57 protein-coding genes, 1 rRNA gene and 1 riboswitch (1 of these 59 running past the window's edge) are annotated in these 57,671 nt (G+C 51.4%); of the genes, 56 read left to right on the top strand and 2 right to left on the bottom strand.

Annotated features, from left to right (window positions below):
- From ACX1DY_RS29305 to rsmI, 6 genes are all read left to right on the top strand, one after another.
- Nucleotides 1–77, top strand: the end of a protein-coding gene (locus ACX1DY_RS29305) for a YaaR family protein (RefSeq protein WP_458967649.1). Its footprint begins 367 nt before the window's first position; only the last 77 of its 444 coding nucleotides appear in the window; the start codon falls outside the window, past its left edge; its stop codon occupies nucleotides 75–77.
- A gap of 17 nt (nucleotides 78–94) precedes the next feature.
- Nucleotides 95–1,069, top strand: coding sequence for a DNA polymerase III subunit delta' (holB, locus tag ACX1DY_RS29300; protein ID WP_458967648.1), 975 nt, complete (start codon nucleotides 95–97; stop codon nucleotides 1,067–1,069).
- 141 nt (nucleotides 1,070–1,210) lie between these two features.
- Nucleotides 1,211–2,011, top strand: coding sequence for a PSP1 domain-containing protein (locus tag ACX1DY_RS29295; RefSeq protein WP_458967647.1), 801 nt, complete (start codon nucleotides 1,211–1,213; stop codon nucleotides 2,009–2,011).
- A gap of 30 nt (nucleotides 2,012–2,041) precedes the next feature.
- Nucleotides 2,042–2,407, top strand: coding sequence for an initiation-control protein YabA (locus ACX1DY_RS29290; RefSeq protein WP_028531069.1), 366 nt, complete (start codon nucleotides 2,042–2,044; stop codon nucleotides 2,405–2,407).
- 97 nt (nucleotides 2,408–2,504) lie between these two features.
- A complete protein-coding gene (locus ACX1DY_RS29285) occupies nucleotides 2,505–3,278 on the top strand; it encodes a tRNA1(Val) (adenine(37)-N6)-methyltransferase (RefSeq protein ID WP_458967646.1) in 774 nt (257 codons plus the stop codon).
- The gene (gene rsmI, locus ACX1DY_RS29280; protein ID WP_458967645.1) at nucleotides 3,275–4,177 is read left to right on the top strand and encodes a 16S rRNA (cytidine(1402)-2'-O)-methyltransferase; all 903 of its coding nucleotides are present in this window, start codon (nucleotides 3,275–3,277) and stop codon (nucleotides 4,175–4,177) included. Before ACX1DY_RS29285 ends, rsmI begins: the two co-directional genes overlap by 4 nt.
- A 989-nt stretch (nucleotides 4,178–5,166) precedes the next feature.
- On the opposite strand, the gene ACX1DY_RS29275 is transcribed toward rsmI, so the two are convergent.
- Complete coding sequence (locus ACX1DY_RS29275; RefSeq protein ID WP_019914502.1) at nucleotides 5,167–5,421, bottom strand: AbrB/MazE/SpoVT family DNA-binding domain-containing protein; 255 nt, start codon at nucleotides 5,419–5,421, stop codon at nucleotides 5,167–5,169.
- Between the two features lie 305 nt (nucleotides 5,422–5,726).
- Between ACX1DY_RS29275 and ACX1DY_RS29270 the strand changes: the two genes are divergently transcribed.
- The 13 genes from ACX1DY_RS29270 to ACX1DY_RS29210 all read left to right on the top strand — a co-directional run bounded on the left by ACX1DY_RS29270 (nucleotide 5,727) and on the right by ACX1DY_RS29210 (nucleotide 18,200).
- Nucleotides 5,727–7,010 (top strand): HD domain-containing protein, encoded by a 1,284-nt coding sequence (locus ACX1DY_RS29270; RefSeq protein WP_458967644.1) that lies wholly within the window; start codon nucleotides 5,727–5,729, stop codon nucleotides 7,008–7,010.
- A 54-nt stretch (nucleotides 7,011–7,064) separates the two neighbouring features.
- Nucleotides 7,065–7,835, top strand: a complete 771-nt coding sequence (locus ACX1DY_RS29265) for a TatD family hydrolase (protein ID WP_458967643.1) — start codon at nucleotides 7,065–7,067, stop codon at nucleotides 7,833–7,835.
- 198 nt (nucleotides 7,836–8,033) lie between these two features.
- Nucleotides 8,034–8,261, top strand: a riboswitch (cyclic di-AMP (ydaO/yuaA leader).
- A 290-nt stretch (nucleotides 8,262–8,551) separates the two neighbouring features.
- On the top strand, nucleotides 8,552–9,709 hold the full coding sequence (locus ACX1DY_RS29260; RefSeq protein ID WP_458967642.1) for a ubiquitin-like domain-containing protein: 1,158 nt from the start codon (nucleotides 8,552–8,554) through the stop codon (nucleotides 9,707–9,709).
- Between the two features lie 166 nt (nucleotides 9,710–9,875).
- The gene (gene rnmV / locus ACX1DY_RS29255) at nucleotides 9,876–10,427 is read left to right on the top strand and encodes a ribonuclease M5 (protein WP_458967641.1); all 552 of its coding nucleotides are present in this window, start codon (nucleotides 9,876–9,878) and stop codon (nucleotides 10,425–10,427) included.
- Nucleotides 10,424–11,308, top strand: coding sequence for a 16S rRNA (adenine(1518)-N(6)/adenine(1519)-N(6))-dimethyltransferase RsmA (gene rsmA, locus ACX1DY_RS29250; RefSeq protein ID WP_458967640.1), 885 nt, complete (start codon nucleotides 10,424–10,426; stop codon nucleotides 11,306–11,308). The genes rnmV and rsmA overlap by 4 nt, the downstream gene beginning before the upstream one ends.
- 61 nt (nucleotides 11,309–11,369) lie before the next feature.
- Nucleotides 11,370–12,269: a sporulation peptidase YabG gene (yabG, locus tag ACX1DY_RS29245; RefSeq protein ID WP_458967639.1), complete on the top strand. Its 900-nt coding sequence runs from the start codon at nucleotides 11,370–11,372 to the stop codon at nucleotides 12,267–12,269.
- Between the two features lie 259 nt (nucleotides 12,270–12,528).
- Nucleotides 12,529–12,804, top strand: a complete 276-nt coding sequence (gene veg, locus ACX1DY_RS29240; protein ID WP_315422442.1) for a biofilm formation stimulator Veg — start codon at nucleotides 12,529–12,531, stop codon at nucleotides 12,802–12,804.
- 148 nt (nucleotides 12,805–12,952) lie between these two features.
- Entirely contained in the window at nucleotides 12,953–13,129 is a 177-nt protein-coding gene (locus tag ACX1DY_RS29235) for a small, acid-soluble spore protein, alpha/beta type (RefSeq protein ID WP_458967638.1), read from the top strand.
- Nucleotides 13,130–13,284: 155 nt separating this feature from the next.
- The gene (gene ispE, locus ACX1DY_RS29230; protein WP_458967637.1) at nucleotides 13,285–14,139 is read left to right on the top strand and encodes a 4-(cytidine 5'-diphospho)-2-C-methyl-D-erythritol kinase; all 855 of its coding nucleotides are present in this window, start codon (nucleotides 13,285–13,287) and stop codon (nucleotides 14,137–14,139) included.
- A 121-nt stretch (nucleotides 14,140–14,260) separates the two neighbouring features.
- The gene (gene purR / locus ACX1DY_RS29225) at nucleotides 14,261–15,088 is read left to right on the top strand and encodes a pur operon repressor (RefSeq protein WP_458967636.1); all 828 of its coding nucleotides are present in this window, start codon (nucleotides 14,261–14,263) and stop codon (nucleotides 15,086–15,088) included.
- 211 nt (nucleotides 15,089–15,299) lie between these two features.
- A complete protein-coding gene (spoVG, locus tag ACX1DY_RS29220; RefSeq protein WP_019914489.1) occupies nucleotides 15,300–15,584 on the top strand; it encodes a septation regulator SpoVG in 285 nt (94 codons plus the stop codon).
- Nucleotides 15,585–15,755: 171 nt separating this feature from the next.
- Nucleotides 15,756–17,156, top strand: coding sequence for a bifunctional UDP-N-acetylglucosamine diphosphorylase/glucosamine-1-phosphate N-acetyltransferase GlmU (glmU, locus tag ACX1DY_RS29215; RefSeq protein ID WP_458967635.1), 1,401 nt, complete (start codon nucleotides 15,756–15,758; stop codon nucleotides 17,154–17,156).
- 90 nt (nucleotides 17,157–17,246) lie between these two features.
- On the top strand, nucleotides 17,247–18,200 hold the full coding sequence (locus ACX1DY_RS29210) for a ribose-phosphate diphosphokinase (protein ID WP_019914487.1): 954 nt from the start codon (nucleotides 17,247–17,249) through the stop codon (nucleotides 18,198–18,200).
- An 89-nt stretch (nucleotides 18,201–18,289) separates the two neighbouring features.
- Here the strand turns inward: ACX1DY_RS29210 and ACX1DY_RS29205 are convergent, their stop codons facing one another.
- Nucleotides 18,290–18,490: a hypothetical protein gene (locus tag ACX1DY_RS29205; RefSeq protein ID WP_458967634.1), complete on the bottom strand. Its 201-nt coding sequence runs from the start codon at nucleotides 18,488–18,490 to the stop codon at nucleotides 18,290–18,292.
- Between the two features lie 93 nt (nucleotides 18,491–18,583).
- Here ACX1DY_RS29205 and pth point away from each other — a divergent pair, with 93 nt between their 5' ends.
- The 37 genes from pth to ACX1DY_RS29020 form a co-directional block, all read left to right on the top strand.
- Nucleotides 18,584–19,144, top strand: coding sequence for an aminoacyl-tRNA hydrolase (gene pth / locus ACX1DY_RS29200; protein ID WP_458967633.1), 561 nt, complete (start codon nucleotides 18,584–18,586; stop codon nucleotides 19,142–19,144).
- 90 nt (nucleotides 19,145–19,234) lie between these two features.
- A complete protein-coding gene (locus ACX1DY_RS29195) occupies nucleotides 19,235–19,465 on the top strand; it encodes an anti-sigma-F factor Fin family protein (RefSeq protein WP_019914484.1) in 231 nt (76 codons plus the stop codon).
- A gap of 132 nt (nucleotides 19,466–19,597) precedes the next feature.
- Nucleotides 19,598–23,122: a transcription-repair coupling factor gene (gene mfd, locus ACX1DY_RS29190; protein ID WP_458967632.1), complete on the top strand. Its 3,525-nt coding sequence runs from the start codon at nucleotides 19,598–19,600 to the stop codon at nucleotides 23,120–23,122.
- Nucleotides 23,109–24,158 (top strand): peptidylprolyl isomerase, encoded by a 1,050-nt coding sequence (locus tag ACX1DY_RS29185; protein ID WP_458967631.1) that lies wholly within the window; start codon nucleotides 23,109–23,111, stop codon nucleotides 24,156–24,158. The genes mfd and ACX1DY_RS29185 overlap by 14 nt, the downstream gene beginning before the upstream one ends.
- Nucleotides 24,159–24,453: 295 nt before the next feature.
- Nucleotides 24,454–24,996 (top strand): stage V sporulation protein T, encoded by a 543-nt coding sequence (gene spoVT, locus ACX1DY_RS29180; protein ID WP_458967630.1) that lies wholly within the window; start codon nucleotides 24,454–24,456, stop codon nucleotides 24,994–24,996.
- Nucleotides 24,997–25,205: 209 nt separating this feature from the next.
- Nucleotides 25,206–26,879, top strand: coding sequence for a putative polysaccharide biosynthesis protein (locus ACX1DY_RS29175; protein WP_458967629.1), 1,674 nt, complete (start codon nucleotides 25,206–25,208; stop codon nucleotides 26,877–26,879).
- 400 nt (nucleotides 26,880–27,279) lie between these two features.
- Nucleotides 27,280–28,779 carry a bifunctional methyltransferase/pyrophosphohydrolase YabN gene (gene yabN, locus ACX1DY_RS29170; RefSeq protein ID WP_458967628.1) on the top strand — a complete coding sequence of 500 codons (1,500 nt, stop codon included), beginning with the start codon at nucleotides 27,280–27,282 and terminating at the stop codon, nucleotides 28,777–28,779.
- Between the two features lie 341 nt (nucleotides 28,780–29,120).
- Nucleotides 29,121–29,393: an HU family DNA-binding protein gene (locus ACX1DY_RS29165; RefSeq protein ID WP_458967627.1), complete on the top strand. Its 273-nt coding sequence runs from the start codon at nucleotides 29,121–29,123 to the stop codon at nucleotides 29,391–29,393.
- Nucleotides 29,393–29,671: an RNA-binding S4 domain-containing protein gene (locus ACX1DY_RS29160; protein WP_019914474.1), complete on the top strand. Its 279-nt coding sequence runs from the start codon at nucleotides 29,393–29,395 to the stop codon at nucleotides 29,669–29,671. The genes ACX1DY_RS29165 and ACX1DY_RS29160 overlap by 1 nt, the downstream gene beginning before the upstream one ends.
- A gap of 138 nt (nucleotides 29,672–29,809) precedes the next feature.
- Nucleotides 29,810–30,094, top strand: a complete 285-nt coding sequence (yabP, locus tag ACX1DY_RS29155) for a sporulation protein YabP (protein ID WP_458967626.1) — start codon at nucleotides 29,810–29,812, stop codon at nucleotides 30,092–30,094.
- Nucleotides 30,091–30,654: a spore cortex biosynthesis protein YabQ gene (yabQ, locus tag ACX1DY_RS29150; RefSeq protein ID WP_458967625.1), complete on the top strand. Its 564-nt coding sequence runs from the start codon at nucleotides 30,091–30,093 to the stop codon at nucleotides 30,652–30,654. The genes yabP and yabQ overlap by 4 nt, the downstream gene beginning before the upstream one ends.
- Nucleotides 30,655–30,674: 20 nt before the next feature.
- The gene (locus tag ACX1DY_RS29145) at nucleotides 30,675–31,010 is read left to right on the top strand and encodes an FtsB family cell division protein (protein WP_458967624.1); all 336 of its coding nucleotides are present in this window, start codon (nucleotides 30,675–30,677) and stop codon (nucleotides 31,008–31,010) included.
- Nucleotides 31,011–31,134: 124 nt separating this feature from the next.
- Nucleotides 31,135–31,635 (top strand): S1 domain-containing RNA-binding protein, encoded by a 501-nt coding sequence (locus ACX1DY_RS29140; RefSeq protein ID WP_458967623.1) that lies wholly within the window; start codon nucleotides 31,135–31,137, stop codon nucleotides 31,633–31,635.
- 345 nt (nucleotides 31,636–31,980) lie between these two features.
- On the top strand, nucleotides 31,981–34,488 hold the full coding sequence (spoIIE, locus tag ACX1DY_RS29135; protein WP_458967622.1) for a stage II sporulation protein E: 2,508 nt from the start codon (nucleotides 31,981–31,983) through the stop codon (nucleotides 34,486–34,488).
- A gap of 394 nt (nucleotides 34,489–34,882) precedes the next feature.
- On the top strand, nucleotides 34,883–35,629 hold the full coding sequence (locus tag ACX1DY_RS29130) for a vWA domain-containing protein (protein WP_458967621.1): 747 nt from the start codon (nucleotides 34,883–34,885) through the stop codon (nucleotides 35,627–35,629).
- A complete protein-coding gene (locus ACX1DY_RS29125) occupies nucleotides 35,619–36,557 on the top strand; it encodes a serine/threonine protein kinase (RefSeq protein WP_458967655.1) in 939 nt (312 codons plus the stop codon). Before ACX1DY_RS29130 ends, ACX1DY_RS29125 begins: the two co-directional genes overlap by 11 nt.
- A 74-nt stretch (nucleotides 36,558–36,631) precedes the next feature.
- Nucleotides 36,632–38,074 (top strand): tRNA lysidine(34) synthetase TilS, encoded by a 1,443-nt coding sequence (gene tilS / locus ACX1DY_RS29120; protein WP_458967620.1) that lies wholly within the window; start codon nucleotides 36,632–36,634, stop codon nucleotides 38,072–38,074.
- Between the two features lie 45 nt (nucleotides 38,075–38,119).
- Nucleotides 38,120–38,659: a hypoxanthine phosphoribosyltransferase gene (gene hpt / locus ACX1DY_RS29115; protein ID WP_458967619.1), complete on the top strand. Its 540-nt coding sequence runs from the start codon at nucleotides 38,120–38,122 to the stop codon at nucleotides 38,657–38,659.
- Between the two features lie 110 nt (nucleotides 38,660–38,769).
- The gene (gene ftsH / locus ACX1DY_RS29110; RefSeq protein ID WP_458967618.1) at nucleotides 38,770–40,824 is read left to right on the top strand and encodes an ATP-dependent zinc metalloprotease FtsH; all 2,055 of its coding nucleotides are present in this window, start codon (nucleotides 38,770–38,772) and stop codon (nucleotides 40,822–40,824) included.
- Between the two features lie 214 nt (nucleotides 40,825–41,038).
- Nucleotides 41,039–41,977, top strand: a complete 939-nt coding sequence (gene nadA / locus ACX1DY_RS29105; RefSeq protein WP_458967617.1) for a quinolinate synthase NadA — start codon at nucleotides 41,039–41,041, stop codon at nucleotides 41,975–41,977.
- A 39-nt stretch (nucleotides 41,978–42,016) separates the two neighbouring features.
- Nucleotides 42,017–43,633, top strand: coding sequence for an L-aspartate oxidase (gene nadB / locus ACX1DY_RS29100; RefSeq protein WP_458967616.1), 1,617 nt, complete (start codon nucleotides 42,017–42,019; stop codon nucleotides 43,631–43,633).
- Nucleotides 43,623–44,498, top strand: coding sequence for a carboxylating nicotinate-nucleotide diphosphorylase (gene nadC, locus ACX1DY_RS29095; protein WP_458967654.1), 876 nt, complete (start codon nucleotides 43,623–43,625; stop codon nucleotides 44,496–44,498). Before nadB ends, nadC begins: the two co-directional genes overlap by 11 nt.
- Complete coding sequence (locus ACX1DY_RS29090; protein ID WP_458967615.1) at nucleotides 44,495–45,262, top strand: type III pantothenate kinase; 768 nt, start codon at nucleotides 44,495–44,497, stop codon at nucleotides 45,260–45,262. The genes nadC and ACX1DY_RS29090 overlap by 4 nt, the downstream gene beginning before the upstream one ends.
- Before the next feature lie 46 nt (nucleotides 45,263–45,308).
- Nucleotides 45,309–46,193 carry an Hsp33 family molecular chaperone HslO gene (gene hslO / locus ACX1DY_RS29085; protein ID WP_458967614.1) on the top strand — a complete coding sequence of 295 codons (885 nt, stop codon included), beginning with the start codon at nucleotides 45,309–45,311 and terminating at the stop codon, nucleotides 46,191–46,193.
- Nucleotides 46,194–46,202: 9 nt separating this feature from the next.
- Nucleotides 46,203–47,147, top strand: coding sequence for a peptidylprolyl isomerase (locus ACX1DY_RS29080; RefSeq protein ID WP_458967613.1), 945 nt, complete (start codon nucleotides 46,203–46,205; stop codon nucleotides 47,145–47,147).
- A 166-nt stretch (nucleotides 47,148–47,313) separates the two neighbouring features.
- Nucleotides 47,314–48,252 carry a cysteine synthase A gene (gene cysK / locus ACX1DY_RS29075; protein WP_458967612.1) on the top strand — a complete coding sequence of 313 codons (939 nt, stop codon included), beginning with the start codon at nucleotides 47,314–47,316 and terminating at the stop codon, nucleotides 48,250–48,252.
- A gap of 174 nt (nucleotides 48,253–48,426) precedes the next feature.
- Nucleotides 48,427–50,052: an anthranilate synthase component I family protein gene (locus ACX1DY_RS29070; protein ID WP_458967611.1), complete on the top strand. Its 1,626-nt coding sequence runs from the start codon at nucleotides 48,427–48,429 to the stop codon at nucleotides 50,050–50,052.
- Nucleotides 50,049–50,630 (top strand): aminodeoxychorismate/anthranilate synthase component II, encoded by a 582-nt coding sequence (pabA, locus tag ACX1DY_RS29065; protein ID WP_458967610.1) that lies wholly within the window; start codon nucleotides 50,049–50,051, stop codon nucleotides 50,628–50,630. Before ACX1DY_RS29070 ends, pabA begins: the two co-directional genes overlap by 4 nt.
- Nucleotides 50,627–51,508, top strand: a complete 882-nt coding sequence (locus tag ACX1DY_RS29060; RefSeq protein WP_458967609.1) for an aminotransferase class IV — start codon at nucleotides 50,627–50,629, stop codon at nucleotides 51,506–51,508. Before pabA ends, ACX1DY_RS29060 begins: the two co-directional genes overlap by 4 nt.
- Entirely contained in the window at nucleotides 51,505–52,362 is an 858-nt protein-coding gene (gene folP, locus ACX1DY_RS29055; RefSeq protein ID WP_458967608.1) for a dihydropteroate synthase, read from the top strand. The genes ACX1DY_RS29060 and folP overlap by 4 nt, the downstream gene beginning before the upstream one ends.
- Nucleotides 52,363–52,409: 47 nt before the next feature.
- Nucleotides 52,410–52,772, top strand: coding sequence for a dihydroneopterin aldolase (gene folB / locus ACX1DY_RS29050; RefSeq protein ID WP_458967607.1), 363 nt, complete (start codon nucleotides 52,410–52,412; stop codon nucleotides 52,770–52,772).
- 10 nt (nucleotides 52,773–52,782) lie between these two features.
- Nucleotides 52,783–53,331 (top strand): 2-amino-4-hydroxy-6-hydroxymethyldihydropteridine diphosphokinase, encoded by a 549-nt coding sequence (gene folK, locus ACX1DY_RS29045; RefSeq protein WP_458967606.1) that lies wholly within the window; start codon nucleotides 52,783–52,785, stop codon nucleotides 53,329–53,331.
- Nucleotides 53,283–53,492, top strand: a complete 210-nt coding sequence (locus ACX1DY_RS29040) for a helix-turn-helix domain-containing protein (protein ID WP_458967605.1) — start codon at nucleotides 53,283–53,285, stop codon at nucleotides 53,490–53,492. Before folK ends, ACX1DY_RS29040 begins: the two co-directional genes overlap by 49 nt.
- 44 nt (nucleotides 53,493–53,536) lie before the next feature.
- On the top strand, nucleotides 53,537–54,553 hold the full coding sequence (gene dusB / locus ACX1DY_RS29035; RefSeq protein ID WP_458967604.1) for a tRNA dihydrouridine synthase DusB: 1,017 nt from the start codon (nucleotides 53,537–53,539) through the stop codon (nucleotides 54,551–54,553).
- A 200-nt stretch (nucleotides 54,554–54,753) separates the two neighbouring features.
- The gene (greA, locus tag ACX1DY_RS29030) at nucleotides 54,754–55,233 is read left to right on the top strand and encodes a transcription elongation factor GreA (protein ID WP_458967603.1); all 480 of its coding nucleotides are present in this window, start codon (nucleotides 54,754–54,756) and stop codon (nucleotides 55,231–55,233) included.
- A gap of 165 nt (nucleotides 55,234–55,398) precedes the next feature.
- The gene (lysS, locus tag ACX1DY_RS29025; protein WP_458967602.1) at nucleotides 55,399–56,916 is read left to right on the top strand and encodes a lysine--tRNA ligase; all 1,518 of its coding nucleotides are present in this window, start codon (nucleotides 55,399–55,401) and stop codon (nucleotides 56,914–56,916) included.
- A 454-nt stretch (nucleotides 56,917–57,370) separates the two neighbouring features.
- A 16S ribosomal RNA gene (locus tag ACX1DY_RS29020) occupies nucleotides 57,371–57,671 on the top strand; the annotation flags it as partial.

Below are 57,671 nucleotides of genomic sequence, written 5' to 3'. Positions count from 1 at the left end.
AAAGCGAGCAGGGCCGCATTGACCTGCTGGGCCGGGTCGGAGAAATCCGCGGAATGCTGATTAACCTTGCTTTTTAAAAGACTTGGAGGAATTTATGTCTTTTCATGATATATTAGGCCAGGCGGATGCCAAGCGACTGCTTCAAAATGCTCTGCGCAAGGATGCTGTGAGTCATGCCTACCTGTTCACCGGGCCGTCCGGAAGCGGGCAAATGAAGACGGCACTTGTATTCGCCCAAGCAATATTTTGTACAGCCAGTGAAGATGATGCCTGCGGGGAATGTCTGGAATGCCGCAAGGTCGAGCATGGCAATCACCCGGATTTAACGTTAGTGAAGCCGGATGGCGCAAGCATCAAAATTGATCAGATCCGTGAATTGCAGCGCATGTTCTCTTACCGCTCGGAGGGTGTTAATCCGAAGGTTTATATTATAGAAGGAGCGGACAAAATGACGGTGCAAGCCGCAAACAGTCTGCTGAAATTTCTGGAAGAGCCCCCGGCGCCTGCAGTGGGCATTCTGATTTCCGACAATAGCAGTTCCCTGCTGCCAACGATCCAGTCAAGAACCCAGCGCATTCCTTTTAGCCCGCTTCATCCGGAGATTATGCTCCAGGCACTCGCCAGTGAAGGGGTCCCGGTTCCACTAGCGAGATGCGCGGTATCACTGACTGCGGGGCTTGATGGCTGCAGGGAACTTTTGGCACAGAATTGGTTTGCAGAAATGAGAAATCTAGTGTTACAATTAGCGAAGGAGTCTTTGGGCAAAGGCAGCTCTTCGGTAGCAACCGCCGGACAGAAGCTGTTCAAGACCGGACTCGGTGAACATTTGGATATCCTGTTCAGCATGTTCCACCTATGGTTCAAAGATATGCTCTACTTCCTGTACCGAAAGCACGAAAGTATCGTTTTCATAGATCAGTTAGACTTCATTTCCAGACATGCCCGTCAGCGGAGTACGGAACAATGGGTGGCCTATATGGAATTCGCGGTGGAGAGCAAGCGTAAGCTGCGTTCCAATGCCAATGCCCAGCTCTGTCTGGAACAGTTCTTAATCCGACTGGAAAGTTAAAGGGTTAGTTATGATATATCCTCCGGATCAAAGCTTGAGCCTGGAAGTATGGGTTTAACGGATGAGGAAGGACAAGCATGGATCACCAGGGAGCGAACTTGCTTTTGGGTTCCTTTTACCGGCAAACAAGGGGGTTAATTTTTGTACAGCGTAGTAGGAGTCCGCTTCAAAAAAGCGGGTAAAATATATTACTTCGATCCGCTTGATTTTCCGATTGAACGGGATCAATGCGTTATTGTTGAGACGGCAAGAGGGGTCGAATACGGTAAGGTTGTCGTTGGCAAAAAAGAGGTGCAGGAAGCGGATGTTGTATTGCCTCTCAAGAAAGTCATGCGGATTGCCGGTGAAACCGACGCACGTGTGGTGGAAGAGAACAAGGGTGCTGCAAAGGATGCTTTTTCTACCTGTTTAAATAAAATCCGCGATCATGGCCTCAAAATGAAGCTTGTGGATGTGGAATTTACGTTTGACCGCAATAAGATTATTTTTTATTTCACCGCTGAGGGCCGCGTCGATTTTCGCGAATTGGTCAAGGACCTGGCGAGTATTTTCCGTACCCGGATTGAGCTCCGGCAGATCGGGGTGCGTGATGAAGCGAAGATGCTGGGCGGCCTCGGACCTTGTGGACGGGTGCTTTGCTGCTCTTCCTGGCTTGGCGATTTTGAGCCTGTGTCCATCAAGATGGCCAAGGATCAGAATCTGTCGCTGAATCCGACGAAGATTTCAGGATTGTGCGGACGGCTCATGTGCTGCTTGAAATTTGAGCATGATAATTATGAAAGTACGAAGGAAGAAATGCCGGCGGTAGGCAAACTCGTCGTAACTTCACTGGGTGAGGGTAAAGTCGTTGGTCTTAATGCCGGAAGCCGCACGGTTCATGTGCAGTTGTTCGAAGTGGGCAAAGTTAAGGAGCTTCCAATGGATGATGTTGTCGTCAAGTAAACCATATAAGGTTACTTTCGGGGTGGAAACTTGGAGAAGATAAATATATTTGCACACATGCAGGAGATGGAAGCGCAGATGGAAACGATGCGCGCAAGTCTCGGAGATTGGAAACAGACGGTTAAGGAATTAATGGAAGCCAATCAAAGGCTGAGTCTGGAGAATGAACAGCTCCGCAAAATTTTAAAGCGGGAAGCGCCTCTGGACCCTGCTGCCCATTCTGCTGAAGCGGAGGCTCTTTTGGCCGCCAGTGAGGGGACAGAAGAGGTTGTCGGGGAAGGCTATGACAATTTGGCCCGGCTTTATCATGAAGGCTTTCACATCTGCAATGTCTATTTCGGTCATTTGCGTACAGAAGGTGACTGCTTGTTCTGTCTTTCGTTTCTTAATAAATGAGGATATCCAGCCGTAGGAGATTTACGCCTACGGTTTTTTTTGAATTTTGGGCATTTATGATTTTGTAGCGAGTTTTGTACCGAAGAAGGAGAGTATAATGACAAATTCTTTTAGCGAAGTGCCAGTTCCTCTGCATGATGCGGAGCGGGTGGACGATTTACTGACTCATGATCTGAAGATCATTCAGAGCGATGAGGTGTTCAGCTTTTCTATGGACGCTGTGCTGCTTGCACGTTTTGCCAGTATTCCGCCGCGGGGCAGAGTGCTTGATCTGTGTACAGGCAATGGCGTTATCCCAATACTGCTTACGACGCGAACCAAAGCTTCTGTAGAAGGAATTGAAATCCAGCCCCGTCTGGCGGATATGGCCCGCCGCAGTGTAGCGATGAATGGCCTGCAGGATCAGGTAACGATCCATGAAGGAGACTTGCGTGAACTGCACAATGCGGCAGGATATGGTGTATACGATGCTATTACCGTCAATCCGCCCTACATGCCGCTGAACGGAAGCGATCTCAAGCTGAATACGCATAAGGCTATGGCCCGTCATGAGCTGGGCTGCACTCTGGAAGAGGTAATTCAGGCCTGTGTCCGGCTTGTCCGCACCGGCGGCAAGGTAAGCATGGTTCACAAGCCGCAGCGTCTGGTCGATATCATCAGTCTCATGAGACAATACAGGCTGGAACCGAAGCTCATCCGGTTTGTTCATCCGCGTGCCCATCTGGAAGCCAATATGGTGCTGATTGAAGCTGCGCGGGATGGCAAGCCTGAGGTGCGTTTACAACCACCACTGATCGTATATAATGAGGACAATCAATACTGTCCGGAAATCATGGACATCTACTATGGTGCTAAAGAGGGTAAATCATGACGATCTCAAGTCAAAGCAGCTTTCAGAACAAAAATGAAAATCAGCAAGAAGGAACAGGCTCATTGTATCTGGTGGCAACACCGATTGGCAATTTGGAGGATATGACGTACCGCGCGGTCCGTACGCTTCAGGAATGCGATATTATTGCCGCCGAGGATACGAGACAGACCCGCAAGCTCCTCAGCCATTTTGAAATTACGCCTTCGATGCTGTTCAGCTATCATGAGCATAATAAGGCAGCCAGTGGACCCGAACTGATACGCTATATAATAGAAGGTAAAAATCTTGCGCTCGTCAGCGACGCCGGCCTGCCGGCGATTTCCGACCCCGGCGCCGACCTTGTAGCGCTTGCTATCAGCCATGGTATTCCCGTGATTCCGATCCCTGGAGCGAATGCGGCGCTATCTGCATTAATCGCTTCCGGCTTACCAACCACAAGCTTCACTTTCATCGGCTTCCTGCCGAGGGAGCGCAAGGATATCCGCAAGGTTTTGTCCAGTCTTCGCTCGGCGCAGGGAACCCTGTTATTCTATGAGTCGCCACATCGGGTTGCTAAGACTCTGGAGCATTTACAGGAAGCCTTCGGCAACCGCCGGGTTGTGCTGGCCCGTGAGCTGACCAAGCGTTATGAGGAGTTCCTGCGCGGGACGATTGAGGAATGCAGTGCTTGGCTGATCGAACACCCGCCGCTCGGTGAGTATGTCATCGTGCTGGAAGGAGAGAGCAAAGAGGAGGCAGAGCTTGCCGAATCGTCATGGTGGCGTGAGCTTAGTATTGAGGAGCATGTGACTCATTATGAAGCTTCAGGTCTGACACGCAAAGACGCGATGAAAAAAACAGCTTCAGACCGCGGCCTGGCCAAACGTGATATCTACAACTCGCTGCTGGAAAGAGAGTAGGGATTGCAGCATAGGAAGCTATACGACTCTCTTTTAGAAAAAATGTAGAGTACTCCTAAATTGACTAACATGCTGCATAACTTAGTGAAGAGGCCTGTTACGCAGCGAGCCTGCAAATCCTGTTCCTTTAACAGCTATATATGAAAATAGATGCATTCTATATATCTGGAGATTATTTCTGCATATATTAGTTGTATTTGTATTTTGTACATTTATATATATGATGAAGGGAGGAATTACAGGATTTATTTCCCTGCTGCATCGCGCCGCTGTAAAGCGATTCCCGCAGGGAGAGCGCTCTAATGTACTCAAGGTGCACCTCTGCCAGTAGTCCAGCAGCACGATGGTCACAGGTCGCGCCGCTGTAAAGCGAATCCCATAGGGAGAGTGCTCTATTGCACTCAAAGGCGCACCCCTGCCAGTAACCAGCAGCACTACAGTCACTAGGTCGCGTCGCCGTAAAGCGAATCCCATAGGGAGAGCGCTCTAAAGCACTCAAAGGCGCACTTCAGCCAGTAACCAGCAGCACCACAGTCACCAGGTCGCGTCGCTGTAAAGCGAATTCCGTAGGGAGAGCGATCTATTGCACTCAAAGGTGCATCTCCGCGCTACCGTTTCTCGGTCCCGCCGCCACAAAGCGATTCCCGAAGGGAGAGCGGCTTGCTGCACCGCACGTTGCCCGGGAGCGCCTTGCGCAGCCGCCATAGGGGCAAGGCCTATGGCGAAACCCTTCGCATGGCAAGGCCCCGAGGGCTCCGCCCGAAAAAGGGCCGGTCTACCGCCAAACACTGCTCCCTTACGCGCCACCCCCACAATTAGACAAGCTTCCGGGTGTCCAGAGGGCCGGGGCCCTCTGGGGCCCTCCCTGTAGGGAGGGTTTGGGAGGGTGAAAACAGCAAAAAAATACCTCCCGCACTAACGGGAGGCCAAGGAGATATAAAAAGGTTAGAATTAACAATTTGATTAGTTCTTATTATAACCTATTTGTTCTAGTTTGTCACAGGGGTAGGGATGGCAGAAATACATTCATGACAAACAATTTTTCCTTTGAAGTAGGTTACATTTTCAGCATTGCCGCAGAAAATACAAGCAGGTTCGTATTTCTTAAGCATGATCCGCTCACCGTCCACGTAAATTTCGAGCGCATCCTTTTCACCAATGCCCAGTGTACGGCGCAATTCAATTGGAATAACGACCCGTCCCAGCTCGTCTACTTTTCTTACAATACCTGTTGATTTCATCATTACAATCGTTGCTCCTCTCAATTATCAAAAGCGTCATTATTCGACATTGTTCACCGTTTTATGATACTTATAATACCAACCATTCCCAAAACAGTCAACCTTTTTTGAAGTGAATTTTCTGGGATTTTCAAAAAAAACTTTTATAGCGCTTAGTACTAACGCAAAATTCACGAAAATCGTTTCAAAGCAGTTTGTCGATTTGTAAATCCTTAAAACGTCATTATTCGACAAAGTACGACATGATTCACTATTATAATCGTTTTTTCTTATTATTTCTAATATTATTATTTGAAGGAGTTGATTTCATGAAGCAGCCGCTGACGGAAGAGAAGGTCTTTAAGGACCCGGTTCACAATTATGTTCATGTTCAGGATACGATTATCTGGCGATTGATTAACACCAAAGAATTTCAGCGACTGCGGCGGATTCGCCAGCTTGGCACCTCTTATCTGACCTTTCATGGCGCTGAACACAGCCGTTTTTCCCATTCGCTTGGGGTCTACGAAATTACACGCCGGATTATCTCTCAGTTCGAACGAAGCGGATACAAAGATTGGATGCCGGAGGAAAGCCTGCTCACCCTCTGTGCGGCGCTGCTGCATGATTTGGGGCATGGCCCGTTCTCCCATTCTATAGAAGAAGCTTTTGAAATGAACCATGAAGACTGGACCTGCAGGATCATTCAGGAGGATACGGAAATTACCGCTATTCTGCGTGAAGTGGAAGGGGATTTTCCGCAAAAGGTCGCCTCAGTAATATCGAAGACGTATGAGCATGAAATTGTCGTTAATCTGGTGTCAGGGCCGCTGGATGCCGACCGCATGGATTATTTGCTCCGAGATGCGTATTATACAGGGGTGAATTACGGAACCATTGATATTGACCGTATTCTGAGAATGCTGCGTCCCTATAATGGCCGGGTTGTCGTCAAAGAGTCGGGGATGCATGCGATTGAGGATTATTTGATGTCGCGCTATCAGATGTATTGGCAGGTTTATTTCCATCCGGTTACACGCAGCTCGGAGATTATATTGCGGCAGATTTTCCGCAGGGCCAAAGAGCTTTTCCGGGAAGGCTATTCTTTCCGCTTCATGATTGAGCCCTTGAGTGATTTGTTCCGTGGTGAGGTGAGCGTGGAGCAGTACCTGCTTTTGGATGAGGCTCTGGTCCAGACAGCCTTCATGCAGTGGACACTGGAAGAGGACAGAACGTTAAGCGACTTGTGCAACCGATTTATTCATCGTAGACTGTATAAATATGTAGAGATGGAAAATCTCAATTCAGAGAAGATTGGCGAAATTCGCCGCAGCTTTGCAGAGGCTGGATTGGATGCCGATTACGATCTGGAAATTGATTTTCCGACAGATCTCCCCTATGATGTTTTCCGTCCGGGCGAGGGCTTTGACAGCAAGCAAATTCTGCTCCTTGACCGGCATGATAAGCTCAGGGAAATTTCCGAAGTATCGGATATCGTCCGTTCGATCAGCGGGATACACCGCGGCAGGCATCACCTGTATTTCCCGCAGGACAAGCTGCAGAAGGCTCTCCCACGGCTGCCTCTGTCCATCGTTAAAATTTTTGACAAATAATACGAAAATTTATGGAATTCATCATAGAAATCACAAACGAAAGGATGAGAAGAAATGCAGCTATTCGACACTCACACCCATCTCGATGCTCCACAATTCGACGAGGACCGTGAGGAGGTTATTGCCCGGGCGGTAGAGGCTGGTGTCAGCAAGATGATTAACATCGGGTTCAACCGGGAAACGATTCCAACAACGATGAAATTGGCTGAGACTTATGATTATATTTATGCAGCCGTCGGCTGGCATCCTGTGGATGCCATTGACATGAAAGACGGTGATCTCGACTGGATCGCCTCGCTGTGCAGCCATAAAAAGGTGGTCGCCATTGGGGAAATCGGACTGGATTATTACTGGGACACCTCCCCGAAAGAAATTCAGCATGAGGTGTTCCGCAAACAAATTGGACTTGCCCGGGAGCTGAAGATGCCAATCTGTATTCATAACCGCGATGCGCATGAGGATGTGGTGCGGATTTTGCGGGAAGAGAAGGCGAATGAAGTTGGCGGTGTGATGCATTCGTTTTCCGGGAGCTGGGAAACAGCCAAAATGTGTCTCGATCTCGGCTTTCACCTGTCCTTTGGCGGACCTGTTACTTTCAAGAATGCAAGGGTACCTAAAGAGGTGCTTGCCCAGACTCCGCTGGACCGGCTTTTGATCGAAACCGACTCGCCATATTTGACGCCTCACCCCTTCCGGGGCAAACGAAATGAGAGTGCTCATGTGAAGCTGGTGGCTGAAGCGGCGGCGGCAATAAAAGGGATTGATTTACAAAAAATGGCGGAAATTACGTATGCGAACGCGCTGGAACGATTTGGGATAGTCTGAAATCGAGAGAAAATCGGGTGAAAAAAGAAGTATATCCGATATATTAAACTTTTTTAACACAAAATCAACTGATTATTACAATATTTTAATGATTTTTTTGCTTAAACGTGCTTGAATCGCGCTTTACAACATGCATCAAAACAGGATATCATCTTTTCAGTGCAGTGAGCTGTTGTTACTGTGACAGTCACTATTTCATGGATCGTCTCGCTGAGTCTCCGTATGGAGAACGGGGGAACCAATATTGCTCTGCCGCATGTCCGTACATAGAGTACAACACAGAAATGCCGCAGACAGTATTCGATTTCTTCACGGGTCTTTGGGGTGAATTTGAGGGCAACCGCCGTGAGCGGGTGACCTAAGATAGGGCGTCTCTCTTATGCCCGAACCCGACAGCTAACCCCGTAAGCGCTAGTAAGAGAGGAAACCTCGTGCAAAAGCATTCCCGCGTATTCTGACACCCGGAGAGCCACGAAAGAGTCCTCTATGAACTCTTTTGGGCTTTTTTTGTTATGAATAATGCGAATTCTCCCGGCATACTGTTATATAACAGGTACCTGGAGCAGCTATGCCGAGCAGGCGATCCATGAGCAGGAAACGCTAAAGCAATGCGGGCGTATCCTGTGGTAATCTCAAACCTAGTTTCGTCAGAAATGATACAGTCATCTTAAGATATACAACTTGGACGACGGGGCTATGTAAGGAGGATGGAGAGAATGGGCGTATTCCAACCAGAAGTATCCCATGATTCGCAATCATCCAGCAGGTCTTTCGCATTACGGTTGAAGCAAGTGAATCCTCGCGTACTTTCGCTTGCAGGTGTGGTGTCAATTATTATCGCGCTGATAATTCTGCTGTACGTACACGGTCAAAGCATTAAAGAAATAACGTTAGTCATAGACGGAAAAGTACAGAAGCTTGAGACGCGGGAAGCGCTACTCAGCGATGTGCTGGCAAAGGAACAAATTTCGCTGCAGCCGCATGATGCTTTATCCATTGGCCTTAGTGATGAAATAAAAGACGGCGACCGTGTCGTGATTAACCGTGCGCAGGCGTTTAGCCTTACCGCAGACGGAGCAACAAAGACGTTATATACGACCGAAGACACCATCGGTCAGGCCATTGACAAACTGGGCATCAGCCTGGAGAGTTATGACAAGATTTATCCTTCGCTTGAAACCGCAGTTACTGCTGACATGGAAGTCAAAATTGTCCGTATCAACAAACAAGTTGTACAGCGGACAGCAAGTTTACCTTTCCGGGTAATCAAGACAGCAGACCCCTCCCTGACCAAGGGAACCGTAAGAGTGGCGCAAGCGGGTAAACCAGGCGTAATGGTTCAGCATATCGAGAAGATCTATCGAGACGGTAAGCTGGCTTCAATGCGTATGGTTGGCAAGGAAGTACAGACGGTAACCAAAGACAAGATTATTGCCGTTGGTATCAAAGCTCTTCCCAAGCCTGCAGTAGCTACAGTAACTCCCAAACCAAAAACTACCTCCAAATCATCCAAAGTCAGCGCAAACAGCAATAACGTCATTACTAAGGCAGGCGTAGATTTCGAATACAAAAGAGTGATCAAAAATGTATCCATGACGGCTTATTCTTCTGAAGAGCCTGGTATTGGTACACGTACCGCCTCCGGCACACGCGTAACGGAAGGTCGGACCATTGCTGTTGACCCGAATGTAATACCTATCGGCTGGTGGGTGTACATTGAGGGATTAGGGTTTCGCCGTGCAGAGGATACCGGCGGTGCCATCAAAGGCAACAAGGTGGATGTCTATTACGATTCACTGAGCCATGCCCGTAACTTTGGCCGCAAATCCCGGACGATCTATGTCATTGGGCCTGTGAAGCCGGAGCTGAATTAGGCGGCCTAAGTCTTTTGCAAATTAGCGGTTTATAAGATATAGTGATGGTAGCACTTTTGGAATGGATCAAAGAGCTGCCGCTCATCACTTATACATTCTTTAGCCAAAAAGAAGGGGAGCGATCCTCTTCTTTTTGCGTTGCAGACGATAAAGGAGTAAAGGAAATATGATCAAGGAACTAATTGTTGTGGAAGGCAAAAGCGATACGGTCGCGGTGAAGCGCGCGGTAGATGCGGACACGATTGAGACTGGCGGTTCGGCTGTCGACCGCAAGGTGATCGCCAAGATTCAGCTAGCGATGGAACGCAGAGGGGTTATTATTCTTACAGACCCTGATCATGCCGGTGAACGCATCCGCAAGATTGTCTCTTCGAAGGTTCCGGGCTGCAAGCACGCGTTCATCCCCGAGAAGGACGCTACCCGTAAAGGCGACATCGGAGTTGAAAATGCCTCCCCGGGGGCGATCCGTCATGCGCTCGAGCATGTCCACACCTCCTTCGAAGGTGCCCCGGCCCTGATTGGGCTGGATGACCTGATGGCTGCCGGGATGATGGTGCATGCCCAGGCTGCAGAGCGGAGAATGGCGCTGGGCAACTTGCTCGGCATTGGGTATTGCAACGGCAAGCAGCTATTTAAGCGGCTGGCGATGTTTGGTATTACGCGGGAAGAATTCAATAACGCTGTCGCGCAAATTGATCAGGGAGGCATTACCTCATGAGTGGCAACAACAATATTTCATCTCCGGCACGGACTAAGGAAATTATTCAGCGTTACGGATTTTCGTTCAAGAAAAGCCTGGGCCAGAATTTTCTGATCGACCAGAATATACTCGACAAGATTGTGGATGCGGCCGGTCTCGACCAGGCCGCAGGTGCGCTGGAAATTGGACCGGGGATTGGCGCATTGACCGAAAGGCTGGCGGCTGCAGCCGGTGCCGTAACGGCAGTGGAGATAGACCAGCGCTTGATTCCGATTCTGCGCGATGTACTTGCTTCCTATCCGCATGTGAAGATCCGCAACGATGATGTGCTGAAGGTGAATTTGCAGGAGCTGTTTGCCGAAGATTTTACCGGTGTGGAGAGAGTCAGTGTGGTTGCGAATCTGCCTTATTATGTGACGACCCCCATACTCATGAAGCTGCTCGAAGAGAAGCTGCCGCTCGACAACATCGTAGTGATGATCCAGAAGGAGGTTGCCGAGCGCATGGCGGCTTCACCGGGCGGTAAAGAATACGGCAGCTTAAGTATCGCCGTGCAGTATTACAGCGAGCCTGAGCTGGTCTGCATTGTGCCGCGTACGGTATTCATTCCGCAGCCAAATGTGGAGTCTGCCGTGATCCGTCTGAAGGTGAGAGAGCGTCCTCCTGTTGAAGTGGCCGATGAGAAGCATTTCTTCGAGGTAGTCCAGGCTTCCTTCACCCAGCGCCGCAAGACGATTGCCAACAACCTCAAGGCCCGCTTTTTTCCGGGAGAAGGAAGGGAGCGTCTGGAGTCCTTGCTGGCTGAAGCCGGCATTGAGCCGACCCGCCGCGGGGAAACGCTGAGTATTGCCGAGTATGCCCGGTTAAGCGCCGTGCTGCTTGCTGCAGGAATCAAATAGACGCCGATTAAGAACCAACCGGGACCTTTGCCCATACGATGGGGTAGAGGTGGTGTGTGAAATGAATTTAGGAGACTTGGTCGTTCGTAAGTCATATGGTGGCGATGTAACGTTCCGGGTGGAAAATATTGTGCAGAACGGGGCCGTAATCAAGGGCACAGAATTCCGCCTGCTGGCGGATGCCCCACTGGACGACTTGGTGCAGGTGCCGCCTACCCGCGTTACTAAGCGGGGACAGCAGGCGCAGATTAAGGCCACAGAATCATTAACCCGGCTGCGCAAGGACCGCCAGGAGCAGAGCCAGCGCAATGGAGAGAGTGTATCCGGGGTATGGCCCCATTCTCCCAAGGAGGCAGCATATTTTGAGGTGCCGGGGAAAGTGCTGCATCTGGATGGTGATGCCCTTTACTTGAAGAAGAGCATCAGTCTGTATGAGCAATTGCGGATACCGGCTGAAGGCCATCATGTCCATGAGTCGAAGATGGCTGAAACGTTATACCGGCTGCTGCCCCGTGTGCGCCCGGATATTGTAGTCATTACCGGCCACGACGGTGTGCTCAAGCAGCAGCATACTTATGATCTCTACAGTCTGAACAGCTACAAAAATTCGCAGAACTTTGTGGCGGCGGTTCAGGTTGCACGGGAATATGAGCGCAATTTTGACTCGCTGACTGTTGTGGCGGGAGCCTGCCAATCACATTTTGAAGCATTGCTGGGCGCAGGGGCCAACTTTGCAAGCTCGCCCGGAAGAATCCTGATACACGCGCTGGACCCGGTGTATATCGCGGCAAAGGCTTCTTTTACCTCAATTCGGGATTCGGTTAGTCTTGGGGACGTTCTGAATAATACCATCAGCGGCAGCCAGGGAATGGGCGGAATTGAGACCCGCGGCAGCTTCCGCATTGGTATGCCCCGCCTGCAGAATCTTTCGACCCTGAAGGTGGAGCCGTCAGTGATGTAGCGGTAAAAGTAGCGGCATATGGAGAAAGGAAGGGGCAGGCTTAGCGCTTGTCCTTTTCTTTTTGTCGTTATGGACTCAATAAGCGTGGTTGCTTAGTAGATCCTGATGTTACCGCTAACAAGGAGCTAAAGACGGCCTCTCTTCCTTCTAAAAAAATTCCGTTGACAACTATTTTGGCATACTCTATAATTATTTATTTAATTTGACAATGAATATGAAAAGTTGTATAATGGACAAGGAAAGAGGTGGTCGTCAGGCAATGGCTAATAACGCGCTGTTGGAAATTAAACGCAGTCTCGAAGCACATGTCGGTCATAAGATCACGTTGCGTGCTAACGGTGGCCGTCGTAAAACTGTTGAACGCACCGGTGTCCTGGAAGAAACGTACCCTTCTGTATTTATTGTCAAACTGGATCAGGAGCAGCAAACCTTCAAGCGTGTCTCCTATAGCTATGCCGATATACTTACTGAATCTGTGGAAATCACAGTTTGTGAAGATGATGGGCAGATGCGGATTGTGTATATTAAAGCTTAATGTTGTACGGACAGTCTCCCCGCAGGGAGGCTGTTTTTTTGTTAAAAAGAAGCAGGCATACGTTTTGGCTGAATGGCGGGTACGCTCCGGCAGCATACTAAAGCAGCAACAAGCTCATCATCATTATCCTACAAGGAGGAATTTCGTAATGAGCCGCAGAAAACGAGGCATGATGTCGGAGGAACTGAAGACGGAGCTGGCCAAGGAACTAGGCTTTTATGAGACGGTAGAGCGGGATGGGTGGGGCGGGATCAGAGCCAAGGACGCTGGGAACATGGTCAAAAGAGCAATCCAGCTCGCCGAGCAGGCAGCGCGCAAATCCTGAGCTCAGGGTGCGAAAAAGGGTAGCCAAAGGGTGCTGTCATGATGACGGTGCCCTTTTCGGCCTGCGCTACACTATTGATAATGGACTTCGTTACAAGTTTCTCATATAATATGTTAAGTTGTTTTTACGGGAAAAGCTGAGGGTGGGTGAACGCCTTGAAAATGTATGAAAAAGCTCCAGCCAAAATCAATTTGATGCTGGATGTGTTGCATAAACGCGCCGATGGTTTCCATGAGGTGGAAATGATCATGACGATGGTCGATCTGGCGGACCGTCTTGAGCTGTCTGAGCTGAAGCGGGATTCGATTATCATCACGAGCCAGGCCGGTTATATTCCGCTGGATGAGAAGAACCTGGCCTTCCAGGCGGCAAGGCTTATTAAAGACCGCTATAATGTGAAGAGCGGCGTACATATCCATCTGGACAAAAGAATTCCGGTCGCTGCCGGCCTCGCCGGCGGCAGCAGCGATGCCGCAGCTACGCTGCGCGGCCTGAACCGTCTCTGGCGCCTCGGGATTCCGGCGCAGGAACTGCAGGAACTGGGCGCCGAGCTCGGCTCGGACGTCCCGTTCTGCGTCACAGGCGGCACTGCCCTCGCTACGGGCAGGGGCGAACGGCTGACTCCGATTAAGAGTCCGCCGCAGTGCTGGGTCATCCTGGCGAAGCCGCCGATCAATGTATCGACGGCTGAGGTGTACGGACGCGTACGCGCGAACAGCATAGCGGTGCATCCGTCTGCGTCACGGATGCAGGCAGCCATCGAGGCCGGCGACTTCGCAGCGGTCTGCGCTGGCCTCGGCAACGTGCTGGAGGACGTGACGCTTAAGCTGCACCCGGAGGTGCAGCAGCTTAAGGATGCGATGGTGAAGCTGGGCGCTGACGGCGTACTGATGTCCGGCAGCGGGCCTACAGTGTTCGGTCTGGTGTCGAAGCAGTCCAAGGTAGCCAGAATTTATAACGGCCTGCGCGGATTCTGCAAAGAAGTGTATGCGGTGCGTTCACTAAGCTGAGTGAATATCTATATAGCGGCGCAGTCCATTTCCATGGGTGGAAAATCCATTTTCGCTTGAATAAATCCGTACAAAAATGATATTATTTTTAATAATATTCGGTTTTGGCGAGGAGCATTCCGTGAAAAAACTAAAAAGAAGCCAACGTTTGGTAGACATGACCCAATTTTTGCTTGAGAAACCACATGATCTCTTGCCGCTGTCTACATTTGCAGACCGATACGGAGCGGCAAAGTCATCCATCAGTGAAGATTTGGCTATTATAAAAGAAGTGTTTGAAGGCGAAGGTATGGGCGAGCTGCAGACACTTGCCGGCGCAGCAGGCGGGGTGCGATATATTCCGCGGATGCCTACAGAGATGGCGCTGGACTTCGTGAACGGCCTATGCGGCCAGCTTGAGCAAAGCGACCGGATACTGCCTGGCGGCTATCTGTATATGTCTGATCTGCTCGGTCTTCCGTCGCTGATGGAACAGGCGGGCAAGATCATCGCAACAGCCTTCTATGGTGTGGAGATTGATGTGGTGATGACGGTGGAGACCAAGGGGATTCCGCTGGCTTATGCCACGGCTGCACAGCTTGGGCTACCGGTAGTGCTGGTGCGCCGCGACCATCAGGTGACGGAGGGCTCAGCGGTTAGCATTAATTATGTATCGGGATCACATAAGAGCATACATACGATGTCATTGTCCAGACGGGCGCTGCGGGAGAAATCCCGGGTGCTGATCGTGGATGATTTCATGAAGGCAGGCGGCACTGTGCGGGGAATGGTTGATCTGCTCGGTGAGTTCAACGCCGAGGTTGCCGGTGTGGGTGTGCTTGTTGAATCAGGGGCGGTTGAAACAGAGGAGCGCCTGCTGCATGACTATGTTTCTCTAGTGAAGTTAAGTGAAGTCGACTCCAAGGGGCGGCGGATATCGGCGTATCCGGGCAACTACTTTTCCTCTTGAGAAGGGCATGACCGTTAGATTTTAAAAATACGGGCAATATGTCGAATTCGTGAGGAAAGCTTAGAGAACTGCACGAAATGTGTCGAAATCGCTGATTCGGCAAAAATATTCTTCTTAATCAGGCATTTTTTGGAATCAAAAAGAAGGAATTCGCTTTGCTGTGTGGAATTATACACCAAGTCTCTGATGGAAAAAGGTGGTGAACACACACATGCAAATTACGGATGTCAGACTCCGCCGCGTCAACTCTGAGGGGAGAATGAAAGCAATCGCATCCATTACCATCGATAACGAGTTTGTTGTTCATGATATTCGCGTTATTGACGGTAATAACGGGATGTTCGTTGCAATGCCCAGTAAGCGTACACCGGATGGGGAATTCCGCGATATCGCACACCCGATTTCTTCGGGAACACGCGAAAAGATTCAATCCGCGGTTCTGGCCGAGTATGATCGCGCCGCTACAGAAGAAGAAGTCATTGAAGAGGGAGCCTAGGCTACAAAGCTAACTCTGAAGGACAGCTGCCCGCTTGGGTGGCTTAAGGCCATGCCGTTTTTTTTATTGGGGTTCGAAGAAAAGGGAACCATGCCTTCATGGTTCTCTTTTCTTTTTGCCCGGAATGAGATATATTCAGTAGTGAGCTAAAGAAGTAGGGGGTTGGCATTCTTGAAAAGAATGGCTGTTGTACTTGCTGCAGGACAGGGCAAGCGCATGAAATCTAAATTATATAAAGTACTGCACCCCGTCTGTGGCAAACCGATGGTGGGGCATGTACTGGATACAGTAAAAGCAACCGGATGTCAGCGTACAGTGGTTGTTGTCGGACATGGTGCAGAGAAGGTTAAAGCTTACATTGGCCAGGATGCGGAATATGTGCTGCAGGAAACCCAGCTCGGTACCGGCCACGCTGTCAAGCAGGCCAAGGGTCTACTCGGCGGTGAAGAGGGAACAACGGTTGTGATTTGCGGTGATACCCCGCTCGTAACAGCGGAAACGCTGGAAGGGCTGATGGCGCTGCATGAAGGCCGGCAGGCCGCTGCAACTGTACTGACAGCCGTAATGGATCAGCCTGCGGGTTACGGAAGAATCATTCGCGGCGAGGATGGCGGCGTGCTGAAGATTGTTGAGCAGAAGGACTGCACTCCTGAAGAAGCGGCTGTAAACGAGATCAACACGGGAACTTATTGCTTTGATAATGCCAAGTTGTTTGCAGCGCTGGAGAAGGTTACGAACAGCAATAACCAGCAGGAATATTATTTAACCGATGTTATCGGCATACTCCGGGCACAGGGAGATATCGTTCTTGGATATCAAGCTCATGATGCTGCGGAGTCTATTGGCGTTAACGACCGTTTGGCCTTGTCGGAAGCGGAAGGCCTTATGCGTCAGCGCATCAACCGCCAGCATATGCTCAGCGGTGTAACTATCATTGATCCTGCTTCAACCTATATTGGTGCTGATGTTATCATTGGAGCAGACACCATACTTTATCCGGGAACCATCCTGAAGGGCAAGACGGTGATCGGTGAGGATTGCATCATCGGTCCTTCCAGTGAAATTGAGGACTCTGTGATCATGGACGGCGCTGAGGTTAAGCATTCTGTGCTGAGCCAGGCAGAAGTCGGCGCACGGACCTCCGTTGGGCCTTTCGCTTATTTGCGTCCAGGCGCGGTGCTTGGAGAAGAAGTCAAGATTGGCGATTTTGTGGAAGTCAAGAATGCCGTCATTGGCGACGGCTCCAAAGTATCGCACCTGAGCTATGTCGGTGATGCGACAGTCGGTAAGAATGTAAATGTCGGCTGCGGTGCAATTACCGTTAATTACGACGGTTATAATAAGTCCAGAACCGAGATCGGTGATGATGCCTTTATTGGCAGCAATGTGAACCTTGTGGCTCCGGTTACGGTAGGCAAGGGAGCATTTGTAGTTGCCGGTTCGACAATAACACGTCCGGTTTCGGAGAATGATCTGGCGATTGCCAGAGTAAGGCAGGAGAACAAGCCTGGTTATGCGGAGAAGATCCGTTCCCGGGCCAAAGCAAAGAAAGACCAGTCGAGTCCATCTTAAGAAGCGCCAGAAGCCAAAGCGCCGGACGGACCCGCAATCCGCGCCGGCGCCATTTGGAAGTTAAATTCCGTCACGGAGGGTTTATATTTTATGACTTATTGCGATTCCAAACTCAAGATTTTCACCTGCAACTCCAATCCTAAGCTGGCCAGTCAAATTGCTGATTATATCGGCATTCCGATGGGCGAGTCCCATACAACCAGCTTCAGCGATGGGGAGATTCAGGTTAAGCTGTCAGAAAGCGTCCGTGGCTGTCATGTGTATATTGTGCAGTCCACCTGTGGTCCGGTTAATGATAATCTCATGGAGCTTCTCGTTATGGTAGATGCGCTCAAACGCGCCTCCGCGAAGAGCATCAACGTGGTTATTCCTTACTATGGGTATGCGCGTCAAGACCGTAAGGCCCGTTCCCGTGATCCGATTACGGCCAAGCTGGTAGCGAACCTGATTGAAAAAGCAGGCGCACACCGCGTCATTACCATGGACCTTCATGCGATGCAGATTCAAGGCTTCTTTGATATTCCGGTGGATCATCTGCTGGGTGTTCCGATTCTGGCCCAGTATTTCCGCTCCAAGCAGATTCAGAATCCCGTTGTTGTGTCTCCTGACCATGGCGGCGTAGTACGAGCCAGAAAGCTTGCTGATTTCCTGAACGCGCCGCTGGCGATTATCGACAAGCGCCGTCCGGAGCCGAATGTCAGTGAAGTTATGAACATCATTGGTAATATCGAAGGCAAGACGGCCATTCTGATTGATGACATCATCGATACGGCTGGAACCATTGTGCTCGGAGCCAATGCGCTGATGGAAGGTGGCGTGAAGGAAGTGTATGCTTGCTGTACCCATCCGGTATTGTCGGGTCCCGCGCATGAACGTCTGGAAAACTCTCCAATCAAAGAAATTATCGTGACGGATACGATTCCAATTCGCAGCAGCAATCCGACCTCCAAACTAAAAGTGCTGTCCGTGGCTCCACTGATGGGCGAGGCGATTATCCGCGTTCATGAAGAGCTGTCGATCAGCAAATTGTTCGAAATCGAATAAGCTGCTGGGTATAGTAAAAAAGGGTTACACCTCCTTAGTCGGAAGATGTAACCCTTGTCGGCGTAGTGTGGACTATAGCCTTAGCTGCTTTAGTACCCCGGCCGTGAGATGAAGGTAAACAGATTGCGGTTATACAGAGTTCCCTGCAGCTCAACAAAGCCTTCATCCACGGCTGTCACTACACCGATGTCAACGTGCACGTTGCCTCTGTATACCTGGACAGGCACTGCATATTGGATGTGGTACTGAAAATGGCGCTGAAGTGTTAAAATTTCGCCCTGAGGTAGCATGTTTCATCACCTGTCTTCGGAAGTTAAACTCATTGTACCAAAAACGGAGCTCTTCTGCCGGAGAGCACCGAAAATGAAAGGATAAGCCCCATCATGAAATGGATTGTTGGACTAGGGAATCCCGGACCGCAGTACGCGAAAACTAGGCATAATGTCGGCTTCATGGCTCTGGATGAGCTTGCGGCCAGAAACGGGATTACCTTCAACCAGAACAAATGCAAATCCGTTATCGGTGAGGGTGTCATTGACGGGGTAAAAGCCGTCTTGATCAAGCCGATGACATTTATGAATCTGTCCGGGGAAGCCGTTCGCGCCTACATGGACTATTACAAGGTGCCGCTTGAGGATATGATTGTCGTATATGATGATCTCGATACCGAGATCGGCAAAATCCGGCTGCGCTACCAAGGAAGCGCCGGCGGCCATAACGGCATTAAATCCATCATACAGCATACGGGCACGCAAAGCTTCAACCGTGTGCGGATGGGGATCTCGCGTCCTGAGCCCGGGTTTGCCATAGTTGATTACGTGCTCTCTGCCTTTCCCAAGAAGGATGGAGACCGGCTGGGGAAGATGATTCTCGATACCTGTGATGCTTTGGAGTTCAGCCTGAAGCACACTTTTGAGCAGACGATGGCCAAATTCAACGGCTGACAGCGGTAGTTGCCGTCAATTACACTTTAGGCTAAAGACAAGGCAGACGGGGCATACTGAAGGTATATACTACCTTCAGGAGGCATATAGATGGCAATAAACTATGTATGCAGGCATTGCCGCACATTTCTTGGAAGCGTCGAGAGAAGTGATTCTACAGAAATGCAGCTTGGCCTTCATTCCTTGACCCCTGCGGAGCGCAGAGATATCATAGCGTATGATTCAGAAGGCGAGATTACGGTAAAGGTTACTTGCGATTACTGCAAGGAAGCCTTGGAGAACAACCCCGAGCTCAGCCTGCTGGCCAGTCCGCTTCAGTAAGGTGGAAGCGCCTGTCTCTATCGTCATCCGCAAGCCTTAGCCCTACACGCTGAGGCTTGTTTTCAATTCTGATTATAATAGCTGACAGCGGCTATACCGCTGTCAGCCTATTTAGTAAGAGAGGTGCGCCTGTTGTTACAAGGTCTTATAGAAGCTTTTTCCAAAGATTCTGATTTTCAGTCCGTTACACGCGGCATCGCTGCGGGGATGAAGGAGCAGCTCATATCGGGTCTATCCGGTTCTGCCAGACAAATCATGCTGGCGGCGCTGCATGAGGAAACCTCGCGCCCGCTGCTCATAGTCACCCATAACATGTTCTCGGCTCAGAAAATGGCCGAGGATTTGCAGGAAGCGCTTTCCACAGACCGTGTGCTGCTCTATCCGGCGAATGAGCTTGTAGCCGCTGAAGCGGCGGTCTCCAGCCCGGAGACACTGGCCCAGCGGATTGAGGTACTGACCAAATGCGCCCAGGGCTTCCGTGGAGTTGTCGTGGTTCCTTATTCCGGTGTACGGCGGCTGCTTCCTTCGCCGCATGTGATGGCTAATGCGGAGCTGACGATTTCCCAGGATGGAACCCTGGAGCTTGACGGGCTCCTCATGTCTATGATTGAGATGGGCTATGAACGGGTGGAACGTGTCGAGAACCGCGGGGAGCTTAGCGTGCGGGGCGGTATTATTGATTTCTACCCAATGACTTCTCCTCTGGCTTACCGTGTGGAGCTGTTCGATGATGAGGTTGACTCCATCCGGACCTTCGATCCGCAGGACCAGCGTTCGATTGACAAGGTACGCAGTGTGAAGATTGCACCCGCCAAAGAAATCATTGCTGATCGGACGCGCCTGGATTCGGCTTCTGTCGAAGCTTCGGCGATGCTGGAACGGCAGCTTGAGAAAATGACTGACCGCCAGGCCAAGCTGCGTTTGCGTGAGGAGATGGGCAGGGAGCTGGAGATGCTCCGTGAAGGCAACTATTTTCCGGAAATCTATAAATATATCAGTCTCTTATATCCTGAACGTTCCCATCTGTATGATTATATGGCTCAGGATACACTGCTTGTGCTGGACGAACCGGCCAGACTGCTTGAAACTGCGAAGCAGCTTGAGCGCGACGAGTCCGAGTGGAATCTTCATCTGCTTCAGAACGGCAAGAATCTTCCAGACCTTCATCTCTCCGTCGAGAGTGATGCCATTATGTACCGCCGGCCGTTCCAAAGCCTGTTCATGTCAATCTTCCTGCGGCAGGTGCCGCATATTCAACCGCAGAATATCTTAGGCTTTATCAGCCGTGGAATGCAGGATTTTCATGGTCAGATGAATGTGCTGAAATCAGAGATGGAGCGCTGGCATAAATCAGGCGTTAAGGTCGTTATGCTCGCCAACGGGGAAGAACGGATGGAACGGGTCCGCAGGGTGCTGGACGATTACGGCATTGAGGAGCCTACCATACTCCAGGGAAATCTGGGCTCCGGGTTCGAGCTTCCTTCCATTCATCTTGCGGTGATTACCGAAGGCGAGATGTTCTCGCAGAAGCAGCGCAAGGCGCGCAAGGTATCCAAGGGCATTGATAATGCCGAACGGATTAAGAGCTACACCGAGCTGAAAATCGGTGACTATGTCGTTCACCAGAATCACGGGATCGGCAAATATATGGGTATCGGAACGCTTGAAGTCAGCGGGATTCACCGGGATTACATGCATATTATGTACGCCGGGGGGGATAAGCTCTCCGTACCGATTGAGCAAATTGATCTGATTCAGAAATATGTCGGCTCGGAAGACAAGGAGCCGAAGGTATATAAGCTTGGCGGCAATGAATGGACGAGGGTCACAAGTAAGGTGCGCTCTTCAGTACAGGATATCGCCGATGATCTGATCAAGCTGTATGCTGAGCGCCAAAGCGCCTTGGGCTACGGTTTTGAGAAGGATACCCAGGAGCAGCGCGAATTCGAGGAAATGTTCCCTTATGAGGAGACCCGCGATCAGCTCCGGGCGATTGAGGAAATCAAGAAAGACATGGAGCAGAACCGGCCAATGGACCGGCTGCTGTGCGGTGACGTGGGCTACGGCAAGACCGAGGTGGCGATCCGGGCCGCTTTTAAGTCGGCGATTGAAGGCAAGCAGGTTGCGGTGCTGGTTCCTACAACGATTCTGGCCCAGCAGCATTATGAGACCTTCCGCGAGCGCTTTGCCAACTATCCGCTTAACATTCAGGTGCTCAGCCGCTTCCGCAGCCGCAAGGAGCAGAACGAGACAATCAAAGGCGTACGGCAGGGCACGGTAGACGTGGTTATTGGCACGCACCGGCTGTTGTCGCAGGATATGGTGTTCAAGGACCTGGGTCTTCTCATTGTCGATGAGGAGCAGCGCTTCGGGGTAACCCATAAGGAGAAGCTGAAAAAGCTGAAAACCAACGTCGATGTGCTGACCCTTACGGCCACGCCTATTCCACGTACGCTTCATATGTCGATGCTTGGTGTGCGGGACTTGTCAGTTATTGAGACCCCACCGGAGAACCGCTTTCCCGTACAGACGTATGTGGTAGAGCATAGCCAGACGCTTACGCGGGAGGCGGTAGAACGTGAGTTGGCCCGCGGCGGCCAGGTCTATTATCTCTATAACCGCGTCCAGGGCATACAGGAAATGGCCGCGCAAATCTCCATGCTTGTGCCGGAGGCACGGGTGGGTATCGGTCATGGGCAAATGTCCGAGTCGGAGCTGGAGAAGACCATTCTCGATTTCCTGGATGGGGAATACGATGTGCTGGTCAGCACCAGCATTATTGAGACAGGGGTAGACATTCCGAACGTAAATACTTTGATTGTACATGATGCCGACAAGATGGGGCTGTCACAGCTCTATCAGCTACGCGGGCGCGTAGGCCGGTCCAACCGGATTGCCTATGCCTATTTCACTTACCAGCGTGACAAGGTGCTGACAGAGGTCGCTGAGAAACGCCTGCAGTCGATCAAGGAATTCACAGAGCTTGGCTCCGGCTTCAAAATTGCGATGCGCGACCTGTCCATTCGCGGAGCAGGTAATTTGCTGGGCGCTGAACAGCACGGGTTCATCGCTTCTGTCGGTTTCGACCTCTACTCACAAATGCTGGCGGAGGAGATCCGCAAGCGCAAGGTAAGTGTGCTTGGTGAGAAGGATACCTCGCTGAAGCAGGGCAATACGGTCATTGATTTGTCGATTGACGCGTATTTGCCGTCCGAATATATTTACGACAGCATTCAGAAGATTGAAATTTATAAAAAGGTTGCTGCCGTGGCTAATTTTGAAGATGCTGCAGAGCTTGAGGATGAGCTGCTGGACCGCTTCGGTGAATTGCCGGAGGCCGTCGTCAATCTGCTGTCGGTTGCCCGCCTGAAGGTATTCGGGAAGCTATACGGCATGGAATCCATAGTCCGCCGGGGGGATGAGGTCTCGCTGAATTTCCATGAGGGCAGCATCGGTTCTTTTGATACGGCCAAGCTTGCTAAAGTTGGAAATAGCTTTGAAAGACGTGTACAATTTGATAGGGATGCCAAAGCGACCATCCGCATCAAAGCCAAGGATCTCGGTGACAAGGAGCTGCTCGATTTGCTGGAACAGTTCCTGGCAGCCGCCAAACAGTCTTTAAAATCGAAGGGAGAACTACACAATGTCGTTAAATAAAAAAAAATCATGGAAAGTGCTGCTGGTTTCGCTGGTTGCGGCAATTTCTTTCTCCATGCTTGCAGCCTGCAGCAGCAAGAACGGCAATGCAGCAGAAGATAACAGCACCGCAGTAGCTACTTACAAGGGCGGCACCATTACAGAGAAGGAATTTGATCTGGATACACGCGTGATGAAGTTCCTGTCTCCTCAGCAGGCACAGTACCTGGAAATTGACGCCTTTAAGGAATCAATTCTGAAGCAGGAGGTTGCTTTTGAATACCTGTCAGGCAAAGCTACGGATGCCGCGAAGAAAGAGGCGGAGAAGGAAGCCGATGTTCAGGTGAATACCATTAAGACAGGCCTGGGCGACACTTATGAGAGCACGCTGAAGGAGCAGAATTTGACGGAAGCGGATATCCGCTCTTACATGGTGCGTGTACTTACCGTGTATCAGGACATGCTGCTGAAGGTTACCGACGACCAGGTGAAGACTGAATTTGAAGCGACCAAAGGTGACTTTACCGTAGCTACGCTGCGTCATGTGCTGATCGGTCTGAAGGATTCTGCGGGCAAGGAGCGCACTGATGCAGATGCGCTGAAGCTGGCTAAGGAAGTTAAAGCCAAGCTGGACGGCGGTGCCGACTTTGCAGCAACAGCCAAGGAATATTCTGACGATACAGGTTCAAAGAATAGTGGCGGGGAATATAAGGACAAGACGCTGGGAACATATGTTGAGGAATTTAAGAAGGCAGCCCAAACCTTGCCGCTGAATACTATCAGTGATCCGGTGAAGACCAGCTACGGTTATCATATTATTAAGGTGGAATCCCGTACGGAGACAACCTTTGACAAGCTGACCGCAGATCAGAAGGAAACCATTAAGAGCAAGCTGGCTTCTAATGGGCTGGAATCCTTCCTGGAGAAGGATCTGGGATCGCTTGATATCAAAATCAATCTGCCGAAGAGCTCCGCGGCTGCAGGAGCTACGAGTGGAACAGAGCCAACAGCCGCACCAAGCGCAGAGGCTCCGGCTGCTACTGAAGCTGCCAAATAATCAGGACAAGCATGGACAGGCACCCCGTCGCATTAAGCGGCGGGGCTATTTTGATGGACGGAATTCGCTTGATGAACTTGGGTAATTAGTGTATAAAAATGGAAATGTTAGCGCATAACTAAAATGGTTCCAATCCCTTCTGTTGAACTTTTTTATACATGCCCTAAGGATGTATAAGGAACTGGGAAGAGATGAATACTATGGGCAGATATTTCGATAAATCACTGGGATTATCCATTCCCATAATGGACAGTAGTTGGACCATACTTCTTAAGAAAGCGGGGCAACATGTGAAATGAAAGCTACTGGAATTGTACGCCGTATTGATGACCTCGGACGAGTTGTTATCCCTAAAGAGATCAGACGCACTCTACGTATTCGTGAAGGTGACCCACTGGAAATTTTCGTCGACCGCGACGGTGAAGTCATACTGAAAAAGTATTCTCCAATTGGCGAGCTGGGCGATTTCGCCAAGGAGTACGCGGAGTCGCTTTTTGAAGGAACAGGCCATATTACGATGATCACCGACCGGGACAGCTTTATCGCTCTTGCCGGCGGCTCCAAAAAGGATTATCTGGACAAGCAGGTGGGTGCGCTGCTCGAGAAGGTAATGGAGGGCCGGAAAACGGTCCTTGAAACCAATGGAGGAAGCTATGATATCGGCAAGGATCACCCGGAGACGGTATCCTCTTATGTGGCTGCACCGATTATTTCCGGTGGGGACCCTATCGGCTGCGTAGTGCTTATGAATAAGGATGATTCGGTAAAAATGGCTCAAATGGAAGTGAAGATGGCCGAGACGGCCGCCGCTTTCCTGGGCAAGCAAATGGAGCAATAACCGCTTTGGCACTATGGACCCCGCTTTCCTTTTGGTATGATGTACAAAGGGAACGGCGGGGTTTTGCCGTTCTGGGGCAGGGAATAAATGATTTCGTGAGCGTTTACCCCTGTCTCTGCGGCGAAACGTTTCTACTTGCGTGTCCATATGCGTTATAATATAGAAATTCATCCAATCATAGCAGTTATGGCTGTAGAAGCAGGTATATTATGAAATCCAATCCTCAAGGCTCCAAGCTGCTGCAAGGCGCGTTCATTCTTAGCGCTGCCGCCATCCTTTCCAAGCTGATTGGCACCTTGCAGAAGATTCCGCTGCAAAATTTGGGCGGCGATGCTGTATTCGGCATCTATAATACCGTCTATCCGCTGTATACGATGCTGGTGACGGTGGCCATGCTGGGACTTCCCGCCGCGGTTTCGAAATTCGTGGCCGAGGCTTCTGCGGGAAGGGCTGAGCATGAAGGACGGCGAATCCTGCTGCTGTCGGCTGTTCTTACAGCGATTAGTGGTGTCGTTATCGGAATTGCCGTTTATGCCGGGGCACCGGTTATTGCGGTCTGGGTAGGCAATTCACATGTCACACCTGCACTGCGCAGCAGTGCGTGGGGACTTGCGGTTGTTCCGCTTATGGCTGCGCTGCGCGGTTATTTTCAAGGGCTGCATAACATGGTGCCTACTGCCGTGTCGCAGGTGGTCGAACAGACAGTACGTGTAGCGGTCATGATTGCACTGCTGCTGTACTTGACCTCTATCGGTACGGATGCTGCAGGTATCGCAGCCGGTGCGCTGCTTGGCTCCGCCGGGGGCGGAGCGGCAGGCCTGCTCATTATGCTGCTGTACCTGCGGCGGCACCGCCGGAGAGGGGCGCAGCCTGAGCTTGCTGCAGCGGCAGAGACGGCTGGGCCGCCGGCATGGTCCGGTGCTGCTGCTGGAGCCGCAGGCAGGAAGGCTGCAGGAATCCGTACCCGGCAGTTGCTCGCTTACGGGCTGCCGGTGATGCTCGGGGCACTGGCCGTACCACTGGTCGGACTGGTGGATGTGTTCACGGTGCCCCGCCTGCTGTCCACAGGCGGCAGTGAAGCTGCAGCGATGGCGCAGTTCGGGATCTACAACCGCGGCCTGCCGCTGGTGCAGATCGTTACGATGCTGGCCACATCGCTGTCCGTTGTGTTCATCCCGGCCTTGGCCGAAGCCAAGTATCGGGGGGATCTGGCCCTGATCCAGACCCGCTGCAGCTTGTCGCTGCGCTGGTTCTGGCTGCTGGGCCTGGCCGCTGCCGTAGGCCTGGCTGTGCTTGTGGAGCCGATCAACGTGGCACTCTACGGCGACGCCTCCGGCAGCACCGCGATGACCTGGCTGGCCTTCACTGCCGCAGGCAGTACGGTCAGCATCATCTCGGCCGCGCTGCTGCAGGGCCTCGGCGCCGTGCGTGCGCCGGCGCTGCACCTCCTGGCCGCCGCGCTGCTGAAGGCGGCCCTCAACCTGCTGCTCGTGCCGCAGCAGGGCATTACCGGCGCGGCCATCGCCAGCGTGGCCGCGCATGGGCTTGCAGCAGCGCTGAACGTGCTGCTGCTGCACCGCCAGGGCCATCTGCGGCTTCGCCTCGCAGATGCCCTGGTACGGCCCGCGCTGCTGCTCGCGGGCCTGGGCCTGGCCGCTGCTGCGGTGAGCAGCGGCATCGGCGGCGCGGCAGCCGCCGCAGGGCTTGGCGGCAGCCGCACCGCGGCGCTGGCGCAGAGCCTGCTCGGCGTGCTCGCAGGCTGCGCCGTCTTTGCCATCGGCGCTGTGGCCCTGCGGCTGCTCAGCGAGAGCGAGCTGCGCCAGCTTCCGGGCTTCGGCCCGCGGCTGGCGGACAAGCTAAAGAAGCTGCGCCTGTTCCCATAAGGCGCAGCCGCACTGGCTTTGCTTTTTACGCTATTAGTAGCGTTATTAGTCAGTTTACGCTATTGGTCAGTTGCGCTATTAGTCAGTTATGCTATTGGTCAGTTTACGCCATTAGTCAGTTTACGCTATTGGTCAGTTGCGCGATTGGTCAGTTGTGCTATTAGTCAGTTATGCTATTGGTCACTTTACACCATTGTGCAGTTACGCCATTAGCCAGTTACGCAATTGCTCAGTTACGCTGTAAGGCAATTGCGCTATCAGGCAGCTAAGCCATTAGCTACAACGCCATTTAGCCATTACACTAGCCCATCACACCCCAGATCATCCTCACCCAAATAACACGTTTTTATCGGCATTTACATAAGAGCGGCCATCAGCCGCCTGAAAGGAGTGGAAACGCATGAGCGGAACATTAACGGTAGTCGGGCTCGGCTCCGGTAATCCGGACCGGTTGACACTGGGGATTATCAAGAAATTGAAGGCGGCATCCGCTGTCTACGTGCGGACCGCAGAGCATCCCGTTATGGCGGCTCTGGTGGAGCTTGAGATTGCTTCGCAATCCTTTGACGGGCTATACGAATCACTGTCCTCTTTTCCTGAGGTATATGAGGCGATTACGGTGAAATTGATCGAAGAGGCGGCTTCGGCACCGCAGGGGACGGAAATTGTCTACGCGGTTCCAGGGCATCCAATGGTTGCAGAATCGGCGGTCTCTTTACTGCGCCAGCGCTGCCCGGAAGCGGGAATTGAGCTGAACATTCTCGGCGGTGAGAGCTTCCTAGACGAGGCGTTTGTACGCCTCGGGTTTGACCCCATTGAGGGCTTTCAGCTTCTGGACGCGTCCGGCATCCGCAGCTCCCAGCTCCAGCCGGAGCTGCATACGCTGATCGGCCAGGTATACGACAGCTTCACCGCGTCGGAAACCAAGCTCAGCCTGATGGAGCTGTACCCGCCGGAATATGAGGTTATTGTAGGCCATGCCCTTGGGGTAGAGGGCGAAGAACGTATTGACCGCGTGCCCCTGTATGAGCTGGACCGTCTGGATGGCTACGGCAATCTGTCCCTTGTGTATGTTCCGGCGAACCGTTCGGAGGCGGCGCGGCGGCGCACCTTTGCCCGTCTGCATGAGATTGTCGATACGCTTCGCAGCCCGGAAGGCTGCCCTTGGGACCGGGAACAGACGCATGATTCACTGCGCAAAAATCTGATTGAAGAAACCTATGAGGTGCTGGAGACGATTGACGAGGATGACCCGGACCACATGAAGGAAGAGCTTGGTGATCTGCTGCTGCAGATTATGCTGCACTCTCAAATGGAGGAGGAAGTCGGGACCTTTAATGTATATGATGTGATTGAAGGGCTGAACGACAAGCTGATCTTCCGCCATCCGCATGTATTCGGGGATCAGGCTGCCGGAAATGCTGAGGAGGCGCTGCAGAACTGGGAAGGCATGAAGGCGGAGGAGAAGCGGCGCAAAGGCGTGAAGCCCGAAGCGGAGTCCGCACTGAGTGGTGTTCCCCGTGATCTGCCGGCGCTGATGAAGGCGTACAAGCTGCAGAAGAAGGCCTCCAAGGTAGGCTTCGACTGGGACAACGTAAACGATGTTCTGGCCAAAATCCGCGAGGAAGTGGATGAGCTGCAGGAAGCCATTCAGAATGGTGATTCAGCAGAAGAGCAAACGCTGGAGCTGGGCGATCTGCTGTTTGCTGCAGCCAATGCCGCCCGCTTCATCGGGGCCGACCCGGAAGAAGCGTTGACCCGCACCAACCGCAAATTCGTCGCACGGTTCCAGTATATCGAGCGGCGTCTCCTGAGCCAAGGAACAAGTGTGAAGGACAGCACACTGGCTGAGATGGAAGAGCTCTGGCAGGAAGCCAAAACAGAGGAGCGAAAGCTCTAGGAGTGATTGCTTCATCAGATATGCCGCTCTTTCGCTGTCCGGACATCGTTATAGACTGCCATTGCTGCGGTTATCCGGTATATGTAGCCGAAGAAGCGGCAATGCTGTGAATGCAGCGCAAATCTTTGATCTGGAATGCAAAGCTCAGTTGATAGTGTTATAGTGCTATATGCCCGTATTTATCCGCCGGCGGTGTTTTTTTTGAAAAATCAGCAGAGCATGGCAGGAATTCAGGGCGGCATCAAGAATATCATAAAGACGAAATGACGAATTGCGGCACATTATGGCAGCAGCCTCGCGTTTCATTTTATTTTTTTGTATCCTAGGAGGAACTTTAAACTATGAACAAGACAGATTTGGTAAACAACATTTCCGAAAAAAGCGGATTGGCAAAAAAAGACGTAGAAGCCGTAATTAACGGTGTTCTGAGCGAAATTACCGATGCTCTTGCACAAGGCGACAAGGTGCAGCTGATCGGCTTCGGCACTTTTGAAACCCGCAAACGTTCCGGCCGTACCGGCCGCAACCCGCAAACGGGCACAACGATTGAAATTCCTGAGTCGACTGTACCTGCCTTCAAGGCTGGCAACAAGCTCAAAGAAGCCGTCAACTAATGCGTCTCGACAAATTCCTGAAGGTATCCCGTTTGATTAAGCGCCGCACAGTGGCCAAGGATGTGTCCGAACAGGGCCGGGTTCTGATCAACGGGCGGGAATCCAAGCCGAGCAGCACAGTGAAGATCGGCGACGAAATTACAGTGCAATTCGGCCAAAAGCTTGTGACGGTCAAAGTGGAAAAGCTGGTGGAAACGACCCGCAAGGACGAAGCCGCCGGCATGTATACACTGCTCCGGGAAGAGCCTGTTGCCAAGAGCAGCGGCCTCGACTGGTAAGCGGACCAACAAGATTAACTAAGAAAGCGCAACTTTACACTTTGTAGAGTTTGCGCTTTTTTTAATACATTGCGCTGCCTCTGTTCTACAACCTCTCCTTCCGCCATAGATTAGAATCAAGAAGGAGGGGTACATGCTATGAGCGAGCCAGCAAAGGTTAACAAGCAGCACGATCTGCACATGCGCAGCCGCAAGCAACTGGAGCTTACCGGCGTGCAAAATGTGGAGAGCTTTGACAGCGAGGAGTTTCTGCTTCGTACGGAACTTGGTCATCTCACCATTCGCGGGAATCATTTACATATCAAAAATTTAAGTCTGGAGAACGGCATATTGTCTCTGGAGGGCAATGTGCATTCCCTGATTTATCTTGATCCCGGAGCGCAGGGCAAAAATAAAGGATTACTCGGCAAGCTGTTTAAATGAATCCCACAGTTCAGTGGATGACCCTGCTCTATATGATGCTGGCTGGCACAGCGATGGGACTGGCCTATGACAGCTACCGGGTGCTGTCGCTGAAATTAAGCTTTCCCAAATGGCTGAATGCGCTGCTGGATCTACTGTATTGGTTATGGGCGGCGCTGCTTGTCTTTCGCATGCTGTATGCCGGAAATCAGGGACAATTGAGGTTTTATGTCTTTGTAGGGCTGTTTCTAGGCGTATGGATCTATTTTTTAATCTTCAGTGTTACGGTGCGGCGTTTTGTGGTAATGTTAATTCAGTCGGTTCAGTATACGTGCAGACTGCTATGGAGAATGGTTGAGGTATTAATAGGTGTACCGCTTCGCTGGCTGTGGCGCCTCCTCAGAGGAACGCTGCTGCTGCTTGGCCGTATCCTGTTATTTATACTAAAGCTGCTGCTGCGGATAACGAAGCCAATCTGGTTCTTTCCTGTAAAATGGATCACTCCATATGCTTTGCGGCTCTATCACAGCACCTGGATCACGAGATTCACTGCATGGATTAACACCAAGAGGAAACACTGACCTAGAACGGGGGTACACGCATGAACAGATTCTCTGCGGAAGAGAAGGGAAATAACCATAAAGCTTCGGCCGCAGGCGCGAAGAGAAGAAGATTCATATGGATACTCGTCGTCGCGGTGTTTTTTGGCTGGGCCGGTTATATTTTCTTTGCCCAGAGCGCAGTGATTGCGGAGAAGAGTGAACAGCTCGCCAAGAAGAAGGAGAGCAGTGAGACGGTAAATACTTCCTTGGGCCAGCTTAAATATGAAGTATCACGCCTGAAAGATGATGAGTATGTCGGCCAATTGGCGCGTAAATGGTACAATATGTATCCTGAGGGCGAACTGCCTATCCGTACAGAGCAATCAGGGAAATAAAGCGGGCCAAAAGAGGCTTTAGCTGTGTTGCCTTGGTTTGTTCTTTACTGTATAATCAAATCACCGCAGACAGGATGGACTTTATATTCGTCTGTATATTTTTAAGGGAGGATCATTTTATTCTATGGCAATTGAAGTGGGCACCAAGTTAGAGGGCAAGGTGACAGGCATCACGCATTTCGGAGCATTTGTGGATCTGTCAGGAGGTGTCACAGGTCTCGTTCACATCTCGGAAATCGCCGATAATTACGTCAAGGATGTTAACGATCATTTGAAGATTGCGGATGTAGTAACCGTTAAGGTGATCAATGTTGACAAGGATGGCAAGATCGGACTTTCCATTAAGCAGGCCGTAGATAAGCCTGCATCAGAAGTACGTCCCCCAAGAGCTCCAAGACCTGAACGTCCAAGCGGTGGAGACCGTTTCGGCGGCGGTGGCGGAAGTGCTGGCGGCGGCGGTGGTTACAATCGTGAACGGGGAGGGCGTCCATTCAAGCCTGCAGCCGGTAAACCTTCATTCGAGGATAAAATGTCACGCTTCCTGAAAGACAGCGAAGAACGGATGTCTTCGATCAAGAAGAACACAGAAGGTAAGCGCGGAGGCCGTGGAGCCAAGCGCGTATAATTCAATACTTGCATATCACAATAACCGCCAGGGGCGTAATGCCCTTTGCGGTTTTTTTGTCGGTGTGAGAAAAGTTGCCGACAGCATCCTTGCCATTCTCACATAACTCCAGAGCAATCGCTGGCGAATGTCTGCGGCAGCAGAGGGCAGTGAAGTTCGCAGAGGGGTTGCCGGAGGCCGTTAACCGATTGTCCCGCAAGGGATTAGCAGGCTTCATCACTGAATGTCGGGACAGGCTATTTTGTCGGAAATTTTTTACAGTTTGCTCTCTGTTTCTGACAAACTTTCTAAAGACCCCCGCTATATAATGAGAACCATAAATTCTTAAACGGGTGGTGCAGAGAAATGAGTAAAAGCAATGTGGTGAACTTGCCGGAGTGGACAAGAGCCGGAAGCAATGACAAGGATCGGAAGGATTCCTGGGGTACACGGTTCAAGAATTGGAGTCTGAAGCAGCCCGTAGTTCAACTGATCATCGTCAAGAAATGGATGCTTCTGCTGAGTCTTATGGGTTTTCTGCTGGGCCGTGCAATGATATTGGACGAGCTGTCCCCCTTTGCTGCAGCTTATTTCGCCGTTATTGTATTTATGCGAAGAGACTCTATGCTGCCTGTGGCTGCGTCCCTTATTCTCGGAAGCCTTTTCACCCCATTCCCGGGGGCTATAGTGGTCACCGCAGAGCTGATTATCTTTTTCCTGATCCACAAAGGGCTGGAGAGCTTTCAGAAAGTAGAGCTTTCCTACGCACCGCTAATGGTATTCGTGTCTGCTTTTATGGTGGGCTTGTTCCGGGTCGTGATTGGTCCATCCATTGCCTGGTACCCGCTGATGATGGCTACGCTTGATGCAATGCTCGGATTCGTGCTGACGCTTGTATTTTTGCAGGCGCTTCCGTTATTTACTTTTAAGCAAAAAAGCAGGGCGCTGCGCAATGAAGAGGTGCTGTGCCTGATCATTCTGCTTGCATCCGTGATGACCGGTCTTGTGGGCTGGAATGTAAATGGTCTGTCGCTGGAGCATATATTATCCCGCTACCTGATCTTGCTGTTCGCTCTGGCCGGAGGCGCTCCGCTTGGTGCTGCCGTTGGGGTGGTCACCGGGCTCATCCTCAGTCTGGCGGATATCGGAGCAATCTATCAGATGAGTCTCCTGGCATTCTCGGGGATGCTGGCGGGCATGGTGCAATCCGGGCGCAAAGGCGCGGTGTCCATCGGGATGCTGCTGGGGTCAACCATTCTCTCCGTCTATTTCTTGGGCCCGGGTGATGTGATGGCCTCGACCTGGGAGACCTGTGCTGCAGTAATGTTGTTTCTTCTAACACCAGCGGGGATTATATCTGCCATTGCCAAATATGTTCCCGGTACTCCCGATCATAGCCGGTCTCAGCATGAATATGCCAGAAGGGTACGGGATATTACCGCTGATCGCGTAACCCAGTTTTCGCAGGTATTTCAGCAGCTCTCAAGCAGCTTCGGACAAATCCCCCGCGCCGGTGAAGTCGGGAAAAGTGACCGTGAGATGGAAGATTTCATGAACACCGTCACCGAAGGGGCCTGCTCGGGCTGCATCCGGCGGAACCATTGCTGGGACACCAAATTTTATCAGACCTATAGATATATGACTGATATGATGACGACCGTCGAGGAATGCCCGGATATCACTGCCGCCCAGCTTCCGCCGGAATGGAACCGGATATGCGGCAAGACGGCTGAGGTGCTTGAGGTTATGAAGGGCCAATATGATCTTTACCAGCATGATATGCGCTGGAAGAGACAAATATACGACAGCCGCCAATTTGTGGCTGAGCAGCTGTCGGGGGTCTCGCAGGTCATGGAGGACCTGGCGAAAGAAATCAAACGGGAAGGTCAAGCGATGTACCGCCAGGAGAGTCAGATCCGCGAGGCGCTGGAGAAGCTGGGGCTGTCCATTCACAGCATCGAGATTCTGAGTCTTGATCCAGGGCGGGTAGAGATTGAAGTGGTGCATGCCTACACCCGTGGTTTTGATGAATGCCGCAAAATGATCGCCCCGCTGCTATCCGACATTCTGGAAGAGAACATCGCTGTGGTTAGTGAGACTGCGGTGCATCCCCGCGAAGGGCTGTCGATGGTCACCTTCGGTTCGGCCAAAGCCTATGAGGTCAATACCGGCGTGGCCGGAGCAGCCAAAGGCGGTGATATCCTCTCAGGGGACAGCTTCAGCACTGTGGAGCTGGGCAACGGGACCTTTGCTGTCTCCATCAGTGACGGAATGGGCAATGGGGAGCGGGCCCGCATGGAGAGCAGCGCCGCCCTGTCTATGCTGGAGAAGCTGCTGCAATCCGGTATGGATGAGAAACTGGCGGTGAAATCAGTCAATTCCATCCTGCTGCTGCGCTCTCCCGACGAATTCTACGCGACCGTGGATATGGCGCTGATCGACCAATATTCGGCACAGACCACCTTTATGAAAATCGCCTCAGCCCCAAGCTTCATCCGGCGGGGCAGCGAGGTGATTCCGGTAACCGCCAGCAATTTGCCCATTGGCATCATTAAAGATATCGAGGTTGATCTCGTCAGCATGCAGCTTCGCCCCGGTGATATTCTCATTATGATGACCGATGGTATTTATGATGCGCCGGGATATGCCGTTAATAAAGAAATATGGATGAAACGATTAATACAGGAGCTTGAAGGGGACGACCCCCAGGATTTGGCCGACAGTCTGCTGGAGAAGGTTATCCGTTATCAGGGTAATGAAATTCATGATGATATGACCATCGTGGTCACCCGTCTGGATCACTACCACCCTGAATGGTCCAGCCTGCACATGCCCGGTATCGGCCGGATGGAGCGCCCCCGTACCGTCAGCTAATCTATCATCAATTATCGCTGCTTTTTGCAGCTTTGGCTGCGTGCGTGCAGTTTATCTGCCTCGCAGAGCAGATTATTGCACTTCGGCCCCCTCCCGTTTCATAAGTCGCTGGCTCGGCGTGAAAAAATGTACTCTATTATTGTGAAATATACGGAACGGAGAGGAATTTTGGAGCTGGAGAAGCGTTAGCGTTCGCCTTTGTCTTCTGATTTCAACCGCAATCGGCGGTATCTAATCAAGAAATCGGAAGACAACAGCGATCGGAAGTCCAAAAGTTCCTCGCAGTGACGCTTTTTCACACATGATTTAATCATTTTTCCCCGCAAAGCGACGTTTGAAATCTCTCTACCTTGGATATGCTAGAAACATATACAAGAAAGGGGAGTGGACGGATATGAAGCAAATTTTGCTCATTACGGACGGTTGTTCGAACGTGGGGGAAAGCCCGGTGATGGCGGCGGCGCATGCCCGGCAGGAAGGCATCACCGTCAATGTGGTAGGTGTGGTCGATTACGGAACCATCGGTGAGCTCGGCAGCCGGGAGATCGCAGATATTGCCAAAGCCGGAGGCGGACTCAGCCGAATCGTCGGAACGCCGCAGCTATCACAGACGATACAAATGATGACCCGCAAGACTGTGGTTCAGACCATTCAGCAGGCGGTTAATAAAGAGGTACAAAAAATTCTCGGCGAAGGCTCGCTGGAGGAGCTGCCTCCGCTGCAGCGTTCGCAGGTGGTAACAGTAGTGGATGAGCTGACCGAAACCTCGCCGCTGCGTATCGCACTCTTAATTGACGCCAGTGCGAGCATGAAGCCTAAACTGGGCGCGGTAGAGGATGCGATCCGTGATCTGGCCCTTAGTCTGGAGGCCCGTGAAGGCCGGAGTGAAATCGCCGTTTTCCATTTTCCCGGACGCTCCAGTAGTGAAGAGGCTATGCTCGATATGGACTGGACACAGAATGTGTCGCAGGTCCGCTCGCTTTTCTCCAGACTTAAGATGAGGGGAGCCACCCCGACGGGTCCGGCCATTTTCAAGGTGCTTGAACATTACCGTTATGATACACTGGATGAACATCGTGAGCGCCTGTCAGGCGATGATCACGATGAAAAAGAAGGGATGATTGGTGGGTATGTCGTCTAATCCGCCCTATCCTGCCGGCACTGTAATCAGTGGCAAATGGCGGGGAAACCGTTATGTCGTTGAACGCATGCTGGGAAGAGGAGCGAACGGAACCGTATATCTCGTCCAGCGGGAAGGCAGACGGGAGCGCTATGCCCTCAAGATCGGCAACGATTCACTTGAGCTTCAATCGGAAATCAATGTGCTCACCTCTCTGCAGTCCTACCGGAAGCGAAGCGAGCACCGTGCCCGCCGTGAGACTTCTCTGTCCTCTTATCTGCTGGAGTCGGATGATTATAAAGACGGGAACAACATACCGTTTTATGTAATGCGTTATGTGGACGGCAGACAACTGCATCATTTTTTGGCCAAAAACGGTCCCTCCTGGCTGGGCCTCGTTGGTCTGAAGCTGCTAGAGGAGCTGCGGAATCTGCATGAGTGCGGTTTTGTGTTTGGGGACCTCAAGCCGGAGAACGTGATGGTATCCAATTACGGCGGGGTGGAGCTGATTGATTACGGGGGCGCAAGTCCCATCGGGCGCAGCGTGAAGCAATTTACCGAATGGCATGACCGGGGATTCTGGAATGCCGGCAGCCGCATGGGCGATGAGAATTACGATCTCTTTGCTTTTGCCGTGCTGTGTCTCCGGCTGCTGGATGAAGATGGCTTGAAGGCGGCTGCAACACAATTGCCGCAGACGAGAAGCGGGGATGAATTGATTAAGCTGGCCAGAAAATTGCCAGATAAGAAGCTGTCCTCATGGATATGCCTGGCGCTTAAGGGCGGATTCCCCGGAACGGCTGCGGCTGCGGAGGCCTGGAAGAATCATATCTACAACTCTAGGAAGATGGGCAAAGAGCCGGTAGCGACACCCGGCTGGCTGAAAGGTGCTTTTGCGCTGTCCTTATTCCTGCTGCTTTTTACCATTTACATTGTATTCCGTTTTTGAAATCATACATATTACTGGGGGGCTGACCATACCGGTTCAGCTCTTGTCAGCGATCAGGCGAGAAAGGGAGCCATATGGAGCAAATGAATGAACTGGTGGAGGCCGTACTGGAGTCTGCAGCCGAGCATGAGCTGTGGTCGCCCCATGACACCATTGTAGTCGCAGTTTCCGGAGGGCCGGACTCTGTGGCTCTTTTGCGTATTCTGCATGAAATATCCTTGACACGGATGCCGCTGACTTTGATTTGCGCTCATGTGAATCATGGCTTTAGAGCCGAGTCCAGAGAAGAGGCGGATAGCGTTCGCGTTATGGCCGGGGAGCTGGGGCTGCCGTTTGAGCTGGCGGAGTTTGATATTCCGTCCATTGTCAAAGCGAGCGGTCTTGGTCCGGAAGGTGCGGCGCGGGAGAAGCGCTATCAGTTTCTAATTGATACGGCACACCGGTACGGGGCCCGTTCTGTCGCGCTGGCGCATCATGCAGATGATCAGGCCGAGACCGTACTTATGCGCCTGCTGCGCGGCAGCGGCCCTTCGGGGCTTGGCGGAATGCGGTGGAAACGTACTGAAAGAAATGTGGAACTCATCCGTCCTTTTCTGCGTATTAACAAAACATCTCTTGTCAGCCTATGCCGGCATGAGGGCTTTCCCTACGCCGAGGATGCCAGCAATCTGCTGACGGAGTATAGGCGCAATGCGGTAAGGCTGGAGCTGCTGCCTGCCCTGGAAGGGTATAACCCCAAAGTACGGCAATCGCTTCTGCAATTGACCGAAATTGCCCAGGCTGAAGATGAATTTATGGAGGCGGCGGCTGTAAAATGCTTTGGTGAGCTGGTTTTGGGCGAACCTGGAAAATACACCTTCAAAAGAGCGGCATTTGCGGCCATACCCTCCGCTTTACAACGGCGTTTGATTAAACTAATATTAAATTATCTGTCGGCAGACACAGCTGTTTTGGATTTTTCCAAGATTGAAGCCGTGCGCCGGGGAACGCTGCAGGGACACCCCACTGTATGGAGTCTGGATTTGGGTGGAGGGCTGATCTGCATGCGGCAATACGATACAATTGTGTTCTCGTCCAAGCCTCAGCAGCAGCAACTAAATTATACATATCGGCTATCTTTGCCTCATCCCCGGGTAGAGCTTAAGGAGATAGGAAAAGTAATGACGATGTCGGTGCTGGAGAGAGAAAGTTTTTTTGCACAGGGGGAGGACTTTGGGAAAATGTTGGCGTGGTTTGACAGCAGCGAGCTGGTCCTGCCGCTCACCATTCGTTCCCGATTGCCTGGAGATACCATAAAGGTTATGGGATTAAACGGAAGCAAAAAGGTAAAAGATATTTACATTGATGATAAAATACCTTCTTCCGAACGCTCTGTGATTCCCCTCGTTTGTGATGGTTTGGGCAATATCGTCTGGATTCCGGGCGTAAGGCGCTCGATGCATGCCGCAGTAGGGCGGCACACGGCCTCGGTTCTTCTCTTGACTCTGGAGGATGCGGAGAAGGGTGAAGAAGCGTAATGGTCGAAGTAAGTCTTTCATAGTATAACTTAGGAGGTTCGCAAGTTGCAGAACGATATTCAGGAAATCTTGATCAGCGAAGAAGAAATTCAACAGAGAATCAGGGAGCTCGGCGCCCAGCTGAGTGCGGAATATGCAGGACGCACGCCTTTAGTGATTTGTGTGCTGAAAGGTGCGTTTATCTTTATGGCGGATTTGGTTAAAACCATTACAGTTCCCGTAGAGATGGATTTTATGGCTGTATCCAGCTATGGAGCATCCACCAAATCCTCAGGCGTTGTCAAAATCATCAAGGATTTGGATGCATCGGTCGAAGGCCGCGATGTTCTGATTGTTGAGGACATTATCGACAGCGGTCTCACCCTCAGCTATTTGATTGAACTGCTGCAGGGCCGAAGTGCTGCATCGGTTACAGTAGTTACCCTGTTCGACAAACCGGCAGGACGTACCGTTAATCTGGAAGCCGCTTATACCGGCTTTGTGATTCCAGACGAATTCGTAGTGGGTTATGGACTCGATTATGCGGAAAAGTATCGGAACCTCCCTTACGTCGGTGTACTAAAGCCTGAAATTTATTCCAAATAAGCTAATTGACAGCCTTAGATCTACGGATCCGATTCCTAAGACCCTAACAATTTGAGGAGTCTGGGCAGGCTATGGTACAATAACTTGAGCGTTGTGAGAGGAGGTAGGGGATGAATCGGTTCATCCGGAATTCTGGTTTTTATTTGATTTTATTTTTAGTCGTGGTGGGCATTGTCCAGTTTGTCAGCAATGGAAATGAATCCGCCGATTTCCCTAGATACGATGAGTTAAGACAGGAGATCAAGAATGACAATGTGAAGAGCATGACGATTCAGTTCGAAGGCAATGCATTTGCCGTTACTGGCGAATACAGACAACAGCCTTCTGATGCTAAATCGAAAAACTTCTCCACTTTTGTTCCTCCTACAGATGCAGCACTCAATGAACTTATTGGTGCCAGCGATAAAAATGGCGTAGAGTTGACGCAGAAGAAAATGGAAGGTGACAGCATTTGGCTGACATTCCTGTCTTCCATCATCCCGCTGGTGATCATGTTCATCCTGTTCTTCTTCCTGTTCAATCAGGCACAGGGTGGCGGCGGCAAGGTTATGAATTTCGGCAAGAGCAAGGCCCGGTTATATAATGAAGAGAAGAAGAAGATCAGCTTCGAGGATGTTGCAGGAGCCGATGAAGAGAAGCAGGAGCTTGTCGAAGTCGTAGAATTCCTGAAAGATCCGCGCAAGTTCGCCGCAGTAGGCGCCCGCATTCCTAAAGGCGTACTCCTTGTGGGCCCTCCAGGTACAGGTAAAACCTTGCTGGCCCGTGCGGTAGCCGGTGAAGCCGGTGTCCCGTTCTTCAGTATCTCCGGTTCCGACTTCGTGGAAATGTTCGTCGGTGTCGGTGCATCCCGTGTACGTGATTTGTTCGAGAATGCTAAGAAGAACGCTCCTTGTATCATTTTTATAGATGAAATTGATGCGGTCGGACGCCAGCGCGGCGCCGGTCTTGGCGGCGGACATGATGAACGCGAACAAACGCTTAACCAATTGCTCGTCGAAATGGACGGCTTTGGCGGCAACGAAGGCATCATTATTGTCGCGGCTACCAACCGCGCAGACATACTTGACCCGGCATTGCTTCGTCCGGGACGTTTTGACCGTCAGATTACGGTTGACCGCCCTGACGTAAAAGGCCGTGAAGCTGTACTGAAGGTTCACTCCCGCAACAAGCCGCTGACGAAGGACGTTAGACTTGACGTCATCGCCAAACGCACTACCGGCTTTACCGGTGCGGACCTGGAGAACCTGCTCAACGAGGCGGCACTGCTTGCAGCACGCCGTAACCGTAAAGACATCTCCATGATTGAAGTAGATGAGGCCATTGACCGCGTAATCGTAGGTACAGAGAAACGTAGCCGCGTTATCAGCGAGCGGGAGAAACGCATCGTAGCTTACCACGAAGCAGGCCATACCATTGTCGGCTATTTCCTGGAACATGCCGATATGGTTCACAAGGTTACCATTATCCCGCGCGGCCGCGCAGGCGGATACGTGATTATGCTTCCGAAGGAAGACCGGATGCTTGTAACCAAGCAGGAATTGCTTGATAAAGTGACTGGACTCCTCGGAGGACGTGTTGCCGAAGAAATATTTATCGGTGAAGTTGGCACAGGCGCATACAGTGACTTCCAGCAGGCTACGCGTATCGTGCGCAGCATGATTATGGAATATGGTATGAGTGATAAGCTGGGACCTATGCAGTTCGGCACATCCCAAGGGCAGGTATTCCTGGGCCGCGATATCGGTCATGAGCAGAACTACAGTGATTCCATCGCATACGAAATTGATCAGGAAATGCAACGCTTTATCCGTGAATGCTATGATCGCTGCCGTGAGCTGCTGACCAAGTATTCCAAGGAAATGCACCTGATTGCGAACACATTGCTTGAGAAGGAGACGCTGGAGCTGGATCAGATCAAGGAACTGATCGAGCAAGGCTACCTGACCGAGGATGGCAAACCGGAGGAAGCTGCAGGAGTTACTCATGAAGAGGGCGAGCCTGTAATTGATTCTATCGGTGATGTGCGTGTCCGCATTCAAGGCAAAGCTGAAGATACGTCAACCACACTCGGCGACCTGTCCAAGGATATTCCGAATAACACGGATTCCGAGGGTGGAAATGATTCGAACGATGGCAATAAAGATGGCGGCGGGAGCCTAGTCTAAGCTGTCATTGACTTGAATAACGTTCATGAAATCCGGAGAGCCTTAGGGTTCTCCGGATTTTTCTGCTTTTTCAGCGGTCTTGAGACAGCCCTCTGCCTGACAGGTTACATTGACAGTGGGTGGAACGTTGTGTACATTAGTGATTAAATATTAAATAAACTTGATATGAATGTGCCGGCTTACAGCCGTGAAGACATAAGGGGGAGAACAGACCGTGGAAGCTCTGGCGCTTGAGCGCAAGCAGGAACAGAATCGTGAACTTCGTGTGCGCCTCGAACAGCTTAAGAAAGAACGGAACGCAATTATTTTGGCTCATTACTATCAGCGTGATGAAATTCAAGAAGTGGCAGATTTCCGGGGAGACTCTTTTTTATTGGCACAAAAGGCAGCAGAGACCGATGCCGATGTGATTGTGTTTTGCGGGGTTCACTTTATGGGGGAAAGTGCTAAGATTCTGGCGCCTAACAAGACCGTGCTTATTCCAGATGAACGCGCCGGCTGCCCGATGGCCGACATGGTGAATGTGGATGGGCTGCGCAAGCTGAAGGCTCAGCATCCTAATGCCAAAGTAGTGACCTACATCAACTCCTCGGCTGAAATCAAAGCAGAGACAGATATATGTTGTACTTCTGCCAATGCGGTGAGAGTGATTGAATCGCTGGATGCTGAAGAGATTATCTGGGTACCGGATAAAAACCTGGGCCAATACGTTCAGGATAAGACCGGCAAGAAGCTGATTATCTGGGAAGGGTACTGCAACACTCACGATATGCTCACCGTCAAAGATGTGATAGAGATGAAAGCGAAATATCCTGAAGCTGAATTTGTAGTTCATCCAGAATGCCGCCCCGATGTGGTGGCTATGGGCGACTACGTTGGCAGCACCACCTCAATTATTGATTATTGCAAGAAGTCCGACCGCAAGCAGTTTATTGTCGGAACAGAGGATGGAACGGGGTACCAGCTCCGCAAGGACAGTCCGGATAAAGAGTTCCATTTTGCCACCAAATTTCTTGTTTGCCCTAATATGAAAGTGAATAATCTCAAAAAACTGGTCAAATGCCTGGAGACGATGAAGCCGCAGATTTATGTACCGCCTGCTGTCGCCGACAAAGCCAGAACATCCCTAGAGCGCATGTTACAAGTCCGGTAGCATGCGCTACTCTTTCGTTGAAACAGGTGAAAAGCGGTCATGATTCCACAATATTTGGTTGATTTCGACCTAAGCGAGCTTCCTGCAGTAAAGACGGATTGTATTGTTATCGGTTCAGGCATTGCCGGGCTGTTCACGGCGATTAAAGCCAGCGAGGACCGGAAGGTTATTGTAATTACCAAAAAATCGCTGATGGATAGTAACACCCGCTACGCTCAAGGCGGAATTGCTGCTGTGTTTGCCGAGGATGATTCTCCTGCCTTCCATCGTCAGGATACGCTCATGGCTGGAGCGGGCCTCAACTCTTCCGCAGCCGTAGATGTGCTTGTGAATGAAGGCCCCGAAGGGGTGCGGGAACTGATCCGTTTGGGAACGCTGTTTGATAAAGAAAACGGTGTAATCGCCTTGACTCAGGAAGGTGCGCACAGCCACCGCCGTATTCTGCATGCTAATGGTGATGCTACCGGTTATGAAATTGTGCGCGCACTCTCTGAGCAGGTGGCTGAGCATCATAATATAGAGGTATGGGATGATCATTTTGTGATTGATCTTATAACCGATGGGGGAGAATGTGTAGGTGCACTGGTTCAGCGGCCAGACGGTGAGCGTTTGTTCCTGCAGGCGGATGCGACCATATTGTGTTCGGGTGGAGCAGGACAATTGTACCGCTACACCACGAACCCTGAAGTGGCAACCGGAGATGGTGTAGCCATCGCTTACCGGGCCGGAGCGCACATCCGGGATATGGAATTTATTCAATTTCATCCGACTGCACTCAGCTACCCCGGAGCGCCGCGGTTTTTAATTTCCGAAGCGGTGCGCGGTGAAGGAGCAGTGCTGCGGAATATTAATGGAGAGCGTTTCATGGAACGTTATCATGAGCTGCTGGAGCTGGCGCCGCGCGATATCGTAGCACGGGCCATTGTCAGCGAGATGGAGCTGACCAAATCGACTTTTGTGTACCTCGATATTACACATGAATCAGCCGAGATGGTCAGACACCGTTTTCCAACCATATATGAGACCTGCATGAGCTACGGACTGGATATTACAAGTGACTGGATTCCGGTGGCTCCGGCTGCGCATTATATGATGGGGGGCATCAAAACCGATCTTAACGGGGAGAGCAATATCGCCCGGCTGTTCGCCTGCGGTGAGGTATCTTCCACCGGGGTACAAGGAGCCAATCGGCTGGCCAGTAATTCATTGTCTGAGGCGGTTGTGTTCGGACAGCGGATTATTGACCGTATCCGCCAGTTGCCGCCGCTTGGACGCGACGACATTTCGGCAGGCAGTCATGAAGGCCGGGTAGAATCGCCGACCCAGGCGATTGTGGAACGGCGCCTCAAGCTGCAAAAAGTAATGGTGCGTTATGTCGGCCTGCGGCGGAATGAAGAGATGCTGGTCAAGGGACTGGAAGAGCTAAGACGTCAACTGCCGATTTTCCATTCGGCTCTGATCAAACGAGAGGAATACGAGTTCGCCAATATGCTGACCTGCTGTCTGCTGATTACTGAATCGGCCTTGAAGCGCGAGGAAAGCCGGGGTGCGCATTACCGTGAGGATTATCCGCAGCGGGATGATGCCAAGTGGCAGAAGCATCTGCTCCAGATTCGCGAACTGGGAATAGTGGAGGAATTAAGTGATGATGTTTAATGGCTATAATGAAGAATTAGTACAAATGATCAAGGGCTGGCTGCATGAGGATGTCGGCTCCGGAGATATCACAACCCGCACAACGATTCCTGCCGGGCACGAGTCCAAAGGGATTATCCATGCCAAGGAGGATGGCATCATCTGTGGCATTCCTGTGGCCGAGCTGGTATTTGAAGTGGTAGATCCTTCGCTTGTATTTACTGCTCTGATCCAAGAAGGCCAGGCAGTATCCAAGGGAACAGTTATTGCAGAGGTTGAAGGCAGCACACATGCGATTCTGACCGGGGAAAGACTGGCACTAAATTTGATGCAGCGTTTATCCGGGGTGGCCTCACGCACAGCTTCATTTATTCAGAAGCTGAACGGGCTGCCTACCCGTTTGGTGGATACGCGCAAGACGACGCCCGGCCACCGTATGCTGGAGAAATATGCCGTCCGCATCGGCGGCGGGGCCAACCACCGTTTCGGTTTATACGATGCGGTAATGATTAAGGACAATCATATCAAGGGAGCCGGCGGCATCCGTCAGGCTGTAGGACGGGCCCGGGCCAATATTCCACATACGATGACTATCGAAGTGGAGACAGAAAGTCTGGAACAGGTTGAAGAAGCCTTGGCGGCAGGCGCGGACATTATCATGCTCGATAATATGTCTCCTGAGCTGATGACAGAAGCGGTGAGAAGAATCAAAACCAAAGCGCCGCATATCAAGACCGAAGCCTCTGGCAACGTATCACTTGAAACCGTGCGGGGGATTGCCGAGTCCGGCGTCGATGTGATTTCAGTAGGACGGCTCACCTATTCCTTCTCAAGTCTGGACATCAGCCTGGATCTGAATGCCAAGAAGGAGGGCCCGCGTCCATGATGCTTGCAGTTGATATCGGCAATACCAATATCGTTCTCGGCGTATACCGGGGGCGTGAGCTGCTGCATCATTTCCGGCTCAGCACCAACCGTCAATCGACGGCGGATGAATATGGTGTGCTCATTCATAATTTGTTCCATATGTCGAATGTATCGGTCAAGGATGTGGAAGGGGTTATTATTTCCTCGGTCGTTCCTCCGCTGGTGCAGGTCATTGTGGAAATGTGCGTTAAATATATTGGCAAGGAGCCGCTGCTTGTCGGCCCCGGCATTAAGACCGGGCTTAATCTGCGGTATGAGAACCCCCGTGAGGTTGGTGCGGACCGGATCGTGAATGCGGTTGCCGCCATTGAGCAATATAAATGTCCGCTGGTTGTCGTTGATTTTGGGACCGCTACGACCTTTGACTGTATTGATGCCGGTGCCAATTACCTTGGGGGGGCGATAGTGCCGGGACTCGGCATTTCCACAGAAGCCCTGTATCAACGGGCGTCCAAGCTGCCGCGGATCGAACTGGAGAAGCCTAAAAAGGTGATCGGGCGCAATACAGTTCATGCCATGCAGGCAGGAATTATTTTTGGCTATGCAGGTCAGGTAGAGGGGATTGTCAGACGCATCAAGCTGGAGATGAACGCTCCGGTATTGAAGGTTATTGCTACCGGGGGACTGGCTCAGCTCATTGCCGGTGAAACGGAATGTATAGACGAAGTGAATCCGATGCTTACGCTGGAAGGCCTGCGTATTATTTACGACCGCAACAAATAAAAATATAGAAGCCCAAGGGCAAGCGATAGGAGGGAATATGCACCCAATGGACAAAAAACAGGATCGGCTGATTCGCGGAACCGCAATGAATGGTAAGGTAAGAGCTTTTGCCGCCCGTACTACAGAGCTTGTTGACGAATTACGGCGCAGACATGATACGTATCCAACAGCTACAGCAGCGCTGGGCCGTACAGTTACTGCCGCGGCTATGATGGGCGCAATGCTCAAAGGTGAGGAAAAGCTGGCAGTAATGGTCAAAGGAAATGGACCGCTTGGGCAGATTATGGCAGAATCCAATGCTCTCGGTGAAGTTCGCGGTTATGTGCAAAATCCGCATGTCCATCTGCCCAGCAACAGTCTTGGCAAGCTGGATGTTGCCGGAGCGGTAGGAACGGAAGGGTTCATTGATATTAGCAAGGACCTGGGGATGAAGGAGCCTTACCGGGGCAGTGTGCCTATCATTTCGGGAGAACTCGGCGAGGATTTTACATATTACTTTGCAGTGTCGGAGCAGACCCCGGCCGCAGTAGGGCTTGGAGTATTGGTTGAGACTGATAATTCTGTCAGGGTTGCCGGAGGATTCATTGTACAGCTCCTGCCTGGTCTTTCCGATGACGAGATTACGGAGATTGAACGGGCAGTCGGAGCCATGCCTTCGGTTACGGCTGTGCTGGATCAAGGGCTTGAGCCGGAGGAGATGCTCCGCTGGCTGCTTCCCGATGCGGTAATTTTGGACGGACTCGATATTAACTTTGTCTGTCAATGCTCCCGTGAGCGTATAGAGCAAACTCTGGTCAGCCTGGGCCAGCACGAGCTGGAGCAGATGATTGAAGAAGATGAACAGGTCGAGGTTGTGTGCCATTATTGCAACGAGGCTTATGTATTCAATAAGGATGAAATGCAGGTAATCCTGGATCAAGCGAAATCGTAGGGCAATGGGATGATGACAAGACAGGAGCGCGTGCTGCGCAATGCCGTAATTCTATTGGCTGTCGCAACATTAATGCTCGGAGGATTATTGTTCTGGAGTCTGCGGGCTATGTCCATTCTTAAGGGAGAGGCCGCAGAGGGCGATCCGAAGGATATTGCTACAGCGGGAGGCCAACCGGTAACAGACCGGCAATGGATGGATGAGCTGAAGAAAAAGCATGGTGAAGAAGTACTGCTGGGATTGCTTAATCATATTGTAGTGGACAAAGAGGCCAAGGCCTTAGGTATTACTGTGACAGATCATGAGGTTGAACAGGAATTGAAGCGCAGCATGGCCGGCTATAGCTCAGAGCAGCAATATTATGAACAGATGCAGGCAGAGCTGGGGCTTTCCAAGGAGGAAGTTCGGGAGGAGACTCTTTATCGCCTGACCTTGCAGGAAGTGGCTACGGCCAACATCACCATCAGCGAGAATGAAATTGATGATTATTTAGCGCAGAACTCTGAACGGTTCACTCCGAAAAAAGAGATGCAGCTCTCCATAATCAAGGTTGCCTCTTACAATGAAGCCGAGAAGGTAATGGACCGGCTGGAGCAGGGAGAGGATTTCGCAGAGCTGGCCAAGGAGCTGTCCATTGACGAAGAGAGCCGGCAGCATGGCGGGAATATCGGCACGGTGGAGGAAGATGATCCTTTTTGGCCGGAAGACCTGCTGAAAACGGCGGCTGGTCTGCAGGCGGGAGACATTGCTGGCCCGCTGCAGACCGGCGATGCTTACGCCGTCATCCGCCTGGGATCGATCACTGTACCCGAGCAGCAGAATCAGGCGGAAATCCGGGAGCAGGTTCGTAACGAGCTTGCACTGGAGAAGGCCGCTCCCTTGCAGCAGGTGGAAAGCGATTTGCGCGCTAAATATGATACAGCGATATATATTGACAACAGCCTGCAAGATTGATAATATGAGATTAAATGTAAAACCTACTGATTTAGTCGGAAATAATAAACAGCGGATTCAATTCTACCGCCGTACAGCGTTATAACTTTGCACTGCGGTGTTGCACATCCTGGTATAGACTATCGTCCGCACCCATTCTATTTATCATTCCAAGGAGGTTTTTCTCATGGCTAAAGTCGTCAACAGTGTAACAGATTTGATCGGGGGCACGCCGCTCGTTCGTCTCAATCGGATAGTTCCTGAAGGTTCCGCAGACATTTACCTGAAGCTGGAATACCAAAACCCGGGCTCCAGTGTGAAAGACCGTATCGCTATCAGTATCGTGGAAGAGGCTGAGAAGGCAGGTCTGCTTAAACCGGGCGGTACCATTGTAGAAGCAACCAGCGGCAATACAGGGATTGGCTTGGCGCTTGTCGCTGCAGCCAAAGGCTATAAGGCCGTTATTGTTATGCCGGAAACCATGAGCCTTGAGCGCCGCAACCTGCTGCGTGCTTACGGTGCAGAGCTGGTGCTGACTCCGGGATCAGAAGGCATGAACGGAGCAGTTAAGAAAGCTGAGCAAATCTTAAGCGAGAACCCAAGCTATTTCCTCGCCGAGCAATTTAAGAACAAGGCGAACGTGAAGATCCACCGCGAAACAACCGGCCCTGAAATTGTTGAAGCTATTGAGTCCATCGGAGGACCGCTGGATGCATTTATCGCAGGGGTAGGTACTGGCGGAACAATCACAGGAGCTGGCGAAGTACTGAAGAGTCAATATCCTGATGTGAAGATCTATGCTGTAGAACCTGCGGCATCGCCAATTCTGGCCGGCGGCAAACCGGGCCCGCACAAAATCCAAGGGATCGGTGCAAACTTTATTCCTGAGATTCTGAACCAGAATGTATATGATGAAATCATCCATGTAGAGAACGACGAAGCGTTTGAAACGGCACGCCGTGTAGCTAAGGAAGAAGGCGTTCTGTCCGGTATTTCTTCCGGTGCCGCTGTATTTGCTGCGCTCAAAGTGGCGAAGGAACTGGGAGCCGGCAAAAAAGTTGTTGTCATCATCCCAAGTAACGGCGAACGTTATTTGAGTACTCCACTGTACAATTTCGAAGTGTAATTGCTGAGATTAAGCAATTCCGAAGAGCCTCCCCATCCGCTTTTACAGGGATGGCGGGGGCTCTTTTTTGCGAATAATAGCTTATTCGGTCTTTTCAAAGCAGCATGAAGTACAGTATACTGACAGGCAATAAACTAATGGATGAGTGGACGCCTTCATAAAACTTTTAGGAGGATGGATTTGGAGATTATAACGGCGTGGCAGGATTGGGAGCGGTGGGCGCATGAAGAATGGAGCCTGCTCCCTTTTATCATACGATTTCCGCAAGGCACAGAAGGATTGCCCGTCTCCTGGACGAAGGCTTGGGAGCTGGCTTCCCCTTACTCAATGGTCCTGGAGAGCGGCAAAGGCGGACGGTATACGTATTTGGGCTTACAGCCTGTTTCCGTATTGCAAGGCAAAGCCGATGTGGCCGAAGTATACAGCTTGTCTCCCGGCAATTCTGGTAGAACTGAGCTGAATTTGCGATCAGAGCTGCCGGGTCCGCCTATGAATGTACTGCAAGCCTGGATGAAGGAATTTACATCTCCACGGGTCCAATTCCCCGGCTTGCCGCCATTTGCGGGAGGGTGCGCCGGATTCCTCAGCTATGATGTGGTCCGCTCTCTGGAGCGGCTGCCAGCCTTAGCAAAGGATGATCCGGGGTTCCCCGATTATCTCTTTATGAGGTTCGAAGAGCTGTGGATCTACGATCATCAGGAGGATATGCTTTACTGCACAGTGCATGTGCCTGTTCCTGCTGTGAAATCATCTGGCTCCGCTGAGCTGAAGGAGCTGTATCAAGCGGCTGCCGGGCGCGCAGAGCGGATGCTGGAGCAGTGGCGGCATATCTCCGCAGCTCCTGGAATTACAGAAGCAGGCACTGGAAATGAAGCTGCTGCGGCTGCGATAATTGAAGCCAGCACCGGCAATACGGGCGAATGGCCCGGTATGGCCTCTGCGTTCACGCCTGAGCAATTTCAGCAGGCGGTGCGGAAGGTTCAGGAATACATCCGCCAAGGCGATGTATTTCAGGTGAACCTGTCGCTGCGGCAGGAGGCGCAGCTGAAATCCCCGCCGGAGGATGTTTACGAATGGCTGCGCAAGCTCAACCCGTCCCCGTACATGGGGATGCTGCGCTCGCCCGGCTTCGCGCTCGCCAGCGCTTCGCCTGAGCTGCTCGTCAAGCTGCACGGGGACAAGGTCAGCGCCCGCCCCATTGCCGGCACCCGGCGCCGGGGCCACACTCCCGCTGAGGACGCCGCCATGGAGGCGGAGCTGCGCGGGAGCGAGAAGGAGATCGCCGAGCATATTATGCTTGTCGATCTGGAGCGCAACGATATCGGCCGTGTCGCTGCGTATGGATCGGTCAGCGTGCCGGAGCTGCTGACCGTGGAGCGATACTCGCATGTAATGCATCTCGTATCGCAAGTGGAAGGCACCATCGCGCCAGGTAAAGGCGCGTACGACGTTATAGCCGCCTTGTTCCCCGGCGGCACCATCACCGGCGCGCCCAAGGTGCGCACGATGGAAATCATCGAGGAGCTGGAGCCGGTACGGCGCGGCCCATATACTGGTTCAATGGGCTGGATTGACTATAGCGGCAATATGGAATTAAATATTATTATACGAACGCTGGCCGTGAAGGATGGGGTAGGCTATATTCAGACGGGCGCGGGCATCGTGATTGATTCCGACCCGTACCGTGAATACCGGGAATGCCATAATAAAGCCAAAGCCGTAGTGAAGGCGGTTCTCTGCAGCGAGCAGCAGCAGGAATCACGGATCTCCGGCGGCGCCGAAGGAGGAGCAACACAATGATCTTGGTAATCGACAATTATGATTCCTTTACGTATAACCTGGTGCAGTATCTGGGGGAGCTTGGAGAAGAAGTGAAGGTATCCCGCAACGATGAGATCACCATTCAGGAGATCGAGGCGCTGGCACCGGACCATATCCTGATTTCTCCGGGACCGTGCACGCCAAATGAAGCAGGAATCAGCCTGGAGCTGCTTCAGCATTTCAAGGGCGTGATTCCGATCTTTGGCGTATGTCTCGGACATCAGGCCATTGGACAGGCCTTCGGCGGCAAAGTAATCCGTGCCGAACGTCTGATGCACGGCAAAACATCGCCGATTCACCACAAGGGTACTTCCGTATTCGAAGGGATGGAATCGCCCTTTACCGCTACCCGTTACCATTCATTGATCGTTGAGCGTGAGAGTCTGCCGGATTGCCTGGAGATTACAGCAGAGACGGCGGAAGGTGAAATTATGGCTCTGCGCCATAAAGAGTACCCGATAGAAGGTGTGCAGTTCCATCCTGAATCAATCATTACAGATCATGGTCATCAAATGCTCCGCAATTTCCTGAAACGGAGAGCCGGAGAACCAGTATGAAATATATAGGATTTAACAACCGCGTAGCGGATGCTCAAGACGCCGTGATTTCCGCTTTGGATCACGGCGTTTTGTACGGCATGGGCCTGTTCGAGACGTTCCGTACCTACGGGGGCGAGCCGTTCCTGCTGCAGCGGCACCTAGGCAGACTCGCTGACGGCTGCAGGCAGCTCGGCATTCCTTTTGAAGGGGACGCCGCCCGACTACGGGATTGGATTCACCGCGTAATGGGCAAAAATGAATTGAAGGATGCTTACATCCGTTATACCGTTACAGCAGGTGAGGATATCCTGGGCCTGCCTGCGGGAGACTACGGCCAGCCTAATCATTTGCTCTACATCAAAGAGCTGCCGCGATTGCCAGTCAGTCTCTATCAGGAAGGCAAAGGGCTGCAGCTGCTCAATCTGCGGCGCAATACCCCGGAGGGGCCGGTGCGGTTGAAGTCGCTGCATTATATGAATAATATACTTGCGAAGCGTGAATTGGCCGGATACGCCTCATCTGCAAGCGGAGCGGAAGGGCTGATGCTGACCGCCGGGGGTGAGATCGCCGAGGCCATTGTCAGCAACGTTTTTTTCATCAGCAACAACGTCCTCTACACCCCGGATATCGCTACAGGCATCCTGCCCGGAATTACCCGGGAAATGGTGCTGGAACTGGCCCGCACAGCCGGTCTGCAAATAGAAGAAGGTTTCTATCGCTGGGAACAGCTTGCCAGTGCTGATGAGATATTCCTCACCAATTCGGTGCAGGAGATTGTTCCGGTTACAACGCTGTGGTATGGAAATGAGCGGCTGAGCGTAGGCGGCGGACAATGTGGAAGAATCACGGCGCGATTGCTGGAATCATATAGAGAAAGGACAAGATCGCCGGAATGAGACCCGTTATTTACAAGCGTACCTACCATATGGGCGCTGCTGGACTGACACTAGGGGAACGTACTTTAATTATGGGTATTCTGAATGTGACCCCGGATTCCTTTTCCGATGGCGGATTGTGGAATGAACCGGATAGAGCTGTAGAGCATGCGCTGCAAATGGCGGCAGAGGGTGCGGATATTATTGATATCGGCGGCGAATCGACGCGGCCTGGCCATGAGCCGGTAGGACTTGAAGAAGAACTGGCCCGCGTGCTGCCGGTCATCGAGAGTATACACCGTGCCGCTCCTCATTTGCCATTATCCATTGATACCTATAAGGCGGAAGTGGCCCGGCAGGCGCTTCAGGCGGGTGCGCACATCATTAATGATGTCTGGGGAGCCAAGGCGGATAGCAATATGGCGGCAGTAGCTGCGGAAGCGGGCTGTCCGATTATTTTGATGCACAACCGCCATGACCGCAATTATCTGGATCTGGCAAGCGATATGTCTGCTGATCTTGCGGAGAGTGTGGAACTGGCGCTGGCAGCGGGCGTTAAGCGGGAGAATATCATTCTTGACCCGGGCATCGGCTTTGCCAAGGATTATGCGGAGAACCTTCAGGCTATGATGAACCTGGATCAACTGACGGAGCTGGGATATCCAGTCCTGCTTGCCACCTCCCGCAAAAGATTTATCCGCACCGCGCTCGATCTGCCGCCGGATGATGTGGTTGAAGGCACCGCCGCCACAGTGGCGTACGGGATTGCCCAGGGCTGTCAAATCGTGCGGGTGCACGATGTAGCAACAATTAAGCGTACTGTGCAGATGTGCGACGCTATGCTGTATGCTGTACCGCTGCAGGTGCGTGAATAAATCGCTAATGCTGGCAGATATATTTTATGAAAAGGCAGGTTACCAGAGTGGATAAAATGACGCTTCACCGCATGGAGTACTATGGTTATCACGGAGTTTTTGAAGAGGAGCGCAAGCTGGGTCAGCGCTTTTACGTTGATCTGGAGCTGGAGCTTGATTTGCAGGAAGCCGGGACCCGTGATGATCTCACGTTAACCGTAAATTATGCCGAAGTGCACTTTCTCGTTAAAAAAATTGTCGAGACAAAATCATTTAAATTGATCGAAGCTTTGGCGGAATATATTGCATCCTCGGTACTTGACACTTATACTGTTATCAATGCGGTAACGGTCAAAGTGACCAAGCCGCATCCGCCGTTCGACATTCACTTTCAGGGAGTGACCGTAGAACTGTACAGAACCAGAAAGTGAGACCTCGTTCATGAACACACATTCCACCTCTGAGCCATCAGAGGCTTATATTGCTTTAGGGGCCAATTTGGGTGACCGTGAAGGAACGCTGAAGGAAGCTTTGATCAGGCTGAACCGCCATGCGGCGATTGAGGTGATTCGCTGCTCAAGCGTATACGAAACCGAGCCTGTAGGATATTTGGATCAGCCTCAGTTTTTGAATATGGCGGCAGCCCTTCGCACAACACTAGCGCCGGAGGCGCTGCTTCAAGTGATGCTGGGTATCGAAACGCAGCTCGGCCGTGTCCGGGATATCCGCTATGGACCGAGAACAGTCGATTTGGATTTACTATGGGTGGAGAATAAGAGCATTGATACCCCGGATTTAACACTGCCGCATCCCCGGATGCTGGAGCGGGCGTTTGTGCTCTTTCCACTGAATGATATTGTGCCGCAGAATGAGTCTTCTGGACTCCGGCAGTTAATTACAGCAGCGCTACAAGACATAGAGGGGAAGGAAGGAATTTGCTTGTGGACAACAAACGTATGGGACGGCGGGTCAGAGCATTCCGAAAGCTGAAGGGATATACTCAGCAGGAGCTGGCGGACTCTGTCGGAATATCCTTGGCTGTGCTGGGCGCAGTGGAGAGGGGAAACAGACGTTTGGAAGATCAAATTTTAAATAAAATTGCGGATGTCCTTGGAGTTGCTGCCGACGAATTGGCTAATCCCTCTAATTAAGAGGACGTTGAGATACAATAAACCATACAAGGAAGTGAACAAGCGTGCTGAAGATTGGCGGCATTGAGATGAAAAACCAGGTCGTTCTGGCACCTATGGCTGGTGTGTGCAATCCGGCGTTTCGTCTGATCGCAAAAGAATTTGGAACAGGGCTCGTCTGCGCCGAAATGGTCAGCGACAAGGCGATTTTGCATGGCAACCGGCGCACGCGGGAAATGCTGTTTGTAGATGAACGGGAGAAACCGCTAAGCCTGCAGATTTTTGGCGGCGACCGTGAGTCTCTGGTTGAGGCGGCCAAGGTCGTTGATAAAGAAACCAATGCCGATATTATCGACATTAATATGGGCTGTCCTGTGCCTAAAGTAACGAAATGCGACGCAGGAGCGCGCTGGCTGCTGAATCCCGACAAAATTTACGAAATGGTATCCGCAGTCGTTGACGCCGTTGATAAGCCGGTAACCGTAAAGATGCGGATCGGCTGGGACAGCGAGCATATCTTTGTAGAGGATAATGCCCGCGCCGTTGAGCGTGCCGGAGGCCAGGCGGTAAGTGTTCACGGCCGAACCCGCGAGCAGCTTTATACCGGTCACGCCGATTGGAAGTACATCCGTATGGCCAAAGAGGCGGTCTCCATTCCGGTTATCGGCAACGGTGATGTGAATACACCTGAGGATGCACGCGCTATGCTGGATCAGACCGGCTGCGATGGCGTGATGATTGGACGCGGTGCTCTGGGCAATCCGTGGATGCTGTACCGTACAATCCAATACCTGAACACAGGTGAGTTGATGCCGGAGCCGGGTCCGGAGGAGAAGATCAAAGTAGCGATTCTTCATATGGACCGTTTGATCAGCCTGAAGGGCGAAGCGGTTGCTGTGCGGGAAATGCGCAAGCATTTGGCCTGGTATTTGAAAGGGATGAAGGCTGCTGCCCGCGTGAAGGACGTCATTATGGAAGAAACCAAACGTGATGAAATGGTGCGGATTTTGAGTGATTTTGTCGCACAGCTTAAGGAAGAAGAAGAGCAAGAAGGCCTAAATTCTTCTCTTTCGGCGGTTTAAATGCTGATTTTCTTGCGTTTTTGATTAACACCTGAACATTATATGAGGCATCATTGACATTTTGTAGCGGTTCCAATATAATTTCACAGTATAAAATCGCCGTTACAGCAGTGGCAAGCAGAAGGAGGGTTCTGATCCCTCCAGATTCGCATATAGTATGGTGTTTTCAATAAATGTATACGACAGGAGAATCGGTTGAGATGAGCGATAAAGAAGTCATCCTTACACCGGACGGACTTAAGCGTCTGGAAGAAGAACTTGAGACCCTCAAATCCGTGAAACGGCGCGAGGTAGCCGAACGGATTAAAGTGGCGATTGGCTACGGAGATATCAGTGAGAACTCCGAATATGAGGACGCGAAGAACGAGCAGGCTTTTATCGAAGGGCGCATCATCACTTTGGAAAAAATGCTCCGCAATGCGCGTATCATCAATAGCGACGAGATTGCTACCGATGTGGTTAGTGTCGGTGTTACCGTAAGCGTCGAGGATATGGAGTACGGCGACATTATGGAATATACGATTGTAGGCACGGCGGAATCCGATCCGCTGAACAATAAGATCTCTAACGAAAGCCCGGTAGGCAGAGCTATTATCGGTAAAAAAATTGGCACCATTGTTGATGTTAGTGTTCCTGCAGGCGTTATTCAATATAAAATTCTTGATATTACAATGAAGTAATAGGCGTGTACAAGGAATAGGTCTGTAAAGCTTCCTTAGGGAAGCTTTTTTTCAAAACATATACAGATCAGCTTATTTGGCAACGGAACGGACTGTCCTCATGAATGATGGCGGAGCCGTTTCTTCTTGTGTATATGACATAGTGAGTAAGAGAGGATGAACCACATGACTGAGGAAATGAACACCGTGGATAACACAGAGAATGAGCTTAGTGAGCTGCTGACGATTCGCCGTGGCAAATTGGACGAGCTTCGCGCCCTGGGAATTGACCCGTTTGGCAAGAAATATGAGCGTACGACGGGTGCTGGCGATATTATGTCCAAGTATGACGGGCAAACAAAAGAGGAACTGGACGAGCTTGATCTTGAGGTCAGCATTGCCGGCCGCATCATGGCGAAGCGGGTAATGGGTAAAGCCAGCTTTGCCCACATTCAGGATCTCAGCGGCAAGATTCAAATCTATGTCCGTCAGGACAGCATTTCTGAAGCGCAATATGCAGCTTTTAACGTTCTCGATCTGGGGGATATCATCGGCGTTCGCGGAAAGGTGTTCAAGACCAGAACGGGTGAAACCTCTATTAAGGTGGACAACCTTGAGGTTCTTTCCAAATCACTGCTTCCTCTCCCCGAGAAGTATCACGGTCTGAAGGACGTAGAGCTGCGCTACCGCCAGCGTTATGTGGATTTGATCATCAACCCTGAAGTTCAGCAGACGTTCATTACCCGGTCACGGATTATCCAATCCATGCGCCGTTATCTGGATTCGCATGGCTATCTGGAAGTGGAAACTCCAACCCTGCATGCCATTGCCGGTGGAGCCGCAGCCCGTCCTTTCATTACACACCACAACACACTGGATATGCAGCTTTATATGCGTATTGCCATAGAGCTTCATCTGAAGCGTCTAATCGTCGGCGGTTTGGAAAAAGTATACGAAATCGGCCGCGTTTACCGTAACGAGGGTATCTCTACGCGCCACAATCCAGAATTTACAATGATTGAGCTGTACGAAGCTTATGCCGACTACAAGGACATCATGCACCTGACTGAGAGCCTGATTGCTCATATCGCTGAGGAAGTACTGGGAACCCAGAAGATCAACTATCAAGATCAAGAAGTAGATCTGTCTCCAGGCTGGCGCCGTGTGACTATGGTGGATGCTGTCAAAGAGGTGACAGGTGTCGACTTTGGCGTTCAAATGACGGACGAGGAAGCGCAGCGTTTGGCGAAGGAGCACCGTGTGCCGGTTGAGAAGCACATGACCTTTGGACACATTCTGAATGCCTTCTTTGAGCAATTTGTAGAAGAAACACTGATTCAGCCGACCTTTGTCACAGGCCATCCGGTTGAAATCTCTCCACTCGCCAAAAAGAATGATCTGGACCCGCGTTTCACAGACCGCTTTGAGCTGTTTATTGTGGCCCGTGAACACGCCAATGCCTTTAGCGAGCTGAATGATCCTATCGACCAGCGTCAGCGTTTTGAAGCGCAAATTAAAGAAAAAGAAAAAGGGAACGACGAAGCCCACGAAATGGATGATGACTTCATCCGTGCTCTGGAATACGGCATGCCGCCTACAGGCGGACTGGGAATTGGTGTGGACCGTCTGATTATGCTGCTTACCAATGCAGCGTCCATCCGCGATGTACTGCTGTTCCCACACATGCGCAACCGTACTGAATAATTGTATTGCTCTATCACTATAGCCAAGGGAGCCGCAGAGATGCAGTTTCCTTTGGCACAGTGGTGAATGAGTGGTGCTATATGACCTCTATCAATCGGAATTAATTTTTATTCAAAATAAAGCTTGCAAAGAATCTATATACATGGTATATTCTTATTCCGGCCAAGAAAGTTAAACGCCGAGCTCGAAAAAAGAATTTAAAAAAAGAGCTTGCGATTATCGGTCGAACATGATATAGTATAAGAGTTGCTGCTGACGAGAACATCGTCGTGGGCAACGAGCTTGATCTTTGAAAACTGAACAACGAGTGAGTATCGGAAATCACTTCGGTGATTCCAAAATGAGAATTTTAATTCTCGTCAGATGTTTCAAAATGAGCGAATCGCTCTTTTCGATAATTTTCGGATGGTTATTTCCTCGGAGTAATTCGGTGGAGTAGCCGCTCGGAAAAACCTTATTGGAGAGTTTGATCCTGGCTCAGGACGAACGCTGGCGGCGTGCCTAATACATGCAAGTCGAGCGGAGCTTATCCTTCGGGGTAAGCTTAGCGGCGGACGGGTGAGTAACACGTAGGCAACCTACCCTGTAGACTGGGATAACTACCGGAAACGGTAGCTAATACCGGATAATTCCTTTCTTCTCCTGAAGGAAGGATGAAAGGCGGAGCAATCTGCTACTAGAGGATGGGCCTGCGGCGCATTAGCTAGTTGGTGGGGTAACGGCCCACCAAGGCGACGATGCGTAGCCGACCTGAG

This window comes from Paenibacillus sp. BAC0078 (assembly GCF_054483875.1).
The sequence above is the reverse complement of the archived record's forward strand: the minus strand, read 5'-3'. Positions and strand labels throughout refer to the sequence as shown.

Coding starts and splice junctions, on each gene's coding strand:
- ACX1DY_RS29070 (WP_458967611.1), top strand. CDS start 48,427: ATGGATTTGGAGATTATAACGGCGTGGCAGGATTGGGAGCGGTGGGCG.
- greA (WP_458967603.1), top strand. CDS start 54,754: ATGAGCGATAAAGAAGTCATCCTTACACCGGACGGACTTAAGCGTCTG.
- ACX1DY_RS29165 (WP_458967627.1), top strand. CDS start 29,121: ATGAACAAGACAGATTTGGTAAACAACATTTCCGAAAAAAGCGGATTG.
- rnmV (WP_458967641.1), top strand. CDS start 9,876: ATGATCAAGGAACTAATTGTTGTGGAAGGCAAAAGCGATACGGTCGCG.
- rsmI (WP_458967645.1), top strand. CDS start 3,275: ATGACGATCTCAAGTCAAAGCAGCTTTCAGAACAAAAATGAAAATCAG.
- ACX1DY_RS29145 (WP_458967624.1), top strand. CDS start 30,675: ATGAACAGATTCTCTGCGGAAGAGAAGGGAAATAACCATAAAGCTTCG.
- ftsH (WP_458967618.1), top strand. CDS start 38,770: ATGAATCGGTTCATCCGGAATTCTGGTTTTTATTTGATTTTATTTTTA.
- folK (WP_458967606.1), top strand. CDS start 52,783: ATGAACACACATTCCACCTCTGAGCCATCAGAGGCTTATATTGCTTTA.
- ACX1DY_RS29210 (WP_019914487.1), top strand. CDS start 17,247: ATGACTTATTGCGATTCCAAACTCAAGATTTTCACCTGCAACTCCAAT.
- folP (WP_458967608.1), top strand. CDS start 51,505: ATGAGACCCGTTATTTACAAGCGTACCTACCATATGGGCGCTGCTGGA.
- yabQ (WP_458967625.1), top strand. CDS start 30,091: ATGAATCCCACAGTTCAGTGGATGACCCTGCTCTATATGATGCTGGCT.
- spoIIE (WP_458967622.1), top strand. CDS start 31,981: ATGAGTAAAAGCAATGTGGTGAACTTGCCGGAGTGGACAAGAGCCGGA.
- ACX1DY_RS29260 (WP_458967642.1), top strand. CDS start 8,552: ATGGGCGTATTCCAACCAGAAGTATCCCATGATTCGCAATCATCCAGC.
- ACX1DY_RS29160 (WP_019914474.1), top strand. CDS start 29,393: ATGCGTCTCGACAAATTCCTGAAGGTATCCCGTTTGATTAAGCGCCGC.
- ACX1DY_RS29090 (WP_458967615.1), top strand. CDS start 44,495: ATGATGCTTGCAGTTGATATCGGCAATACCAATATCGTTCTCGGCGTA.
- ACX1DY_RS29130 (WP_458967621.1), top strand. CDS start 34,883: ATGAAGCAAATTTTGCTCATTACGGACGGTTGTTCGAACGTGGGGGAA.
- ACX1DY_RS29285 (WP_458967646.1), top strand. CDS start 2,505: ATGACAAATTCTTTTAGCGAAGTGCCAGTTCCTCTGCATGATGCGGAG.
- cysK (WP_458967612.1), top strand. CDS start 47,314: ATGGCTAAAGTCGTCAACAGTGTAACAGATTTGATCGGGGGCACGCCG.
- ACX1DY_RS29275 (WP_019914502.1), bottom strand. CDS start 5,421: ATGATGAAATCAACAGGTATTGTAAGAAAAGTAGACGAGCTGGGACGG.
- pth (WP_458967633.1), top strand. CDS start 18,584: ATGAAATGGATTGTTGGACTAGGGAATCCCGGACCGCAGTACGCGAAA.
- pabA (WP_458967610.1), top strand. CDS start 50,049: ATGATCTTGGTAATCGACAATTATGATTCCTTTACGTATAACCTGGTG.
- lysS (WP_458967602.1), top strand. CDS start 55,399: ATGACTGAGGAAATGAACACCGTGGATAACACAGAGAATGAGCTTAGT.
- tilS (WP_458967620.1), top strand. CDS start 36,632: ATGGAGCAAATGAATGAACTGGTGGAGGCCGTACTGGAGTCTGCAGCC.
- spoVT (WP_458967630.1), top strand. CDS start 24,454: ATGAAAGCTACTGGAATTGTACGCCGTATTGATGACCTCGGACGAGTT.
- ACX1DY_RS29125 (WP_458967655.1), top strand. CDS start 35,619: ATGTCGTCTAATCCGCCCTATCCTGCCGGCACTGTAATCAGTGGCAAA.
- spoVG (WP_019914489.1), top strand. CDS start 15,300: ATGCAAATTACGGATGTCAGACTCCGCCGCGTCAACTCTGAGGGGAGA.
- ACX1DY_RS29080 (WP_458967613.1), top strand. CDS start 46,203: ATGATGACAAGACAGGAGCGCGTGCTGCGCAATGCCGTAATTCTATTG.
- ACX1DY_RS29185 (WP_458967631.1), top strand. CDS start 23,109: ATGTCGTTAAATAAAAAAAAATCATGGAAAGTGCTGCTGGTTTCGCTG.
- ACX1DY_RS29195 (WP_019914484.1), top strand. CDS start 19,235: ATGGCAATAAACTATGTATGCAGGCATTGCCGCACATTTCTTGGAAGC.
- rsmA (WP_458967640.1), top strand. CDS start 10,424: ATGAGTGGCAACAACAATATTTCATCTCCGGCACGGACTAAGGAAATT.
- ACX1DY_RS29235 (WP_458967638.1), top strand. CDS start 12,953: ATGAGCCGCAGAAAACGAGGCATGATGTCGGAGGAACTGAAGACGGAG.
- yabN (WP_458967628.1), top strand. CDS start 27,280: ATGAGCGGAACATTAACGGTAGTCGGGCTCGGCTCCGGTAATCCGGAC.
- ACX1DY_RS29060 (WP_458967609.1), top strand. CDS start 50,627: ATGAAATATATAGGATTTAACAACCGCGTAGCGGATGCTCAAGACGCC.
- yabG (WP_458967639.1), top strand. CDS start 11,370: ATGAATTTAGGAGACTTGGTCGTTCGTAAGTCATATGGTGGCGATGTA.
- veg (WP_315422442.1), top strand. CDS start 12,529: ATGGCTAATAACGCGCTGTTGGAAATTAAACGCAGTCTCGAAGCACAT.
- yabP (WP_458967626.1), top strand. CDS start 29,810: ATGAGCGAGCCAGCAAAGGTTAACAAGCAGCACGATCTGCACATGCGC.
- nadC (WP_458967654.1), top strand. CDS start 43,623: ATGATGTTTAATGGCTATAATGAAGAATTAGTACAAATGATCAAGGGC.
- hslO (WP_458967614.1), top strand. CDS start 45,309: ATGGACAAAAAACAGGATCGGCTGATTCGCGGAACCGCAATGAATGGT.
- nadB (WP_458967616.1), top strand. CDS start 42,017: ATGATTCCACAATATTTGGTTGATTTCGACCTAAGCGAGCTTCCTGCA.
- ACX1DY_RS29205 (WP_458967634.1), bottom strand. CDS start 18,490: ATGCTACCTCAGGGCGAAATTTTAACACTTCAGCGCCATTTTCAGTAC.
- ACX1DY_RS29140 (WP_458967623.1), top strand. CDS start 31,135: ATGGCAATTGAAGTGGGCACCAAGTTAGAGGGCAAGGTGACAGGCATC.
- ACX1DY_RS29175 (WP_458967629.1), top strand. CDS start 25,206: ATGAAATCCAATCCTCAAGGCTCCAAGCTGCTGCAAGGCGCGTTCATT.
- ACX1DY_RS29265 (WP_458967643.1), top strand. CDS start 7,065: ATGCAGCTATTCGACACTCACACCCATCTCGATGCTCCACAATTCGAC.
- ACX1DY_RS29270 (WP_458967644.1), top strand. CDS start 5,727: ATGAAGCAGCCGCTGACGGAAGAGAAGGTCTTTAAGGACCCGGTTCAC.
- holB (WP_458967648.1), top strand. CDS start 95: ATGTCTTTTCATGATATATTAGGCCAGGCGGATGCCAAGCGACTGCTT.